We start from the raw sequence: 57,671 nt of genomic DNA, 5'->3' as shown, positions 1-57,671 counted from the left end.
GCCGCCCGATCTCGCCGTGCTGATGATCGAGCATGACATGGATCTGGTTTTCCGGTTCGCCAAGCGCGTGGTGGTACTCGCCGCCGGCACCATCATTTTTGACGGTTCGCCGAAAGACGTGACGCAGGATGCGCGTGTGCGCGAAGCCTATCTCGGGAGCTATGCCCATGCCCGCCACGCCGCTTGAAGTGGAAAATCTGTCGGCCGGCTATGGACCGACACGGGTGCTTGAAGGTGTTTCCTTTTCCGTGCCGGCCGGCGGCAGGCTTGCCGTGCTCGGCCGCAACGGCATGGGCAAGAGCACGCTGCTGGCAACGCTTGCCGGCCAGACGCGCCGTTACGATGGCCACATCCGACTGGGTTCGGCCGAGATTGCCGGGCTGCCGAGCGCCAAACGAGCCCATCAGGGTCTCGGCTATGTGCCGCAGACGCGCGATGTCTTCCCGACGCTGACGGTGGAGGAAAACCTCTCCGTTGGGCTGAAGGGGCGGCCCAAAAGCGCGATACAGGAAGCCTACGACATGTTTCCGCGCCTGAAGGAGCGGCGCAAGAACCTCGGTGGTCAGCTGTCCGGCGGCGAGCAGCAGATGCTGTCGACTGCCCGCACGATCCTCGGCCGCCCCTCCGTCCTGCTTCTGGACGAGCCGCTGGAAGGGCTTGCGCCCGTCATCTGCGAGGAACTGATGACGGCGTTCGCCGAGCTCGCCAAAACAGGCGACATGACTATTCTTCTGGTGGAGCAGCGCATTCAAAGCGCGCTCGATTTCGCGAGCGACGTCATCATTCTGGAGCGCGGCCGCCTTGCCTGGAAGGGGACGCCCGAGGCCCTTGCTCAGGATCACCAAGCCGTCGAGCGCTTCCTCGGCGTCGGCGGATTGCACTAGCGCATCCGCTTTTAGGACATGCGTCAACGGTGGCGCGGCTTTACAATGCAATTGAACGACCTCTTGCGTGTCAGTTGACACGCTGGACATGGCCGTGTCCGAGCAGGCGTAGCTTCTTGCCGCAGATTATCAGCGATTACCACATCGCACGGTGTTGAAGCTGAGCGTCGCTTGATCAATTCATGTTGACGACAAAACGTTGATAATTTAACGATATATTGTTATCGTTATAGGCGTCGTTCTGCTGGAGGCGGATTTGTCGGAGAACATTTCGGGTCGTTGGGATTTCTGGATCGATCGCGGCGGCACCTTTACCGACGTCGTCGGGCGCGACCCATCTGGTGTTCTCCATGCCCGCAAGGTTCTGTCGGAAAATCCCGATGCTTATCGCGACGCCGCCGTTCACGGCATTCGCCTGCATCTCGGTCTTGGAAAGGGCGATCCGATCCCCGCCGATACGATCGGCGAAGTGCGCATGGGCACCACGGTTGCCACCAACGCGCTTCTCGAGCGCAAGGGCGAGCGCCTGGCTCTCGTAACGACGAAGGGTTTTCGTGACGCGCTGCGCATCGGCTATCAGGAGCGCAAGAAGATTTTCGCGACCGAGATCGTCAAGCCGGAAGCGCTTTACGAAGAGGTCGTCGAGATCGAGGAGCGTGTGCTGGCCGATGGCACGGTCGAACTGGTTCTTGATGAGAAGGCGGCGGAAGCGGCGTTGCGTGAGCTTCTTGCTAGGGGTTACCGCTCGCTCGCGATCGTCTTCATGCATGCCTACAAATTTCCCGCGCATGAGGCGGCGGTTGCTCGGATCGCTCGGTCTATCGGCTTCGACCAGGTTTCCGTCAGCCACGAAGTGTCGCCGCTGATCAAGCTTGTCGGCCGGGGTGACACAGCCGTTATCGATGCCTATCTGTCGCCGGTGCTCGGACGCTATATCGGCCAGGTCTGCGACGAGCTCGATGTCGCGCGCACCGGCGCGCGCGTCATGTTCATGATGTCATCCGGCGGTTTGACGGCAGCCGATATGTTCCAGGGCAAGGACGCTATTCTGTCCGGCCCGGCCGGCGGTGTCGTCGGCCTTGCGAAAACCGGCGAGCAGGCCGGATTTACCAACGTCATCGGCTTCGACATGGGTGGCACCTCGACGGATGTCGCCCATTTCGACGGCGAGTATGAGCGCGCCTTCGAAACGGAAGTGGCCGGCGTGCGCGTGCGTGCGCCGATGATGCTGATCCATACGGTGGCCGCCGGCGGCGGCTCGATCCTGCATTTCGATGGCGACCGCTTCCGCGTCGGTCCGGATTCGGCAGGCGCCTTTCCGGGGCCTGCCTGCTATCGCAACGGCGGGCCGCTGGCGGTGACCGACGCCAATGTCATGGCTGGCAAGCTGTTGCCGGAGTTCTTCCCGTCGATCTTCGGCCCCAATCAGGATCAGCCGCTCGATGTCGATACGGTGCGCGGCAAGTTCGCCGAGCTTGCCGCCCGGATCGGCGATGGCCGCAGCCCGCAAGATGTCGCCGACGGCTTTATTCGCATCGCCGTTGCCAACATGGTCGAAGCGATCAAGAAGATCTCAGTGCAGCGCGGTTATGATGTGACGCGTTATGCCCTCAACTGCTTTGGTGGCGCCGGCGGACAGCATGCCTGCCTGGTTGCCGATGCGCTCGGCATGAAGAGCATTCTCCTGCATCCGATGTCCGGCCTTCTGTCCGCCTATGGCATGGGGCTTGCCGACATCCGGGCAACGCGCCAGAAGGCGCTCGGCGTTCCCCTTGATGAGGCAGCACCCGCAGCCATCGCCGCACTTGGTAGCGAACTGCGTGGGGAATGCGTGCCCGAGCTCGAAGCGCAGGGTGTCCCCGCAAACGAAATCAAGACGGTCCAGCGCGCCCATATCCGTTACGCCGGTACCGACACCATACTGGCGGTCGAAACGACATTTCCCGAAATCGATGATCCCGCGCGCCTGCGCCGCGAGTTCGAGACACTGCACAAGCGCCGCTTCGGCTTCGTTGCCGAGGGCAAGCCGTTGGTCGTCGAGGCAGTGGAGATCGAGACCATCGGCGGTGCTGCCGCCGATATCGCGGTCCAGCGCAACGAGACTGGCACAGGTGAAGCAGAAGCGGCAAGGCGCGCGATCTTCTATTCCGGCGGCGCAAGCCATGATGCCGCGGTCGTGCTGCGCCAGGCGATCGTGCCCGGCCAGACTGTCACCGGCCCGGCCATCATCATCGAGCCGAACCAGACGATCGTTATCGAGGATGGCTGGCAGGCGCAGCTGACTGCCAAAGATCATATCGTCCTCAAGCGCATCAAGGCCCTGCCGGAGCGCAGCGCCATCGGCACCAAGGCCGATCCGGTGATGCTGGAGATCTTCAACAATCTTTTCATGTCGATCGCCGAGCAGATGGGCATGACGCTGCAGAACACCGCCTATTCCGTCAACATCAAGGAACGGTTGGATTTCTCCTGTGCCGTCTTCGACGCCGAAGGCAATCTCGTCGCCAATGCGCCGCATATGCCCGTGCATCTGGGCTCCATGGATGCGTCGGTCGCAACCGCGATCCGTGAAAACCCCGTTATCCATCCGGGCGACGTGTTCCTGATCAATGCGCCCTATAATGGCGGCACGCATCTGCCTGATCTCACCGTCTGCACGCCCGTCTTCGACGATGTCGGCGAGAAGATCCGCTTCTGGGTCGCCAGCCGCGGCCATCACGCCGATATCGGCGGCATCTCGCCGGGTTCGATGTCGCCGCTCGCGACCCATATCGAGGAAGAGGGCGTCTACATCGACAATTTCAAACTGCTCGATCGGGGGCGGTTCTGCGAGGAGGAGCTGGCGAAGCTTCTCACGGGCGCGCGCTATCCTGTGCGCACGCTCGCCCAGAACGTCAACGATCTGAAGGCCCAGGTTGCCGCCAACGAGAAGGGCGTCGCCGAGCTCAAGAAGATGATCGTCCACTTCGGCGAAGAGGTTGTCGATGCCTATATGGGGCATGTCCAGGACAACGCCGCCGAAAGCGTGCGACGCGTTCTCGACCGCCTTCCGGATGGTGAATTCAGCTATGAGATGGATCAGGGCTGCAAGATCGTCGTCAAGATCTCGATCGACAAGGACAAGCGCGAGGCGACGGTGGATTTCACCGGCACGTCTGCGCAGCGTGCCGATAATTTCAACGCCCCGCAGCCGGTGACGCGGGCTGCCGTGCTCTATGTCTTCCGCGTTCTGGTCGAAGCCGATATCCCGATGAATGCCGGTTGCCTCAGGCCGATCCGGATCGTCATTCCCGAAGGCACGATGCTGACGCCGAAATATCCGGCTGCCGTCGTCGCCGGCAATGTCGAGGTGAGCCAGGCCGTGACCAACTGCCTGTTCGGCGCGGTCGAGGCGCTTGCGGCCGCTCAAGGCACCATGAACAACCTCACCTTCGGCAACGATGTCTATCAATATTACGAGACGATCTGCTCCGGCGCGCCGGCCGGCCCCGGCTTCGATGGCGCCGATGCGGTGCACACGCATATGACCAATTCGCGTCTTACCGATCCCGAGATTCTCGAGACGCGCTTCCCTGTTGTGCTCGAGGACTTCCACATCCGCCCCAACTCGGGTGGGCGAGGCAAGTGGAATTCCGGCAACGGCACGCAGCGCACCATCCGCACCCGCGAAAAGCTGGAATTCGCCGTACTGTCAGGCCATCGCCGCGTAGCGCCCTTCGGCATAAAGGGGGGCGAGCCGGGCCAGACCGGGCGCAACTATGTCAGGCGCAATGACGGTACGGTCGAGGAACTGATCGGCTCTGCCCATACGGTGCTCGAGGCCGGCGAAGCGTTCACCGTCGTTACTCCCACGGGCGGCGGCTATGGAAAGCGGGACGAATAGACGCGTTGCCAAGTCTGTAGTGCCTTGATCCGGATCGGAAGGAGTTCTCTGGTGACGTCTGAGGAAAAGAGTAGACCGCGTGAACTGATCGTATCGTCTGCGCATCTTGCGGACGGCAGTTCGCCTGCCTTGTCCGAGCTCGAATACGGATCGATCCTGTTTTCCCATGCGTTCAATCGGTGGCTAGTGCGTTGCATGGCGGCCGCCGGCATCCCCGGCCTTTCGCCGGTCGAGATCCTGATCATCCATTCCGTGCGGCACCGTGACAGGCCGAAGACGCTCGCTGATCTGTGTCTTGTGCTCGATATCGAAGACACCCATGTCGCCAACTACGCCATCAAGAAGCTGGAGGCGGCCGGTCTCGTCAAGAGCGGCAAGGTCGGCAAGGAAAAGACCATCCGGGTAACCGATAAGGGCCTGGACGCCTTGGCGCGTTACACCGAAATCCGCGAGCGTCTGTTGGTGGAGGCCACCAAGGTCTCCGGCCTGTCGCAGGATGGCCTTTCCGATATCGCCTCGCATCTCAGGGCGCTGTCTGGCTACTATGAGCAGGCGGCACGGTCGGCTGCCACGCTGTAAGGATGGCAAGGAGGACGAAAGTCCCTTGCGAGCTCTCGCGCTCCATCGCGAACCGATACCTGCCAGGACGCCGCACCGATATGCAAGTAACGGGGTCTTATCTATTTTGTCATGACATACCTATATTAGGTCTGTGCGATCCGTTGGCGAATGTTCGCCAGATGATCTGCATCGACCGAACGATGGGATCCAGTTTTTTACCAGCGCACGACTTTTGGAAATTGCTGGCTTCGCACGATAGCAAAAGTGTGCTTTTTTTGACGGAAAGGGGAATGGTGTAAAAACTTCCATGAACAACGATAGTTTCGAGCTGAAATTCTGGGGCGTGCGGGGGAGTATACCCGTATCTGGACCGGAATTTGAGCGTTACGGCGGGAATACATCCTGCATCGAGTTGCGGCATGACGGCAGGCATATCCTATTCGACGCCGGCACCGGGTTACGCGAAGCGGCGGTGTCGCTTGCAAAAGAAGGGGTCCGCAACATCGATCTCTTTTTCACCCATTCGCATTACGACCACATTATCGGCCTGCCCTTCTTCAATGCGATCTATGATCCGAGGGTGAGCGTCGATCTTTGGTCGGGCCATCTGGCCGGCAAGACGACGACGCGGCAGCTGATCGGCCAGTTCATGCGGCCGCCCTGGTTCCCGGTCGAGCCCGACATCTGTCGTGCCGCGATGAATTTTCGCGATTTCGCCGCTGGCGATACGCTGAAGCCTCATCCGGGCATCGTCATCCATACGGTCCGGCTGAACCATCCCGGCGGTTGCATCGGTTACCGCATCGAATGGTCCGGTCGCGTCATCGCCATGGTCTACGATACCGAGCACCATAACGGGTATCTCGACGAGGCCGCGCTATCCCTGATGGCCGATGCCGATCTCGCGATCTATGACACGACCTATACGGAAGCGGAGATGCCGAAGCATCTGGGCTTTGGGCATTCCACCTGGCAGGAAGGCGTCAAGCTCGCCAAGAAGGCCGGTGTCAAACGACTGGCCCTGTTTCATCATGCACCGGCGCGCGCGGATCGCGAGCTGGACGAGATGCAGCGCGACGCGCAGAAGAGCTTTCCAGGCGCCTTCGCCGCTTTCGACGGACAATCGCTGCAGCTCTAAGGCGCCGTTGCAGCGGCTTCGTTCGGGGCGGAGCCGCTAACTTAAGAAATTGCCGACCGGCCGCCACTCGATGGCGGCGTGGCCGGCCGTTTCCTCGAACAGCGCCTCGACGAAACCCCAGGCGACGTCGTCATGCACCAGATGATGCGTCATCACGCCAATCGGCTCGTCATTGCCGTCGAAGCGATTCTTCAGTTCTTCTACCAAGCGTCCGATCAATCCGGCATGCGGGAGGCCGCCGCGCACGCCGTGCCAATTCATGATGTCGATATGGGTGTTGACCAGGGTGATCGGCGCCTGCTTTGCCAACCCGAAGACAGACACCGCGCGATAGCCGAAGGGGCTAAGCTCCGGCAGCAGCGCGTCGTCGATACGGTTCCACGGCGGCACCAGCATGGGGAGAAACTGCGAGGGATAGAGCGCCTTCAGCTTGTCGAAGCCGCGATGCAGTTCGTCGAGCACGATCGCCTGCGGGCGATGCAGGCCGAGCTCCTGTTTCTTTGTTTCATCCGGAGCATAGTTCTGGTGCGTCCAGCCGTGCACGGTGACAGTGACACGGCTCTGGCTCGCCAGGCGTTCCGCCAGCGGCTCTCCGGTCGGCCCCGGGATGACGGCCAATGCCATCGGCACGTCGAAACGATCCGAAAGCGACAGCAGCCGGTCAAGCGCGGGGGTCGGTTCGATGGCGTCGTCGTCGCGGAACCAGAATTTCGCCTTTCGCCCGGCCGCGGTCCAACGCCGCAACTCGTCGCGCAAGGGCTGCCAATCGGCTCTATCGCTCATAATAGGTATCTCCCAGATGCTTTCGAAGAATGATTTCAAGCCGCTTTGCCGCCGCGCTCAAAGAGCGCTCCCTGTGAACGAATCCATGCGCTGCCTCTGCCATGATCCGCCGCTGCTCCTCGTCGTTCAGAAGCTGTGCGATGGCATCGGCATAGGCCTTCAGGTCGCCCGCCGGTGTCAGCAGCCCGGTAATACCGTCCATCACCACTTCCGGCACGCCCGCCGTTGCCTGCGCGACCACGGGCAGCCCGGCCGCCTGCGCTTCGAGATAGGCCAGGCCATAGGCTTCGTTGCAGCCGGGCCAGACGTAGATCCCGGCAGTCGCAAGCTCCGCCGCGATCTCCGGCGTCGAGCGCTCTCCGAGCCACGTTATGCGGTCTCCGTCGAAGGTGGAAAACAGTGCCGTTACTTCCGCACGCATCGGCCCGTCGCCGATGACGGTCAGTGTCCAGTCATGATCGCGGATCAGTTTGAGCGCCTCGGCCAGCATGACGTAGCTGTCGAATTTGTCGCCGCGCCGCAGCATTGCAACGGTGATCAGCCTGTTGGAGGCAGAGGCACCCCTGGGCGACCCGAAAGGCGTTGCATCGATGAAGGGCAGAAAGCGTTCGTATCTGCCATCCGGTATTGCGTCGACGAGGCCGATCCGATCCCGCTCGGTGAAGCACAGATTGACGGCCGCCGACCGCACGGCATCGGCGATCAGACGCTGGTTTTCGCCCCAGCCGTTGTCGTCATGGCGTCTGGAATAGGAGGCCTCGGCGGTGACGTAGGGGATGCCGAATTGCCGGGAGACCGGCGGGCCGATGAGATCGGGCGTCTTGTAATAGGGGTGATAGGTAAACCAGAGATCGGGCGGCGATTCGCTGTGTGATCGGCCGAGCAATCGCGTCACCTCGCCCTCGGCCTGTCGGGCGATCTCCGCACGCAATCCCGCTTCCGGGGTCGGGGTGAAGCTGCGCAGTTCGGAGGCGACATCGACCTGGTGTCCCGCCATCCTGAGAACTGTCATGATCTGCCGCGCCATCAACCTATCGCCCGAGGGCACCGGGTGGTCGGGTGATTTCAACGGGGCGTAGAATGCGATCTTCATGGTGCCGGTAGGGGTTGACGATTAAGTGATGGTAAAAGCCTGAATTGTGAGAGGATTGCCCGAATTCCGACCGGTTGCGTGACAATAAAATCCCTGCTTCAAAAAGCCGCATCCTCGACAGCATGCGGCTCTGCAGCTAGATGATAGGCGATAACCGTTTTCGCTTCTGTTGTGAACGGATAATATACATTGGGTTTGATGACTATCGAGGCAAGAAAGCCAATCATTTCCGACCGTCTCGTGCGAAAGTTCCGCCTTGGCTCCGGCTTGATCGTTTTTACTTTCGTGATCATGCATCTGGCCAATCACTCCCTCGGGTTGATTTCTCTCGGCACCGCCGAGCGTGCACAGCATTGGTTCATGACCGTCTGGCGCAATCCGGTTGGAACCGTGCTTCTCTATGGTGCGCTGCTGGTGCACATCCTGCTTGTGCTGAGGCTTCTTTATCGGCGTCGCACGCTCGTCATGCCGGCTGGCGAAGCGTTTCAGATCGTCACAGGTCTGCTGGTGCCGCTCCTTTTGATCGATCACATCGTTGCCACGCGTATCGTGCATGATGTTTACGGCTATCACGATACGTATAAGGCGATAGTCCACAGCCTATGGCTGACAACGCCCGCCAATGGCCTGCGCCAGTCATTCCTGCTGATCATCGTCTGGGTTCATGGTTGTATCGGCGTTCATTTCTGGCTGCGCTATCGCCCCTGGTATACGGCGGTTGGCCCTGTCCTCTTGTCCTTCGCCATCGTTCTTCCGGTTCTCGCCCTGCTTGGCTTCGCGGCGATGGGCAAGACCGTAGCGTATGAAGCAGCCGAGGAGGACGAGCGCGGTTATGCTGGCGGCTATTACAGCGACATGCGAAGCTTTGGCGAGAAGGGCTCCGTACCGGGCAGCCAGATGGCCGATGCCCTGTGGCCTTACCGCGCCGCATTCTACGGTGCCTTCAGCCTGTCGATCGTCGGTCTCTTCGGTTTTCGCGCTCACCGCAGATTGCGCGAGCGGCAATATCAGGTCGCCATCCGCTATGCGGGCGGCGAGGTCGTGCATGCGCCGCGTGGTTTCAGCGTGCTCGAGGCAAGCCGCCTCGGCGGCATTCCGCATTATTCCGTTTGCGGCGGTAAGGGCCAATGCTCCACCTGCCGCGTGCAGATCATCGAGGGCGCCGAAAATCTGCCGCCGCCGGAGGCACTGGAGCAGAAGACGCTGAACCGCATCGGCGCCACTCCGGATATCCGTCTCGCCTGCCAGTTGCGCCCGACCGGAAACGTCAGCGTCGTGCCGCTTCTGACGCCGATGGCCGAAGCGACGATGCCGGTCTACAGCCAAACCGCCAGCCCGGGCCGTGAGCGCGAGATCGTCGTGTTCTTCTGCGATCTGCGCCATTTCACCGCGCTGACGGAAGCGCGCCTTCCCTTCGACATCGTCTTCCTGCTCAACCGCTATTTCGCCATCGTCGGTCGCATCATCGAGGAGAATGGCGGCCGGATGGACAAGTTCATCGGCGACGGTGCCATGGCTCTGTTCGGCCTGCGTACGACACCGAAGGAAGCGAACCGTCAGGCTTTGAAAGCGGCGGCGGCGATCGTCCGGGAAATCGACAAGCTCAGCGCGGAGCTGGCGGATGAGTTGGCCGCGCCGCTGGAGATCGCCATCGGCATCCACGCTGGTTCGGCGGTGGTTGGCTCAATGGGATATGGCAGTGTGAAGAACGTGACGGCGATCGGCGATACGGTCAATGTCGCCAGCCGCCTCGAAAGCGTTGCCAAGGAATTCAACAGCACGCTGGTCTTTTCGGAGCCGGTGGCCCAGCTCTCCGAGGTCGATATCACAGGCGTCGAAAGCCGTGAGATTGCCGTTCGCGGCCGCGGCGAGCCTTTGCGGGTCTATATCGTTTCGAAAGAAGCGAGCAGCCGCTTTGCCTGATTTTTCGAGCCGCCTCGCCGACAGCCTCGCGCTGCTCGACGCCCCGGTTTGCAACGGGAAAGCCGTGGTGTAGGGATTGCACCCATGTTCGACCACAATATCCTCACGAGAAAATACTGGCGGCGCGCCTTTCGCAGGAAGCGCGACGCGATCGCCACGCGCCTCTTCGACACGCGCCTTGGCCGCGATATCCTCATCAGTGCGCTCGGCCCGCGCGTCAAGACGATGACGGTGGACTGCGGCGATCATGTCTTAAGTTTTTCGCCGGCCGACTACATTGGCCGCAAGGTCTTTCGCAAAGGGCATTTCGAGCGCGATCATGTCGACCGGCTGCTGAGCGTGCTGCGCGAGCGCGGCCTTTTGCACAAGGGAAAGGTCCTGTTGGAGCTTGGCGGCAATATCGGCACGCAGACCTGCTATTTTGCCCTTAGCGGTGCCTACGACCGCATCGTCACCGTCGAGCCCGATCCGCGCAATTTTCGCCTGTTGTCCGCCAATATCGCCGACAACGGCTTTCAGGAGATGGTGACTGCGGTCAATTGCGCCGCCGGTGACCGCGGCGGGCAGCTCGACTTCTATCTGAACCACAAGAACCATGGCAAAAGCAGCGCCTTGCGCCAAAGCGCAAGCGACGAGAAGATTTTGGTTCCCGTCCGTCCGGTCGCCGATATTCTTGCGCAGGCCGAAGCCGACCCCACCGATGTCGGGTTGATCTGGATGGATATCGAAGGCTACGAGCCCGTCGCCTGCCGATCGATGCAGGCACTGATGGCCCGCAAGGTGCCGCTCTATATGGAATTCACGCCGGCTTTCTACGGCAAGGACCAGACCAAGGCCTTCATTGCGGACCTGGCCGGTCACTATAGCGAGTGCCTGGCCTTCTTCGAAGACCGCGAGCAAGTCATGAAGGTGGTCGATCTGCCGACTGAAGGCGACCAGTTCGATGTTCTCTTTTTGCGTTGAAGCTATTTGCGCCGATAGATGAAATAGCGTCCTTCCTTGACGCTGTCGGGCAGGGGCAGCGCTTCGAGATCGGAGTGGTCGAGGGGCAGGCCGCTGACCGCAAGCCCGCCTGAGACAAGCACGCCGGCCATGGTCTGGGGCAGCCATGTCAACGTCACAGCATCCTTGTCTTCGTAGCCGGTGCCGATATCGGCATGGGCAAGCGAGGCGCCTGCGCCGATGAAATCCGTGGCAGTATCCTTGATTTCACCCAGGATGAGGTCGCTGGCCGTCGGCATGGACGGGCCGTAGGCGTTGATCGCCCGGTCGAAGGCGATGATGCGGCGATCGGGGAAAAGCTCGCGAAGATGGTCGAAGGTGCGGCCATTGCCGAGGCCCAGTTCCAGCACTGGACCATCGAGCGCTCTGACCTCGTCGGCAACGGCATTGAGGATGTCGCGTTGCGCACTCAGGCGGCGAATGAAACTATCCAGGCGGCTCATCGTATCTGTCTTATCCTTGGCTTTTGGGTGCCTCTTACCTAGTCGACGTAGCACGGCCAGCATTGCCGCGTCGACCGTCGACTGGCTTTTCGGCGTGTTTGCTGTAGGGATAGATTGTCGCGGCGCTCGTGAAAGGGGGAACCGTCATGGCCGAACCATCCAACGATGATTTCTTTCATAAATTGACGGGTTTCACTCGTTTCGAGGGCGTTACCGACAGCGCCAACTACCGACCCCTTCCGGATGGCTGGTTGCTGGCGGTCGCGGATATCGTCAGCTCGACCAAGGCCATTGCCTCCGGTCACTACAAATCCGTCAACATGGCCGGCGCCAGCGTGATTTCCGCTGTGCTCAACGCGTTGGACAAGGGCGACTATCCCTTCGTTTTCGGTGGCGATGGCGCCTTGGTCGCCATACCGCCATCGGGAGAAGCGCGGGTGCGGCAGGCGCTTGCAGCGGTGCGGGCGTGGGTCAAGGAAGAGTTGCAGCTCGATCTGCGCACGGCGCTCGTACCCATGTCGGCCGTTCGTGGCGAGGGGCTGGACGTTATGGTCGCTCGTTTCAATCCGAGCGAGTATGTCTCCTACGCCATGTTCTTCGGTGGCGGCACGAGCTGGGCGGAAAGGCAGATGAAGGCGGGAAATTTCATCGTCGAGGCGGCAGCAGCGGAGGCGCGACCGGACCTCACAGGCCTGTCCTGTCGTTGGAATCCGATCAAGGCCCATAATGGCGAGATCGTTTCGATCATCGCGGTCCCCGGCAATAGCGGCAACAGCGCGAAATTCCAGCAGCTCGTCGCAGATATCATCGCCATTTCCAGAGAGCAAAGCCGTGACGCCCATCCCGTGCCGGTCGAGGGACCGACGCCGTCGCTGATCTTCGACGGTGCCGACATCGAGGCGCGTGCCTCGGCTGCGCCCGCCGATCGCTGGCGCCGCAAGATTGCTGTTGCCCTGCAGATCGTTGCCGTTTACATCCTCGACAAGTTCGGGCTCCGTGTGGCGACTTTTGACGCCAAGGTCTACAGGCGCGATCTCGCCGCGAACTCCGATTTTCGTAAGTTTGACGATGGCCTGAAGATGACCATCGATGTCGATGCGGCGCAGCTCTCGCGCATCGAGGCGCGTCTGCGTCAAGCCGAGGCCGAAGGCATCTGCCGCTACGGGCTGCATCGCCAGGACAGTGCTCTGATGACCTGCTTCGTGCCAACGCCGCTGATGCGTGATCATATGCATTTCATCGATGGCGCCAGTGGCGGCTATGCAATGGCGGCCATGGCGTTGCGAGGCAAGCAACCATCCGAACTTGCAGCCGGCGAATGATTCCGGCCGCGCGCGGCGATAGCAGGTCCTGCTGCCGCGTTTGCATGCCGAGCATGTCAGCGCGACAGTGATTTTATCGGCCCATGTCGGTCTCGCCCATTGTTTGAGCCGCATTTTCGCCCTATCTGAAGGGGAACAAAACGAGAGTCGGTAGTTTTGCCGGCTGTCTTCTGCTGCACCTTTATGCGTCTGGCGCGAGGGAAAAAGTGCAGCCAAATCTTTTATGGCGCCGGCGCTATCCAGAGTTTCTGGGGGAGAGCGCCGTCGTCTGTCGCATAATTATTTCATCCGACCTCAGCCGATGGGCCGGTGTTGCTGCTGGCGATCAGCCCGCAGTATATGGCGTCCGGCGTATTGCCGGGGCGGAGCATTGGGAATCGCAAGGATAGGCCGCGGAAAAAATGACCGTTCATTCTACTGTTTCCGATATTCTTCTCGACAAGGTTGCTGAATGGTTGACCCAGGCGGCGCTGACGGGCGAGAATCTGGAGAGCATCGTTCGCGGTTTCTGCGAGCGCATGGCGGCTTCCGGCCTTCCGGTCGCGCGCGTGCATCTGACCTTTTCGATGTTGCATCCCCTCTATGACGCGCTTGGCTTCACCTGGCGTCGGGCCGGCGGATTGACGATCGAGGGCTACCGGCATGTGAACGACAAGCCGGAACGCTTCATGCAGAGCCCCTATTACTATCTTCTGTCCAACGGTCTCCTGCACCTGCGCCGCCGGATCGACACCGACGGTCCTCTGGAGTTTCCGGTTTTCGAGGACCTGCGCAAGGAGAAGGTGACGGACTACCTGGCCTTCGTGCAGACCTTCGGCGCCGGCTCAGTCCAGGGCATGATGGGGTCCTGGTCGACAGACAGCGTCGGCGGCTTCAGCGAAGAGATGATCGGCGCGCTGATGCGCATGCAGAACCATCTTGCCATGGCCGCCAAGATGGCGGTTCTCGGCAAACTCGCCAACAACATGCTGACCACCTATCTCGGTGGCGATGCCGGCAAACGCGTGCTCAACGGCCAGATCCGCCGCGGCGACGGCGAGACGATCCGTGCAGCACTGGTCATGGGGGACATGCGGCAATCGACCGTCTATGCCGAAAAGGAAGGGCGGCAGGCCTATATCGATACGCTGAACGAATTCTTCGATGCCATTGCCGCGCCGTTCAACCGCAACGGCGGCGAAATCCTGAGCTTTCTCGGCGATGGATTTCTCGCCGTCTATCCCTGCGGACGGCATAAGGATCCGTCCAAAGTCGCCTGCGAGGCGGCGCTGTCGGCGGTGTTCGAGGCCCAGCGCCGCGTTGCCGCGCTGAACAAGGATCGTCAGGCTCGCAGCCTGAGCGAAGTGCGCTATGGCATCGGCCTGCATGTCGGCAACGTTATGTTCGGCAATGTCGGGCTGAAGGATCGCCTCACCTTCTCGGCCTTCGGTGCCGCCGTCAACGAAGTGGAACGGTTGCAGTCCCTCACCAAGAAATATGGGACCGAAGTGGTCGCGAGCCAGGCATTCTCCGGCTACACCGGCAGCGAATGGGGCACGCTCGGCGAAGAGAAGCTAAGAGGCGTGCGCCAGCGCTTCACCGTCGTTTCCCCGAAGGCCAGCACCATTGCCAACGGCACGACGGAGATCTTCCATGATGCGACAATCGATGCCTTGTCCGAGGCCGAGCAGGTCATTCTGCTGCACAGGGATGCCAAGAAGTTCGAAAGCCGTCTTCAAGTCGAAAAGCTCGCTCCATGATCTCCGCGGCTGGCTAGGTCAGCACAAGCCGATACATCACTGGAAACACGACAGTTTTTTAACAGTCTCGCCAGCACTTTGACCAGCTAGACACCCGTTATGGCCTACGTTAGTGTGCCGTATAAGGCCACAAAGGTCATGTGAGCGGGAAGCAATTTGGTATGGCGTCTGAGACTGATCTGCTGCGTATTGAGAACCTCGACGTCTCGTTCTCGCTTTATGGGGACAAACTGCGTGTCGTCAAAAATGCCAATCTGAGGGTGCTTCCCGGCAAGGTCACGGCCTTGGTCGGCGAATCCGGCTCCGGCAAGTCGATCATCAGTCAGTCGATCATGGGAATCCTCCCGAATGCGGCGCAGGCAACCGGCCGCATTCTCTTTACCGATCCGCTCGACCGCCAGACCACCGATCTCCTTCAGCTACCGCGCGATGGCATTGCGATGCGCAAGCTGCGCGGCGCGCGCATGGCCACTATCTTTCAGGAGCCGATGACCTCGCTGTCGCCGCTGCACACCGTCGGCAACCAGATCAGCGAAGCGCTTCGCATCCACACCCCAGGAATCAGCTGGGCCGAGCAGCGCGAGAAGACCGAGGAAATGCTGAGCCTTGTCGGCTTCCAGGATCCCTTCCACACCTTCGACCGCTATCCTTTCGAGCTCTCGGGCGGCATGCGTCAGCGTGCGATGATCGCCATGGCGCTGATCTGCAATCCGGCCCTGCTGATTGCCGACGAGCCGACGACGGCGTTGGACGTCACCATCCAGGCGCAGATCCTCGGCCTGCTGCGCAATCTTCAGCAGACCTTCAACATGGCGATGCTTTTGATCACCCATGATCTCGGCGTCGTTGCCAACATGGCCGACGAGGTGGTCGTCATCTATCACGGCGAGATCATGGAGGCAGGGCCTGTCGAGACGATCTTCCGCCAGCCGCAGCATCGCTATCTGAAGGCTTTGATGGCAGCAGTGCCGCATTTCGACATGAAGCCAGGCGAACGGCTGAAATCCCTGCGGGACGTTCCCGTCAATCTCGGCACCTTCTCCGGCAAGAAGAAGCTCATCAGCGGCGGTTCGAGCACGGCCGGCAAGGCAGCACCCGAGATCCTGCTCAGCGTGCGCAATCTGACCAAGACCTATGGCACGAAGGCCGGCGGGCTGTTCGGCCGGCGGGATGGCACGAAGTTCCGCGCTGTTGATGACGTCAGTTTCGATATCCGCCGCGGCGAGTGTCTGGGCCTTGTCGGCGAGAGCGGCTGCGGCAAGACGACGGTGAGCAAGATCCTCATGCGGGCCGTCACAGCAGACAGCGGATCGGTCAGCTTCAACGGTGGCGACGGCCAGATCGATGTGCTCGCCGCCAAGGGCGATGCGCTGATGGACCTGCGCACAAAGATACAGATGGTTTTCCAGGATCCGGTTTCGTCTCTTTCGCCGCGCATGACGATCCGCAATATTTTGAGCGAACCCTTGGAGATCCACGGGCATGGCGATAGCGCCGACCGCAAGGAGAAGGTCAAGGCGTTGATGCAGGCGATCGGGCTCGATAAGCATTATCTGAGCCGTTATCCCCACAGCTTTTCCGGGGGACAGCGCCAGCGTATCGGCATCGCACGCGCCCTGGCTCTTGGGCCGCAACTCCTAATCCTGGATGAGCCCGTTTCGGCGCTCGACGTTTCGGTGCAGGCGCAGATCCTCAATCTTCTCAAGGATTTGCAAAGGGGACTTGGGCTTACCTATCTGTTCATCTCGCACAATCTCGCCGTGGTCGACTATATGGCCGATCGCATCGCGGTCATGGCGCGAGGTCGCATCGTCGAAATCGCGCCGCGCGAAATCATCCTCCGCGAACCCGTCCATCCCTACACCCGCTCGCTGCTTGCGGCCGTCCCATTCCCCGATCTCGACCGGCCGCTCAATTTCTCCGCCCTGAACAGCGAGGGTCCGGCCGCCAGACAGAAATGGGGGCCGCAATTCTCGGAGGGAGCGGATGGGGAGCTTGCCTATGCGGATCTCGGCGGCGGCCATTTCGTTCGCGCTCGCCGCGGCGTCGACGTTCAGGAGTTGCGCACGTGGTAACTCGTCGAACCTTCCTTGGCCTATTGGCCTCTACCGTACTGCCGCAGCCTCTTATGGCGGCGGATGTCGACAACGAGCCGGATTATCTCGCCGATTGGCTGAGGGCCGGCCAGATGCCGCATCTTGCCAAGCGCCTGCCGAAATTTCCGCGCATTGTCAGCGTCGCCGCCATGGGTGGTACGCCGGGCCGCTATGGCGGTTCCGTGCGCACCATCATCGGCAGCCAGAACGATATCCGCTTCATGACGATCTATGGCTATGCCCGCCTTGTCGGGTATGACCGCACCCTGTCGCTCCAGCCGGATATTCTCGAGTCCTTTTCCGCGGTCAACGATACGGTCTTCACCTTCAAGCTGCGTGACGGGCACAAATGGTCTGATGGCCATCCCCTGACGTCGAACGATTTCCGCTATTGGTGGGAAGATGTCATCCTCAACAAGCAGCTGACGCCCGGCGGCGGCGCTCTGGAATTGCGCCCGCACGGCAACCTGCCGCGTTTCGAGGTGCTCGACGAGCTGACGGTACGCTATTCCTGGGACGATCCCAATCCGGATTTCCTGCCGAGCCTGGCCGCGCCGCAGCCTCTCGTCATTCTCGGCCCCGGCCATTATCTGAAGCAGTTCCACAAGAAATATCAGGACAGCATTCGTCTTTCTTCGCTGATACAGGAAAACCGGGTGAAGAAATGGCAGGATCTCCATATCAAGATGGGCCGGGCCTATCGGCCCGAGAATCCCAATCTGCCGGTGCTGGACCCTTGGCGAAACACGACGCCGCCGCCGGCCGAGCAGTTCGTCTTCGAGCGCAATCCCTATTTCCACCGCGTCGATGAAAACGGCCGGCAGCTGCCCTATATCGACCGTTTCATCCTGAACATCAGCTCGTCGGCAATCATTGCCGCCAAGACCGGTGCGGGTGAAAGCGATCTGCAGGCGACCGGGATCGACTTCAACGACTATACCTTCCTGAAGGATGCGGAGAAGCGTTATCCGATCAAGGTCAATCTATGGAAAATGGCGCGCGGTTCGCGCGTTGCGCTGTTTCCGAACCTGAACAGCGCCGATCCGGTCTGGCGGGATGTTCTTCGCGACGTGAGAGTGCGCCGGGCGCTGTCGCTGGCGATCGATCGCCATGAGATCAACATGGCTGTCTTCTACGGCCTCGGGACGGAAAGTGCCGACACTATTCTGCCGGACAGCCCCCTCTACAAACCGGAATATGCCTCGGCCTGGATCTCCCATGATCCGGATCAGGCCAATGCGTTGCTCGATGCGGCTGGTCTCGACAAGCGTGACGAGGATGGCACGCGCTTTTTGCCGGACGGCCGGCGAATGGAGATCACCGTGGAGACGCCCGGCGAAAGCACGCTGGATTCCGACGTTCTGGAGCTGGTCACCGATCATTGGCGCAAGGTCGGCATCGCGCTTTATACCCGCGTGTCGCAGCGCGATATCTTTCGCAGCCGCGCCATGGGCGGCCGGATTCTGATGTCACTTTGGTACGGCCTCGACAATGGCGTGCCCACGGCCGACATGAATCCCGGCGAACTCGCACCGACCATGGACGACCAGATGCAATGGCCGCTCTGGGGCATGTACTATCTGTCGCGTCAGACCCAGGGGGCGGCGCCCGACGTGGCGGAAGCAGCAAAATTGGTCAAACTGCTTGGCGAATGGGAAACGGCAGCCTCCTCCTTCGAGCGCGCCGAGATCTGGCACCAGATGCTGGCGATCTATAGCGATCAGGTTTTCTCCATCGGCCTGATCAATGCCACGCTCCAGCCGATCGTGCATTCGGCGCGCATGCAGAATGTGCCCGAAAAAGCGCTCTATGGTTTCGATCCAACCTGTTATCTCGGCGTCTACATGCCGGATACCTTCTGGATGAAGGAGGATCGACCCAATGCTTAAGTATATTATCTGGCGTATCGCGGTGATGATCCCGACATTGCTCGTGATCTCGATGCTGGTTTTTACCATCATCCAGTTGCCGCCGGGCGATTTCTTCGAAAGCCAGATTGCCGAGTTGCGCGCTCAGGGCGAAACTGCAAACCTGCAGGAAATAGAGGATCTCCGCCACGAATACGGGCTCGACCGGCCGATCGCGGTGCAATATGTCCGTTGGGTCGCCGGCATGCTGCATGGCAATTTCGGCTATTCCTTCGAATATCAGCTGCCGGTATCGGATGTGGTCGGCGACCGGTTGTGGCTGACCATCCTCGTGTCGATGACGACGATCCTTCTGACGTGGCTGATCGCCTTCCCGATCGGCATCTATTCCGCCACCCATCAGTACAGTTGGGGCGACTACGGCCTCACCTTCCTCGGGCTGCTCGGCATCGCCATTCCGAATTTCATGCTGGCGCTGATCCTGATGTATTTCGCCAATGTCTGGTTCGGTGTGTCCATCGGCCATCTGATGGATCAGAAATATCTGTCGCAGCCGATGAGCTGGGAAAAGGCGCGCTCGATCCTCTCGCATCTCTGGATTCCGGTTATCATCGTCGGCACGGCCGGGACGGCCGGCATGATCCGCCGTCTTCGCGCCAACCTGCTTGACGAGATGCAGAAGCAATATGTCATCACCGCGCGCGCCAAGGGTCTGCATCCTTTGAGGGCGCTGGTGAAATATCCGCTGCGCATGGCGTTGAACTTCTTCGTCGCCGATATCGGTTCGATCCTGCCGTCAATCATCTCGGGCGCGGAAATCACCGCCATTGTTCTGTCGCTTGAAACGACGGGTCCGATGCTGATCAGGGCGTTGCAGAGCCAGGACATGTATCTTGCCGGCTCATTCCTGATGTTTCTGGCCTTCCTCAACGTTATCGGGGTGCTGATCTCCGATATCGCCCTCGGCTTTCTCGATCCGCGCATCCGCTTGCAAGGCAGGAGCACAAAGTGACCGCACCCCTGCCGCGCCCCGGGGCGCCCCTCGAACATTATGTCTCGAAGGCGGATTTCGATCCGGACCAGTTCGAAGCCATGTCCGCCGGCCAGACGCGCTATTATCTGGCCTCGCAGAAGCGTCTCATGTGGTGGAAGTTCAAGAAGCACAAGCTTGCACTTGCATCAGGTATTTTCCTGCTGCTGTTCTACGGCATGATCGTGATTGCGGAATTCCTCGCGCCCTATGGGCTTCACACGCGAAACGTCGATTATATCCATTCGCCACCGCAGGCGATTCACCTCTTCAATAAAGGCGAGTTCGTCGGTCCATTCGTCTATGGTCGCAAGATGGCGCTCGATATCGATACGCTGCGCCGGAACTACACCGAGAATCCCGCCGACGTGCAGCCGATCCGCTTCTTCTGTCGTGGCGATGCCTACCCCTTCTGGGGGCTGTTGGATTCGAACTTTCATCTGGTTTGCCCGGCCGTCGGTGGACAGATGTATCTGCTTGGGACCGACCGGCTGGGTCGCGACGTGTTGTCGCGCATCATCTATGGCGCGCGCATCTCCCTAACGATCGGGCTGATCGGCATCTCCGTCAGCTTCGTGCTCGGTATCATCATCGGCGGCTTGGCCGGTTATCATGGCGGTCTGTTCGATCTGCTGGTGCAGCGGGTGATCGAAATCCTTCAGTCACTGCCGAGCCTGCCGCTCTGGATGGCGCTTGCCGCGATCATGCCGGTGAGCTGGAGCCCGATCCTCATCTATTTCGGCATCACCATCATCCTTGGCATTCTCGACTGGACAGGGCTTGCGCGCGCCGTGCGCTCCAAGCTTCTATCGTTGCGCGAGGAGGACTATGTGCTGGCCGCGCAGCTGATGGGTGCGCCCACCCGGCGCATCATCGGTCGCCACCTCGTGCCCGGGTTCATGTCGCATCTGATTGCCACCGCGACCATTTCCGTTCCAAGCATGATTCTCGGCGAAACGGCGCTGAGCTTCCTGGGGCTGGGCCTTCGCCCTCCGATCACCAGCTGGGGGATTCTTTTGACTGAAGCTCGGAGCGTCAGCGTGATTGCCTTCTATCCATGGCTTCTTTTCCCCATGGTTCCGGTAATTTTGGTCATTCTGGCGTTCAACTTTTTAGGAGACGGCTTGCGCGATGCCGCCGATCCCTACAAATAGCAGGGTGCAAGGCCAAGACAGGATTGCAATTCAAGGAGCGGCCGCGGTTGTTGTTTGCTGACAAGCCGCGTACATGACTTTAATCCCCTAGAGGTTTTGCCCATGAAGCGGCGCTTAGAAGATGCTCGAATCCTCATGTATAGCCACGACACGTTCGGTCTTGGTCATCTCAGACGATGCCGGACCATCGCGCATGCCCTTGTGGAGGACTATCGCGGGCTGAACGTGCTGATTATCTCCGGCGCGACGATCGCCGGTGCTTTCGACTATCGGTCGCGCGTCGATTTCGTCAAGGTACCGAGCGTCATCAAGCTGCGGGACGGCGAGTATACGTCGATGGCAAGTCACGTCGCTCTGCAGGAGACGCTGAAGATGCGGCAATCGATCATCCGCCATACGGCGGAGACCTTTCAGCCCGATGTCTTCATCGTCGACAAGGAGCCGATGGGGCTCAAGGGCGAGGTCGAGGAGACATTGACCTATCTTAAGGCACGCGGCACGACGCTCGTTTTGGGCATGCGCGACGTCATGGACGCCCCGCACCTGCTGGAGGCGGAGTGGAAGAAGAACAACGTCCTGCAGAAGATAGATCAGTACTACGATCGAGTGTGGGTTTACGGCCCGCCGGACTTTCACGACCCGCTCGTCGGTCTCGACGTGCCGGCGGGCGTGCGCCGGAAGATGGAGTTCGTTGGCTTTCTGCAGCGTAGCGTTTCATCGCTGGGGACGAAGTCGGAACACGTGCCCGACGAGGACTATATCCTGGTGACGACCGGTGGCGGCGGCGATGGCGCCGATCTGGTCGATGATGTCATCAGCGCCTTCGAGCAGGACAGCTCGCTCACGCACAGGACGCTGATCGTCCTTGGGCCCTATATGCCTGCCAAGGAGCGCAATCAGCTGCTGGAACGTGCAGGTAAGATCGCCTGTCTGCAGGTAATCGAGTTCGACAACAAGATGGAAGAGCTGATCGCCGGCGCCAAGGCCGTCGTCGCCATGGGTGGCTACAACACCTATTGCGAGATCCTGTCCTTCGACAAGCCGGCGCTGATCATTCCGCGCACGCGTCCGCGCGAGGAGCAGCTGATCCGCGCTCAGCGGGCAAGCGAGCTCGGTCTCGTCGACATGCTGCTGCCGGAGGAGTCTGCGGATCCCAAGCAGCTTGCCGCCGCCTTGAAGCGCTTGCCGACCCGCGCGCCGCCGTCGGCGAGCAGCAGCATCATGCGCCTGGAAGGGCTGGTGCATATTTCGCGCACCGTCGGCGAATGGTTCGATGATCGCGAGCGCTATACGCCGCTATCGATCGTTGCCGAATAGACCATCGGAACCTGTCGATGCGGAAAAAAATACTGGTGGTCCTCAAGGGCTACCCTCGCCTGTCGGAGACCTTCATCGCGCAGGAGCTGCTCGGCCTGGAGAGGGCGGGCTTCGACCTGACGCTGATTTCGATGCGAAAGCCGACGGACAAGAAGCGTCATCCCGTCCACGACGAGATCAAGGCGCGCGTGGTCTATCTGCCGGAATATCTGCACAACGAACCGCTCAGGGTGCTGCGTGCTTTCTTCGCCGGCATCGGCAAGCCCGGCTTCAAGCCGCTCTTGAAGCAGTTCTGGGCGGATCTCAAACGGGATATCACCCCCAACCGCTTTCGTCGCTTCGGCCAGGCATTGGTGCTGGCGCATGAGTGGCCCGACAACGGCGAGTGGCTGCATGCGCATTTCATCCACACGCCGGCCTCTGTTACCGCCTATGCCAGCATCATGACCGGCATTCCCTGGACCTGTTCGGCCCACGCCAAGGACATCTGGACATCGCCGGACTGGGAGCTTTCGGAAAAGCTCGGCCGGGCCCGCTGGACGGTGACCTGCACGCGCACCGGCTTCGACCATATGCGGGATCTGACCGATATGCGCGATAATGTCCATCTGAGCTATCACGGCCTGGACCTTGATCGCTTCGGTCCCTTTGCCGGCGAACATTCGGCGCGCGATGGTTCTGAGGTCTCAGACCCTGTCTTTGTTCTCAGCGTTGGTCGGGCTGTGGAGAAGAAGGGCTATGACGTGCTGCTGAAGGCGCTGGCGCTGTTGCCCGGTGATCTCAACTGGCGTTTCACCCATATTGGCGGTGGCGACGGGCTGGCGAAACTGAAGGAGCTCGCCGAAACGCTTGGCATAACCGACCGCATCACCTGGAAGGGCGCCTTGGCGCAGGAGGATGTGCTCGCGCATTATCGGCAGGCGGATATCTTCGCGCTGGCATGCCGCGTGGCGGCCGACGGCGATCGGGACGGCTTGCCGAATGTGCTGGTCGAGGCATCCAGCCAGCGCCTCGTCTGCCTCTCCACCAATATTTCCGGCGTTCCCGAGTTGCTGGAAGACGGCGAGAATGGCCTCGTCGTTCCACCGGAGAATCCACAGGCCCTTGCCGCGACATTGGAGCTTGCGATCCGCGATCCGGCGCTGCGCCACAGGCTCGGGGAAGCGGCGGAAAGGCGGGTGCGCGAGCATTTCGACTATCATGCCAGCATTCGGCAATTGACCGGGCTGTTCGAAGAGCAGTGGCAAAAGGAAGACCAATGGCGGAAATCCGCATGACGGCCGCGCATTCCCCTTCTCCGCGCGTGTTCTTCTACGTCCAGCATCTGCTTGGCATCGGCCATCTGGCGAGGGCCAGCCGTATCGCCAGCGCCATGGCTAGGGATGGCTGCCAGGTGACCGTCGTCACCGGTGGCGTTCCGGTCAACGGCTTTCCCGGTCAAGATGTGACATCCGTGACGCTGCCGCCGGTCGTTGCCAGCAGTGCCGGCTTTTCGGGCCTTGCAGACCAATCCGGCAACGCCGTCGACGAGACGTTTCTATCGAGGCGGCGTGATCTGTTGCTCGATGCCTTCAAGCAGGCTGCCCCGGACGTCGTCATCATCGAGGCCTTCCCCTTCGGTCGCAGGCAGATGCGCTTCGAACTGCTGCCGCTGCTCGATGCCATCGCCAAGGCCGATCCGAAGCCGAGGCTCTATACATCGGTGCGGGATATTCTGCAGCAGCAGAAAAAGCCCGGGCGCGACGAGGAGACGGTGGCGCTGCTTCGCGACCACTTCGACGGCGTTCTCGTCCACGGCGATCCTCATTTCGTTCGGCTGGAGGAGACCTTTCCGCTAACCGAAGCCATAGCCGACAAGATCGCCTATACGGGCCTCGTAGCCCCGATGCTGCCGGCTGAACCGGCAGAGATATTCGACATCGTCGTTTCCGCGGGTGGGGGTGCCGTCGGCCGCGACCTTATTCGCGCCTCGCTCGAGGCGGCAAGCCGGGTGGCAGTCGACCGGCGTTGGCTGCTGGTGACAGGGCCCAACCTGCCGGAGCGGGATTTCGCCGATCTCGCTGGGTACGCGCCCGGCAATGTCGAACTCATCCGTTTCCGCAAGGACTTCACTTCTCTTCTAAGAGGCGCGGAGCTGTCGATCTCGCAGGCCGGCTATAATACGGTCGGCGATCTTCTGGTAGCGGGCTGCCGCTCCATCCTGGTTCCCTTCACCACCGGCGGAGAGACCGAGCAGTCGGTCCGAGCCGAGCGCCTGGAGAAGCTGGGCCTGGCGCTTGCCCTGCCCGAAGCGGGATTGACGACGAAATTGCTCGTCGAGGCAATCGAGACGGCGCTGTCGCGGCCCAAGCCGCGCAGCCCCGATATCGACCTTAACGGCGCTGCAAAAACCTCCGCCATAATTCAAGGTATCGCGTGAGAAATGAAGTGCTGCGCTCGTGACCGCGCCCTGTCGTTTGTCCCCCTCGATTTCAGCAATGTTGTGATATAAATTGAAAAATCAATGAATCGGGAGGGGGCGTGGACGAAAGACCGGGCGGCGTCCCTTTTCACCATGGGGCCACGCATCCGCAACAAACTTATCCCGCATCTCTGCAACATCGGTGCCGGCACTTGCCGGTGCTGAGCGTTGAATTTGGAAGTCTGCAATAAGCGATGGAAAAAAGCCTAGCGCGTTATATTTGGTCGAACACCCGGCTGGAGCAGATCTGGATACTGCTGGTTGTCGCGGCCTCGATGATCCCTTACTTCCTGTCTTTCGATCTGCCAAAGCAGATCGTCAACGGGCCGATTCAGGGCAAGGGCTTCGAACATCCCGGCGATACGCAAACCTTCATGCATATCGCTTTCGACCCGCCTTTGATCGGGCATATCGAAGTGTTCCAGGGCCTGCAGCTTACCCGTATGTGGATGCTGGTAGCGTTGAGCCTGATATTCCTGGCGCTTGTCGTGCTCAACGGTCTCTTCAAGCTTTATATCAATACCTACAAGGGTCGGCTCGGAGAGCGCATGCTGCGCCGCATCCGCTTCGAACTCATCGATCGCGTGCTGCGATTCCCGCCGTTGCACTTCAAGCGGGTAAAGCCTGCCGAAATCGCGACCATGATCAAGGACGAGGTGGAGCCGATGGGCGGCTTCACGGGCGATGCCTTCGTGCAGCCAGCGCTTCTGGGCGGCCAGGCGGTCACCGCTCTCATCTTCATCATCATGCAGAATTTCTGGCTGGGCATGATCGCTGCCGCCATCGTCGCCGTGCAGGCGATCGTCATTCCACGCATGCGCAAGCGGTTATTGGAACTCGGCCGCCAGCGGCAGTTGACGGCGCGTGAACTTTCAGGCCGCGTCGGCGAAATCGTCGAAGGCATCGGCACCATCCACGCCAACGACACCACCAATCTGGAGCGCGCCGACATCGCGCAGCGGCTCGGCCTGATCTTCTCGATCCGCTACGATCTCTATCAATGGAAGTTTATGGTGAAATTCATCAACAACTTCCTGGCCCAGGTCACCCCGTTCCTGTTTTACCTGATCGGCGGCTTCCTGGCGTTGCAGGGTCGGTTGGATATCGGCCAGCTGGTTGCGGTAATCAACGCCTACAAGGATCTGCCCGGGCCCCTGAAGGAGCTGATCGACTGGGACCAGTCGCGCCAGGACGTTCAGGTCAAGTACAATCAGGTGGTCGAGCAGTTCAGCGTCGAAAACCTGATCGATCCGAAGATTCAGGTCGTCTCCCACGCACCCGCGGGCCGCATAACGCATTCCCTGGTCGCGACCAATCTGACCGTTGTCGATGACAGCGGCGCGCGCGTGCTCGATCATGTTTCGGTGGAGATCCAGCCGGGTGAGAGGGTGGCGATCGTCGGCGAGAGTGGTGCCGGCGGCGAATATCTTGCCGAGGCGTTCGGCCGCCTGGTCTGGCCAGATACCGGCCGCGTCAGCATCGATGGCCGGGACCTACTGGAATTGCCGGAATCGTTGATCGGGCGGCGCATCGCCTATGCGTCCTCGGAGACTTTTTTCTTCCATGGCACCCTGCGCAGCAATCTGCTCTACGGTCTGAAGCATGCGCCCCTGATCCCGCCAACTTATGACGAAGAGACGGCCAGCAGGGTCAAGTGGCAGATGATCGAGGCTCGGCGTTCTGCCAACCCGGAGCTGGATCTCAACAGCGATTGGGTCGACTATGCCGCGGCCGGTGCTACCGGGCCGCACGACATCTATTCGGTCATCCGCCCCGTTCTCGATACGGTAGCCATGTCTCAGGACATCTTCGACATGGCGCTGCGTTCGAATGTCGATACGGCGGCGCACGGGGAGCTGACATCGCGGATCGTCGAACTGCGACAAGCATTGCGGCTGGCGCTCCATGAGGAGAAGCTCGAAGAGCTCGTCGTTCCCTTCCAGTTCGACGCCTATAACTTGCAGGCGACAGTCGGCGAAAATATGGTGTTCGGCACGTTGAAGCGGCCGCAGATGACCAATCGCAAGCTTGCCGCTCATCCCTATTTCCAGAAAGTATTCTCCGAGACCGGGCTTGTTTCCGATCTCTACGATATGGGCCTTGAGATTGCTGAGAACGCCGTTGAACTCTTCACCGACCTGCCACCGGATCACCCCTTCTTCCAGCAGCTGACCTTCATGACGGCGGAAGACATTCCGACTTACGAGGCGCTGCTGCAGAAGCTCAACGGCAAGGGCTACGAGGCCGCTACGGCCGACGAGCGCGCGGCGATCATCCGCCTCAGTTTCTCCTATATCGAACCGCGTCACCGCTTCGGTCTTCTGACGCAGATGCTCATGGAAAAGATCGTCGGCGCGCGTTCCAAGTTCTATGAGAACATTCCGGCGGATCTTGCCAGCGTGATCGAGCGCTACGATGCCGAGCGCTTCACCGCTTCCGCGACCTTGATGGATAATGTTCTGTTCGGCCGTATCGCGCATCAGCAGGCCAATGCGCCTGAGCGGATTCATCGCATCATGTACGATGTTTTCGGGCGTCTGGGCATGCATGACAGCGTCTTGTCGATCGGCCTCGATTTCGATGTCGGCTCGGGCGGCAAGCGACTGACGAACGTGCAGCGACAGAAACTCAATCTCGGTCGCGCGCTTTTGAAGCGGGCGGATTACATTATTTGCAATCGGCCGCTGCCGGCGCTCGACCACCGCGTCCAGGACCAGATTGCAAGGAGCATGTTGAGCGAGCTTGATCGGAACGAATATGCGCCGGCGATCGTTTGGGTTCTGTCTAACCCGAGTTTTGCCGAGTTGTTCGATCGTGTGCTGGTCTTCAACCACGGCAGTCTTGTCGAAAGCGGCTCCAGTACCGATCTTTTAGAGAAAAACGGTATGTTCAAAGAACTGTTATCGTAATATTCTATCTCGGCAGTGGCGTCTGGGGCCGAACACTGGGGGTTTTGAAGCTCATGCTTCTGAAGGATGAAGTTGAAATGCTCAAGCGCGTGCCGATTTTTTCGCGCATTGCGCCCGCGAAGTTGAAGCTTTTGGCGTTTACGTCGGATCGCGTCAGTTATAATGCTGGCCAAACCCTGTTTCTTCAGGGTGATCAGGGCGATGCCGCCTACGTTGTTCTTTCCGGAACTGCTGATATTCTCGTCGATAGTCCGGCTGGCGAGATCAAGGTTGCCGAAGTTGACGTCAACTCCATCGTTGGTGAAATCGCCATTCTCTGCGACGTCTCCCGCACGGCAACGGTCAAGGCTACCTCAAGGCTGGAGGCGCTGAAGATCAGCAAAGAGCATTTTCTGAAGCTGCTCAGCGATTTCCCCGAAATGGCCGTCGAAATCATGCGCGTTCTCGCCGACCGCCTCAATCACACCACCTCGGAACTGACTGCCGTTCGCAGTCGCCTGAACCAGCCGCATTCGATGTCCACACATTGAGGTTTGGATTATCTCGGCCTGGCGGTTGAGTGTATTTTGCAAAGAGATGCCGCGCAAAATCCCAAAATATGCTCAGCTTGAACATGAGCGCCGTTTTTTGATCACCCAAGCCCCGGAACTATCCGGAGTGGCATTTCGGCTGATCGAGGATCTTTACATAATAGGAAGTCGATTACGCCTGCGGAAAATAACCTTGGGCGACGGGCGGGATATTCAATTTAAGCTGTGTAAAAAATATCCTTCGGATGACAGACTCTCCGTCCCAATCGTCAACACCTATCTGACCGCGGACGAACACGCCGTATTGTCCGAACTGCCCGGCAGAAACATCCGGAAAAGGCGGTACAGTATCGTTTCTTCGGCAAAGTCGCTCAGTCTCGATGTCTTCGAAGGGCAGCTTTCAGGCCTGATCTTGTGCGAGGTCGAAACGGCATCTGTTGCCGAGCTTGAATCGCAGGTGTTTCCGGACTGGGTACGACGGGAAGTCACGGACGACCCCTTCTTCACCGGAGGCAATCTCGCCGGCATCGATGCTAGGGTGCTGGTGGCGAAGCTATCGTCCCTTTACGACCGGTCAGATTGATCAACGGCACGTTCACGCAACCGTCGACTCCTGCATGGGCTTAAATCAATCCCCGCCGCGCCAGGTTCCGCATCAGGTGCGATGCGCCGAAGGTCCAGGGCGGGCATTCCGTCGACAGGAGCACGCGGTTTCGCAGGGCGCCCAGCTTGTCGTTGGAGATGGTGACGACGTCGCCGGCCTTATGGGTGAAGCCTTGTCCGGGGGTGTCACGGTCCTCCACAGGTGCAAAAAGCGTTCCCATGAACAGCACGAAGCCGTCCGGATACTGATGATGGCGGCCGATGGTTTGGGAGACGAGATCGAGGGGATCGCGGCTGATTTCCTTCATCGACGAACGGCCATGCAGCACATAGCCATCCTCGCCTTCAACCTTGAGGTCGAGATCGGCGTTGCGCACGTCGTCCAGCCCATAGCTCTCGTCGAACAGGCGGATGAAGGGGCCGATCGAGCAGGAGGCATTATTGTCCTTGGCCTTGCCGAGCAGCAGGGCGGACCGACCCTCGACATCGCGAAGGTTGACGTCGTTGCCGAGCGTCGCGCCCTTGACCCGGCCCTGGCTGTCGACGGCGAGCACGATTTCCGGCTCGGGATTGTTCCACTTGGAGATCGGATGCAGGCCGACATCGGCACCTGGTCCGACTGAGGACATCACCTGCGACTTGGAAAAGACCTCGGCATCCGGGCCGATGCCGACTTCCAGATATTGCGACCAGACACCTTCCTCGATCAGCGCCGCCTTGACCTTGGCCGCCTCAGCGGAACCGGCCTTCAGATTGCGCAGGCTGTCGCCGATCAGAGCGGTAACCTTGCCGCGGATGGATTCAGCAAGATCCGGATTGCCGGCCGCGCGTTCTTCGATGACGCGCTCGAGCATCGAGCGAGCGAAGGTGACGCCACAGGCCTTGATCGCCTGCAGGTCGATGGGAGCGAGAAGATGGATGGCCGAGAGGTCGGCCTTGGCAGCCAGCAGGGCGTCGACACCGGCAACGGCTTCACCCTTCTGCGCGCGGACGAAAGCGACCGGATCGTCGCGCTCGAGAAGATCACGCGTCGTTGGCGCTTCCTTCGAGGTGATGTCGTAAACGGTGCCATCCCGGACAGTAACGAGGGCAGGGCCACCGACATCAGGACGCCAGATACGTCCGACGAATGTTCCGGTGGCGAATGTTTCCGAGCTGGCCATGTCGTTCGTCTCCTCCAAACTGCGACCGTTTTTAACGCAATCGATTGTGCTTTGCCATCGGTTATCGATGCGCCATCCGCTGCGTTTTGGATTTTCACTTTCTCCAGCCCGGTCAAAGACGTAGGGCCCCGCGGCAGCGCCGCGGGGCCTTTTGGCCGCTAGCCGGGAGAGAGTGGCTTTAGGCGGCCTGAACCTTGCGATTGCCGCGTGCCCATTCCGGCAGCCAATCGCCATGGGTTGCCAGCAGTTCATCGACCAGCGACCAGATCTGGTCGAGGTCGAGTTCGGCGGCCGTGTGCGGATCCATCATCGCGGCGTGGTAGATGTGCTCGCGATTTTCAGTCATCAGGGCCTTCACCGTCAGTTCCTGCACGTTGATATTGGTGCGGATGAGCGCGGTCAGCTGCGGCGGCAGGTCGCCGATGAAGGTGGGCTGGATGCCGGAGGCATCGACCAGGCAGGGAACCTCGGCGGCGCAATTGTAGGGCAGCGACGTGATGCAGCCATTGTTGCGGACATTGCCGTAGATGACGGAGGGTTCGCCGGTCCAGACCGAGTTGATGATCGAGGATGCGTATTCCTTCGATTGCTTGACCTCGATCTTGTCGGCCGTGCGATATTCCTCTGCCTGGTTCTTCCAGCGAGCCACCTGCTCGATGCAGCGCTTCGGATATTCGTCGAGCGGGATGCCGAACTTCTCGATCAGATCCTCACGGCCTTCCTTGATGAAGTAGGGCGTGTATTCGGCGAAGTGCTCCGAGCTTTCGGTAACGAAGTAGCCGAGGCGCGTCAGCATCTCGTAGCGCACCTTGTTCGGGCAGCGCGGGTTCCAGCCGGGCTTCGGCGCGCGTCCCTCGCGATAGGCACGGACGAGATCCGGATAGAGGTTACGATAGGAACCATCCGGCTGGCGATGCTCGAATGCGAGGTAGAAGGCCATGTGATTGATGCCGGCCGAGCGATAGCGGATCTCGTCATAGGGAATGTCGAGATCGTGCGCGAGTTCCATCGCCGTGCCCTGCACGGAGTGGCAGAGCCCGACCTGCTTGATGGTTGGATATTTTTCGGCGATGGCCCAGGTATTGATGGCCATCGGGTTCACATATTGCAGCATGATCGCGTTCGGGCAGACGGCGAGTATGTCCTCGCAGATCTTCCAGAGATGCGGCACGGTGCGCAGGCCGCGCATGATGCCGCCGACGCCGAGCGTATCGGCGATCGTCTGGCGCAGGCCGTATTTCTTCGGAACTTCGAAATCGGTGACGGTGCAGGGCTCGTAGCCGCCGATCTGGAAGGCGACGACGACGAAGTGCGCGCCCTCCAGCGCCTTGCGTTGGTCCGTGAAGATCTCGACCGTGGCAGGGGCCCCGAGCGTCGAGGCCAGTTTGCGGGCCACGATGGCGCTTTCTTCCAGTCGCTGCTGATTGATGTCCATCAGTGCTATTCTTGCGCCTGCAAGGGCAGGGCGCTGTAAGACGTCGCCGATGATGTTTTTCATGAAGACGGTGGAGCCGGCGCCGATGAATGTGATCTTGGGAGTGCCTGTCATGTAAAAATCTCCTGGATGCTAGGAAGCTACCTCGAACGCCGCTCTGACAAGGCGTTCGGTGTAGGCGGTCTTGGGATGGGACAGAACCTCTTCGACCGGCCCTTCTTCCATGATCTTGCCGTGCTGCATGACGATGACGCGATGGCAAAGGGCGCGGACGACCTTGAGGTCGTGTGAGATGAAGAGATAGCTCAGGCCCCGCTCGTCCTGCAGCTTGCGCAGAAGGTCGATGATCTGGGCTTGAACGGAAAGATCGAGCGCTGAGGTCGGCTCGTCGAGTAGAATGAATTCCGGCTCGAGCGCGATGGCGCGGGCGATGGCGATGCGCTGGCGCTGGCCGCCGGAAAACTCGTGCGGGAAGCGCGAGAGGATATTGGCGGGCATGCCGGAGCTGACGAGCGCGTCCTTCACGCGTTCCAGCCGCTCAGCCTTGCTCTGGCCGATGTTGTTGACCACCAGCCCTTCGCCGATGATCTGGCCGATGGTCATGCGCGGATTGAGTGAAGAGAAAGGATCCTGAAAGACGACTTGCATGCGGGAACGCAGCGGCCGCATCTCGGCCCGCGAGCGGTCGTGGATCGCCTGTCCGTCGAAGTAGATCTCGCCGCTATCGGCATCGATGAGGCGCAGCAGCGCCTGGCCGAAGGTGGTCTTGCCGGAACCGGATTCGCCGACCAGGCCAAGCGTTTCATGGCGGCGCAGTTCGAGGTTGAGGCCGTCGACGGCGACCAACTCGCGCATGTCAGGCTTGAAGAAGGTGCCGTGGCGCAGCATGAAGGCGACCTTGACGGATTTGCCCTCGAGTACCGTGCCGCAATCCGGAGGCAGCGGCTTCGCCTGTCCGTGCGGCTCCGACGAGAGAAGATGCTGCGTGTAGGGATGTTGCGGATGTAAAAACAGCTCTTCGGTCCTGTTGTGCTCACGCATCTCGCCATGCTGCATGACATAGACATAATCGGAGAATTGGCGCACGACCGTCAGGTCGTGCGTGATCAGGATCACCGCCATGCCGAGCTGCTTCTGCAGGTCGCGGATCAGGTTCAGGATCTGCGCCTGCACGGTCACGTCGAGCGCGGTCGTCGGCTCGTCGGCGATCAGCACGTCCGGATCGTTGGCAAGCGCCATGGCGATCATGACGCGCTGACGCTGGCCACCCGACAGCTGATGCGGATATTGCATCAGCCGGGCCTCGGGATCGGGGATCCGGACCTGCTTGAGCAGGTCCAGCGCCTTTTTCTGGGCTTCGCGGCGGCCGATCTTGCGGTGGACACGGATCGCTTCGACGATCTGGCCCCCGATCGTATAGATCGGGTTGAGCGAGCTCATCGGCTCCTGAAAAATCATCGAGATGCGATCGCCCCGCAGCTGCCGCCGGGCACGCTCCGAAAATTTCAACACATTCTTGCCGTCGTAATGGATGGTGGACTTGTCCGAGACGACGGCGCGCTTGGTCAGCAGCCCCATCACGGTGCGTGCCGTCACGGATTTCCCCGAGCCGGATTCGCCGACGATTGCGATGGTTTCCCCCCGATAGAGCTGGAAGGAGATATCCTTGACGGCATCGACGATGCCATCCTCGACCTTGAATTTGACGGCGACATTGCGGGCGTCGATGACGGGAGCCACAGCCTTGTCGGCGGCGTCGAGGCGGGTGTCGGGAGCGAAGGTATTGACGAGTGCGAGAGCCATAACTGTTTTCCTCTCAATAGGGATCGATCGCGTCGCGCAAGCCATCGCCGAGTGCGTTGAAGGCGAAGACGGTGACGAGAACGAAGGCGACGGGTGAGAGGATCCAGGGGTAGGAGCCGATGACCGAATAGGTCGAGGTGTCCTGCAGCATCAAGCCCCACGAGATCAGCGGCGGCTTGACGGCAAAGCCGAGGAAACCCAGGAAGGATTCGAGCAGCACCACGCTTGGGATCGCGAGCGTCACGGCGACGATGACGTGGCTCATGACGTTGGGGAATATGTGCTGGAGGATGATGCGCCGGTCGGTTGCCCCGACCGCCATGGCTGCACGCACATATTCGATCCTCGCCAGCGCAAGCGTCTTGCCGCGGACCTCGCGCGACATCTGCGCCCAGCCGAGCGCCGACATGACGACGATGACGAAGGCGAGGAAGACATTGGTCGGCGCCGTCACCGGGATGAGGGAGGTCAGCGCCAGGTAGAGCGGCAGTTGCGGGAAGGCCAGAACGACTTCGACGAAGCGCTGGATCCAGGCGTCCAGCGTGCCGCCGAAATAACCGGAGATCATCCCGACCGTCGTGCCGACGATGGTAACGATGGTAACCACCGTCAAGGCGATCATCAGCGAGATGCGCGAGCCGTAGATGGCGCGCGACAGGATGTCCCGGCCGAATTTGTCCGTGCCGAGGAAATGCACGGGCCCGCCGTCGGTCGTGCCGAAGAGGTGCCGGTCGCCGGGGATCAGACCGAAGAGATAATAGGGCGCGCCCTTGACGAAAAGGCCGAGCGGGCGCGGATTGTCATAGTCGGGGCCGACGATCGGCTGGAACGTCACCGGGTCGAGATCGCTCGTCTCGACGAGAGCGTAGACGCGGGGCTGAAAGACGAAATTGCCGTCCTTGTCATGAAAGCTGATGACCTGCGGCGGCGCGAAGCCGCTATCGGTCGCCTTCGGATCGAGCGGTGCGATGAATTCGGCGAAGATCGACATCAACAGCAGCAGGATGACGAGGATGAGGCCGCCCATGCCGGTCCAGGAGCGCTTCAGGCGGCGCCAGACCAGCGCCATGTAGCTCTCATTGCCGCGCTTGTGCTTGATCGTTTCGCCAGGCGGGGGCGGGGAGTTGCTGAAGGCGAGCATTAGTGGATCCCTCCCTGTTGGCGCACGCGCGGATCGAGCAGGGCGAGCAGCATGTCGGCGATGATGTTGCCGATGATGAGGGTTGCCGAAAGCACCAGCATGAAGGTGGCGGTGACATAGACGTCGCCGACCGCCATCGAGCCGACGATCGCCGGACCTACGGTCGGCAAGGTGAAGATGATTGCGGTCTCGATTTCGCCCGTCAGCATGTAGGGCAGCACCACGCCCTGATACATGACCAAAGGGTGCAGCGCATTCGGCACGGCATGGCGCATGACGACGGCGCTGCCGGAAAGGCCTTTGGCGCGCGCGGTCTCGACATATTGCGCGTTCAGCGTGTCGAGCAGGTTGCCGCGCATGATGCGCATATTGTAGGCGAGCCCACCGAAGGTGGCGATCGCCACGACAGGCCAGACATGCTTGACGAGATCGGCGAACTTTCCCCAGGACCAGGGTGCGCCGCCATATTGCGGCGAGAAGAAGCTGCCGATTTCCGAGACGTTGAGCTGGAAGACGAGGATATAGACGATGATCAGCGCCATCAGGAAGCGCGGCACCGTCATGCCGAGGAAGGATATACCTGAGAGCAGGCTGTCGACCCAACTATATTGCCGCGTCGCTGCCCATATGCCGAAACCGATGCCGAGAACGGATGCCAGGATGTGGCACACCAGGGCCAGCGCCAGCGTTCTGGGCAGGCGCTCGCCGACAACGTCCGCGACAGGCTTGTTGTAGAACATGCTGTAGCCGAAATCGCCCCTGGTGACGATGCCGCCGATCCAGTTGACGTATTGGACGACCAGTGGCTTGTCGAGCCCGTGTTCGCGGCGGTAGACCTGCGCCTGCGCGTCGGCCTGTGCGAAAGATGCGCCGCCCTGGTTCATCAATTGCGAGCGGATGTAATCGGCATAGTCACCCGGCGGCGCCTGTATGATGGCGAAAGTCACCACGCTCAGGATGAAGAGCACGGGGATGGCAGAGGCTATGCGGACGAGCAGGAATCGTAACATGGGACGGTTCGCTTCTCTTGATGCTGGCGGCTGCCCCGATCCGTCAGGGACGGCAGACGCCGGCGGTGTTCAGTTCGGCCGGCGGGCGAGCCGCCGGAATGCTTGATGTCCGATTGGCAGCCGGTGGATGGCCGGCTGCCAATCGTGGTTGCCGGTCGCCCCTATTTGATCGGACCGGCGCTGCCCGGCGCACCCGGAAGCTCCTGCGGGAACAGTTCGTATTTGCCCTGCTTGTCCGCAGCTACCCAGAGGCGCTCGCGAATGATGGAGTCCTCGGCCCAGTTGAAGAGGAAGATCGGCGTGCCGGGGGGAACATTCGAGAAGCGCTTGTTGATGATGAGCGCACCCGGATATTCGGTCAGACCGATATTGTAGAGATGCCCGGTGGAGATCTTCTGAAATTGCTTCATCAGAGCCACGCGCTCGTCGTTATCCTTCGAAGTGGTGAATTTGTTGACGATATCGACCATGTCCTTTTCGAAGGGCATCAGGTCCAACTCGCCGCTTTCGGGCGCGCGATGGTTCCAGCTTGTGCGCGGGCCGACCGGGGCAAGCTGCTCGGTATTCTGCACGACCGACGCCAGCTCGGTGCTGTTGCGGCGGACCATCCAGTCGAAGCGACCACCATAATTGGCGTCGTCACGCTTCGGGCCGTCGAGCGCGTTGATGATGACGCGGAGCCCGAGCTTTTCCATCTGAGCGACGACACCCTCGGCAAGACTCTTGTCGGTGGTGTAGTCGTTGTTGACCAGGAGGGTGATTTCGACATCCTTGCCGCCGTTGACGCTGGCCGGGAAGTTGACGATGCCGTCGCCATCGGTGTCCTTGAGCCCGGCCTTTGCCAGTTCGGCTTTCGCCCCGGCAAGATCGAACGGGTAATAGACGGTGGAATTGCGGTCATAGAAGCTGCTGCCCGAGGACAGGCCGCCCGGATAGATCGCCGTGAACGGCCCTTTGACCAGCGACTCGCCGATTGCCTTGCGGTCGAGCGCCATGGTGACGGCCTTACGGAAGTCCTCGTTGCGGTTCAGCTCGCGGACTGACTGACTGCGCGCATCCGGGTTGCCCCAGCCATTGGCGGAGAAATTCATCTGCAAGTTATAGCCGATAAGGCGAGGGCCGAAGGCCAGACGTGAAGGCGAATCGGGCTGCGCGGCCCGCTTTAGCGAGGCGACGAAATTTTCCGGCTGTTCGAGGTTCGACAGATCGCCGGAGCCGGCAACGGCCTGCACGTCGCGATCCGCCCAGGTCGAAAGCTTGTAGTGCAGCTCGTTGAGGTAAGGCAGCTGATTGCCCTTCTCGTCGACCTTCCAGTAGTAGGGGTTGCGGCGCATGACGATGATATCGTCGGAGCGATATTCGACCGGCACCCAGGCGCCCATGACCGGTATGTTCATATATTCAGGCGGGAAAGCGTTCTTGAACTGGTCGTAGGTATTTTTCGAATATTTCGGATGCTGCGGCTTCAGGATATGCGACGGACCCGGGCAGAAATTAGGATAGGCCATCGTGTAGAGGTACTGCTTCGGGAAGGCATCCTTGAAAATCCACTCGATCGTATAGTCGTCAATCTTCTTCAAGGTCGTGCCGACGCCGAAAGCTTCCGGCGAAGCGCCGCCGCCGAGCGGCGAGACGTTCGGATCGATGACTTCATCTTCCCAATAGAACATGATGTCGTCGGCGTTGAAGGGTGCGCCGTCGGACCATTTCGCGCCCTCGATCAGATGCATGGTCAGCTTATGGCCGTCCGGCGACCATTCCCAGCCCTTGGCGAGGTTCGGCAGCGGCTCGGTATCCTTCGCCTCGACCTGGAACAGCGGCGCGGTGCGTGTCAGGCACTCTGACAGGCCGATATCGATGCCGCCCCAGCCCTGGGTCTGGCCGGCGCCATAGTTCCAGCCTTCCGGCCGGCCGCCGATCACATGGCGAAGCGTGTCGCCGTAGACACCGATGCCGTCGGGCATGTTGCCGGTCTTGAAGACAAGCGGCTCCTTCGGCAGGCGATCCTTGACCGGCGGCAGCTTGCCGGTCTTGACGAAGTTGTCAGTGACCCAGGCGGGTTCGTGATATTCCGGCAACGCCTTGAACTCCAGGATGGAGCTGCGCTCGACATATTTGATCTTTCCTTCCGCCGGAAAGACCGGTGGAACGGGTGGCACTGTCGGTTCGGCTGCATAGGCGCTGATGGCGATTGCGGATGTGGCAATCGTCAACGCGGCAAGAAGGCCGATCGGTCGAATATGTCTCATCTTGTTCTCTCTCCCATTATCGCGAGCGCTTCCTTTGAGGCGCCGCATTCCTCCAGCACAGCGGGACATGGCCGTCTTGCGGCGGTGGGCCTCCCCTGAAATCCCCGCCGCATGGCTTATTTCCCGAATTCCATCTGCCTCAGCCAGCCTGTTTCAGGGCGGCCTTTTCTGCCCGCAGTTCCTCGATCGAACGGACGTTGCGGCTTGCCGCACCCTTCCAGTCGCGCGTCTTGACCTTGCCGCGCGACAACCGATCCCTGGCTCCATCAACCGCGTGCGCATATTGCGGCAGCCAGCGGGCTTCGGCCACAACCATCTCATCGACCATCTGCCAAACCTCCTCCGGAGTGGCGACGGCACCGACCAACGGGTCGTGCAGAACGGCAAGCTTCAGCAGGTCGATATCGCCGCTGATCGCGGCATGCACCGACATGCGCTGGACGTTGATGGAAGAAATGCAGGTCGCCGCGCAGGCTTCCGGCAATGTGATGCCCGCCACCATATTGATGCCGAAGCGATCGACGAAACCGGGGGATTCGATGATGGCATCGTCAGGCAGATTGGTGATGACGCCATTGTTCTTGACGTTGAAATGACCACGATAGACGCGGTTGGTCTCCAGCGCCTCCAGGATATGGCTCGCATGCTCGTTGGAACGCCTGGCCGGATCGATCAACTGCGAGGCGCTTTCGAGGATCTGCGGGAATTCCGTCTCGAACCAGTTGCGGGTCTCGGTCGAATGGCGCAGGTAACCACCGGTCTCGCCGTGGATCCAGTCGGACATGTCGATCCATTTGTTGATCTCGTCCGGCCGCTTGCGATACCATGGCAGGTATTCGGACAGATGCCCGTTGCTTTCGGTGGAATAGACGCCGAACCGCTTCAGCACGTCGATGCGCAATTTCTCCTGCTGCGAAAAGACCGGATGCGCCTCGAAGGCGGCAATCAATTCGTCCTTGCCGATCTTGCGGCCGTTGAGCCGCAGGTCGACGAACCATGTCTGATGGTTGATGCCCGAGCAGATATAGTCGAGTTCGCTCTTGTCCTTTGCGCCGAGCACCTCGGCGATCTGCTCGGCGCCATGCTGGACGCCGTGGCAAAGACCGATCGTGTCGACCTTGCCGTATTCGATCGCCGCCCAGGTATTCATCGCCATGGGGTTGGCGTAGTTCAGGAATTTGGCGCCGGGCTCGGCGACCTCGCGGATGTCCTTGCAGAAATCGAGAATGACCGGAATGTTGCGCTGGCCGTAGAGAATGCCGCCGGCACAGATCGTATCGCCGACGCACTGGTCGATGCCGTATTTCAGCGGAATACGGATGTCTTCGGCATAGGCTTCCAGGCCGCCGACCCGCACGCAGCTGATGATATAGCGCGCACCATCCAGCGCCTCGCGGCGGTCCGTGGTGGCGGTGACGCGTGTCGGCAGCTTGTTGGCCTCGACGATCCGGTCAAGGATCGCCTTGATCATCATCAGATTGTGCTCACTGAGATCGGTCAGCGCGAACTCGACGTCGCGAAACTCCGGTACGCAGAGAATGTCGGTAAACAGCTTTTTCGTGAAGCCGACGCTGCCGGCACCGATAATGGCGATTTTGAAACTCATGATCCTCACCTTCAGGTCGATCGAACAAGCAGCAGCAGGGAAGACGACAGCATTTTCGTCCCATGGTCACAACGGTTGCGAGACACGGTCGAAATCGTGGGGTTTCCTCCGTCCGCCGATCCTCTTCGGCGGGTAAGTGCTGTTTTCTGGCGGGATTATGCCTATAATCATCGGGCCGACCAGAGAACAATTATGCTTTCAAGGGTAATTTTGTGCTGCAGGAATTGATCGATAATGGACAGGTCATGCGGACGGTTTCTCTGCCGCGCGGACGCCACCGGCTGCATGCCATGCCGACCAGCGCCGGCTATGAAATCAGGGACAACGAACTCTACGATTGGGACGGGCGCCGACGCGGCCAGACGCCATTTACGGTGCTGCAGCATACTATCAGCGGCAGCGGCCGGCTGCGCTATGAAAACCGCAACTATCGCCTTGGCGCCGGCGATACGCTGCTGGTGCTCGTGCCGCACAATCATCGGTACTGGCTGGAAAAGGGCGAGCGCTGGGAATATTTCTGGATATCGATGAACGGCGAGGAGGCTCTGCGCATCCATCGTCTGATCCTTGCAGCAGCAGGTCCCATCCTGCGATTGCAGCAGGCTACGATCGATCATCTTGCCGATTGCAGCCTGCGGCTTATCGGGAGTGCCAAGACACCGGCCTCGGCCTCGGCCATCGCCTATGAAGCGGCCATGGTGCTTTATGACGACGTCTTCGGCTCGCACGCCTTTGCCGCCGATCGCTCCGCCATGCAGATTGTCATCGACTATATCAGCGCCAATCTCGACAAGCCGCTGCCGGTCAGCGAGCTCGCGAAGGCGAGCGGCCTCAGCCGCGCCCATTTCTCTCGCGTCTTTGCCGAAAGCGAAGGCGTGCCGCCGGCAGAATTCGTGCTGCAGCAGCGCATGCAGCGGGCGGCGAAGCTCCTGACGAAGGCCGCCTTCATTCCCGTCAAGGAAGTGGCGATCATGTCGGGCTTCGACGACGCAAACTATTTCTCCAAGGTGTTTCGCCGCATTTACGGCATCAACCCGACAGAGTTCCGCACGACAGGCATGTATGCCGCGGTGCGCAGCCCCACCGAGGAGACGAAGAGCGGACGAGGCCGCTAGACCGGTGGCAGGCAACGCCACCAGCGCTGCGGCCGGCAATGTCTGGAAATCGAAATCCGCCAACCGGTCGCATTGCGCTGATATTGCGAGCCTGTATACATATCGCCCCGAGGTGACCAGCCAGCGTCGCCGTGCGTCTGCTTTTCCAGCCAACATATGTTCGTCCCGGATGCGACGGGCTCTATCGATAGGATTGAATATGCGTTCTGTTGTCGCCTTCAACGAATCCTGGACGTTCCGTGAAGGGTTCTCGCCCGCAGATGCCGGCCGCCCGCAAGAGGGGCAGATCGTTACGCTGCCGCATAATGCAGTCGAACTGCCGTTCAACTATTTCGACGAGAAATCCTATCAGCGCGCTTTCACCTATCAGAAGATATTGAATTGGAGCGACGATTTTGCCGGGCGGGAGGTGTCGCTGATCTTCGACGCCGCCATGGCCGATGCCGTCGTCTATTTGAACGGCGAGGAGATCGTCGCCCACAAGGACGGCTATACGCCTTTCGAGGCGCGCTTGACCGGCCGCCTGCAGCACGGCGAGAATCTTCTCACCGTCAAGATCGATGGCAGCGAGAACCCGGAAATCCCGCCCTTCGGCGGCCGGATCGATTATTTGACCTATGCCGGCATCTATCGCGACGTCTGGCTCAAGCTCGCGGCTCCGGTATCGATCGCCAACATCAAGGTCGAGACCGGCAGTGTGCTTGCCGATCTCAAGTCCGCGACCGTGCGTTGTGATTTCGCCAATCCGCAAAATCTCGCTTTCAAGGGCACGGCAACCGTCACGTTGCGCGGCCCCGACGGCACAGTGCTGGCCTCTGCGCGCGGCGAAACCTCCGGCGGGAGCGTGACGGTTGCGTTCGATCGTCTGGCGGATATTTCGCTCTGGGACCTCGACAATCCCGCGCTCTATGCGGCTGAAGTCGAGCTTGCGACCGATCATGGTTCGGATAGCCTCACCGCAACCTTCGGCTTCCGCGTTGCAACTTTTACTGCCGAAGGTTTTCTGTTGAACGGCAGGAAACTGAAATTGCGCGGGCTGAACCGGCATCAGGCTTTCCCCTATGTCGGCTACGCCATGGGCCGGTCGGCGCAGGAGCGTGACGCCGAGATCATGAAGCAAACGCTGAAGTGCAATATCGTGCGCACCTCGCATTACCCGCAGTCGAAGTGGTTCCTCGAGCATTGCGACCGCATCGGCCTTCTGGTTTTCGAGGAGATCCCAGGTTGGCAGCATATCGGCGGTAAGGAATGGCAGCAGGAATCGATCCGCAACGTGCGGCGCATGATCGAGCGTGACTGGAACCATCCCTCGATCATCATCTGGGGCGTGCGCATCAACGAATCCCAGGATTCACATGATTTTTACGCCGAGACGAACCGGCTTGCGCGCGAACTCGATCCGACGCGCCAGACCGGCGGCGTTCGCTACATCACCGAGAGCGAAATGCTCGAGGACGTCTATACGATGAACGATTTCATTCTCGGCAACGAGGAACTGCCGGGCGCCAACCGGCCGCGCACGCCGCTGAGGCCCCAGCAGGAAAACACCGGTCTTTCCAAGGACGTGCCCTATCTGATCACCGAATTCGGCGGCCATATGTATCCGACGAAGATCTACGATCAGGAGCAGCGCCAGGCCGAGCATGTGCGCCGTCATCTGGAGGTCTTGAATGCCGCCTATGGCGACCCCTCGATCTCCGGCGCCATCGGATGGTGCATGTTCGATTACAATACTCATAGCGATTTCGGTTCGGGCGACCGCATTTGCTACCACGGCGTCATGGACATGTTCCGCGAACCGAAATTCGCCGCTTACGCCTATGCCAGCCAGTGCGAACCCTCCGAAGAGGTCGTCATGAAGCCGGTGACGATCTGGGCGCGCGGCGAGCGCAATATCGGCGGCGCCTTGCCGCTCATCGTGCTGACCAATTGCGATGAGGTCGAGCTGCGTTATGGTTCGCTTACCAAGCGGCTTGGCCCGGATCGCGAGACCTTCCCGCATCTGCCGCATCCGCCCGTCGTTTTCGATCACCGCAATTTCACTCCCGACGAGCTGGGTGTGTGGGGCATGGAATGGGAGGACGTGCAGTTCACCGGCTATATCGGCGGCAAGCCGGTGGCGGCGCTGAAGATGGTCGCCAATCCACTTCCGACGACGCTTCAGGTCGAGGCCGATGCCGATATCTTGCGCGCTGGGGAACGGGATACGGTGCGTGTCATCGTCCGCGCGCTCGACCAGGCGGGTTCGCGTCTGCCCTTCCTCAACGATATCGTCACCATCAAGGTCGATGGCCCGGCACGGATGATCGGTCCGCAGGTGATCGCCTTCCAAGGAGGCACGACCGGATTCTGGCTTCAGGCAACGGGTGAAGTCGGCGCGATCACGATCGAGGCCTCTTCTTCACGTTTCGCGAACCGTAAGCTGGCGCTGACGGCGCAGTGACCAACGGAAGGGGCGATCGCGATCGCCTCGGTCGGTGAGATCCCGGGGACGCCCGGCGAAAGAAGGCCGGGCCGACTTCCTGCTTTCAGGCGGCCGACCCGGCGAGCTCGGTTGCGGCCTGCGGGATAGACTGCAGCAGCGTCTGTCGCGCCGAGGCGAGATGGCTGCGGCAGGCGGCGTCGATCCGCTGCGGGTCGCGCGATTGCAGCGCTTCGATATAGGCGAGATGCTCGGCGATGGCACGGGCGTTGCGTTCGCGGGCGAACGTCTTGTTCCACTGATAGTGATAGTGGAACACGATGGCGATGACATCGTAGAAATCGGCGATGAAGCGATTGTTCGAAGCGCGATGGATGAGCAGGTGAAGCTTCTCGTCGAGGCGCGAAAAGTCACGGTAGCGAACATCGAAATCCTCGATCAGGTCGTGATGTTCCCGCTCGATCGCCTTGAGCGCTTTCCACGCATGATGATCCGGTGGCAGGCGACCGAATTCGGCGGCCGAATGCATTTCGAACATTTCCCGCACATCGGCCAGTTCCAGCGCGAATTCCCTGGTAAAGCCCTTGAGAATCCAATGGCTGTTCGGCCGCTTTTCGATCAGGCCGAAGCGGCTGAAGCGGATGAGGAACTCGCGCACGACGGAAGTGCCGGTCCCGATCTCGCGCGCCAGTTCGAGCTCGTTGATCTGCATGCCGGGCTGCGCTTCGTCGGACATGATGCGCAGCATGAAGCTGCGCTCGATGATATCGTGCAGCGAATTGGTTTCTTCCTCCGGAAAGAAATCGTCCTGCGTCGGCTGACGGAGCACGGTCTTTTGCCGCTTGTTCCAAAGAATGATGCCAGCGTCACTTAGACGCATCAGGATGGCTCGCGCAGTACTGCGGCTGACGCCGAGTTCGGCGGCGATCTCGGGCTCGCTCGGCAGCGCGGTATCGGCCTTTAGACCGGCCGCATAACGGTTATATGCTTCCTTGAAGAGCGTGTTTTGTCTCGCCATTTCCTCCCTCGCTTACTGTCACCGCTCTTTGTTGGCGGCGCTGTCTAAACCATTATCGAATGGCAGTCGATTGCAGGAGTATTGCCCGAACCGTCTTGCCCGCCTTCGTCCAGGGCGGCAGCGATTTCCTCGTTGACTCCAAAATGTTTATTGTAGATAAAAAACAAAAGCAATTGGCGAATGGAATGTTGAAAACTTCCCGTTACGCCAATGATCAGGGAGAGAAGTGAATGACCGGTCTCGGATCCTTCTGCCAAAGGGCAGCGGTCAGCTATGGTTCCGGCCTTGTCACCATCGATGGATATTGCAGGACATAAGTGTTCGGGCTTCAGTGGCCGGATGCGATGGAAATTGAAATAGCGTCATCACAAGGGAGAGGTGATGAAGAAAAGAACGATCGGCAGGACGGGCCTGGAGGTCACCGAAGTCAGCTTCGGCGCTGCGGCATTGGGCGGCCTTTATCGCGCTTGCCCCCGCGACCAGGCGATGGAAACCTTGAAGGCTGCCTGGGACAGCGGCATCCGCTATTTCGATGTCGCGCCCTGGTATGGCTTCGGCCTCGGTGAGCGTTACGTCGGCGATTTCCTGCGCGACCAGCCGGAAGACAGCTATGTCCTCTCGACCAAGGTCGGACGCCTGATGCGTCCGGTGCCAAGCGACAAGGTGCCGAATTACGGCTATGTCGATCCGCTGCCGTTCGATGCCGACTACGATTATTCCTATGACGGCATCATGCGGTCGGTGGAGTTCAGCTATGCCCGCCTCGGCCTCAACCGCATCGACATGCTCTACGTCCACGACATTGGCGGCTATACGCACGGCAAGGCGCTGAACGAGCGCTATCTCGGCCAGCTCCTGGGATCCGGGTTGAGGGCGCTGGAGGAGCTGAAATCGTCCGGCACGATCAAGGCCTATGGTCTCGGCGTCAATGAGGTGCCGGTTTGCCTCGATGTCATGCATGCAGCCGATATCGACTGTATTCTTCTTGCCGGCCGTTATACCCTGCTGGACCGTTCCGCAGTCGCGGAGCTGCTGCCGCTTTGCGAGAAGAAGGGCACGTCGCTGGTCGTCGGTGGCGTCTTCAATTCCGGCATTCTTGCAACCGGCCCTGTGCCCGGCGCGCATTTCGACTATCTTCCGGCAACGCCGGACGTAGTGGCCAAGGTTGGTGCGATGGAGGAAATCGCACGCAAGCATGGCCTGCCGCTTGCCCAGCCGGCGCTGCAGTTCCCATTGCGCCATCCTTGCGTGGCCTCGGTCCTGATCGGCACGGCGAAAGCGACAAGTCTTATCCGCAATATGCAGCTCGTGGAGCCTCGGCTTCCCGACAGCCTCTATGCGGAATTTGAAGGATTGACCCTGGTTGCGCCCCCGTTGGGAGACGAGGCCGTCCGGGTGTAGGCAGAGATAGGAGCTATCGGGCCGCCGGGATAGGCGGCTTCGAGGAGGAGGAAAGCCTGTTTTGGCGTCGGTGGCCAATGCCGCTGCGCGATGTGTGATGCCTCAGGGCGTCACGATACCGAGCCGTAAGCGTTCAACGGCGGGTGTGCAGGAGAACAGAGCGCGTTGAGAGGAGAAGCAGATGAATATTGCCAAGTCACTTCTGACCCGTCGCAGCCTTGCCGGTCTTGCCGGCGCTGCCTTCATCGCAATGGCCATGCCGGCGCAGTCTTTCGCGGCCGATGTGACCATTCCCATCATCGTCAAGGACACGACGTCCTTCTACTGGCAGATCGTTCTTGCCGGCGCACGCCAGGCGGGCAAGGATCTCGGCGTCAAGGTGCCGGAGCTGGGTGCGCAGTCGGAATCCGATATCAACGGTCAGATCAGCATTCTCGAAAACGCGGTTGCCGGCAAGCCGGCCGCCGTGGTCATTTCGCCGACCGAATTCAAGGCGCTCGGCAAGCCGGTGGATCAAGCTGCTAAGTCCGTGCCGGTGGTCGGCATCGACTCTGCTGCCGATTCCAAATCCTTCATCTCGTTCCTGACAACCGACAACACGCAGGGCGGCCGCATCGCCGCCGATGGTCTTGCCGCAGCAATCAAGGGCATGACCGGCAAGGAAGAGGGCGAGATCGCCATCATCACCAGCCTGCCGGGCGTCGGCTCTCTCGACCAGCGTCGTCAGGGCTTCCTGGAACAGGTCAAGAGCAAGTATCCGGGCCTAAAAGTCGTCGCCGATAAGTATGCGGACGGTCAGGCCACCACGGGTCTTAACATGATGACTGACCTGATTACTGCCAATCCGAAGCTGGTCGGCGTCTTCGCCTCCAACCTGATCATGGCGCAGGGCGTCGGCCAGGCAATCGCCGAAAACAAGCTCGGCGACAAGATCAAGGTGATCGGCTTCGACAATGACGACAAAACAGTCGGCTTCCTGAAGTCGGGCGTTCTCGCCGGTCTCGTGGTGCAGGATCCGTATCGCATGGGCTACGACGGCATCAAGACGGCGCTTGCCGCCTCCAAGAAGGAAAAGGTTGCGGCAAATGTCGACACCGGCGCCAACTTGGTCACCAAGGCGAACATGAGCGATCCGAAGATCGACGCCCTGTTGAACCCGAAGGTCAAGTAAGGCTTGGAGACTGCGCCCGATCCGTCGGGCGCAGCCTTTTCGTCCAGAGCCGGATGATTTTAGGTCTATTCGACCTAAAATCTGAATCCGCTCTAGAATCAAAAAACTAGAGCGTGATGTCGAAAACCGCTCACACTTTTGGCATCGCGCTCTGTCCGCCTCATGGGCGGTCGCGCGGCGATGCGAGAGGGAGGAGACCCCATGACGAGCCTCGAAGAAATCAGCCATCGGCACGATGACACGACCAAGACGGAAGCAAGCCGCATTCCGGCCGGCTCGCCCATTCTCGAGCTCAAGGGGTTGCAGAAGCGCTATGGCTATGTCGAGGCGCTGAAACCGGCGACCGTCACGTTCCTGGCGGGCGAGATCCATGCCATTGTCGGCGAGAACGGAGCCGGAAAATCGACGCTTATCAAGCTTTTGACCGGCGTCATCACCAGGACGGCCGGCGAGATACTCTGGTGCGGCCATCCGGTCGCCCTTGCCAATCCTAATGAAGCGATTGCCCGCGGCATCAATGCGGTGCATCAGGAGGTCGTCCTTTGTCCGCACCTGACGGTTGCGGCCAATCTCTTTCTCGGCGACGAGGTCAATCGTTTTGGCCTGATGCGCAAGAAGCAGATGGTCGCTATGGCCCAGACGGTACTTGACGACCTCGGCTTCGGACTGCCCGCCGCCGAACTCCTGAGCTCTCTCACCATTGGTCAGCAGCAGTTGGTCGCGACCGCAAGGGCCGCGATGCGTGGCACCCAGTTCCTGATCTTCGACGAGCCGACCGCCTATCTCACGCGAAAGGAATCGGCGCAACTGTTCAAGCTGATCCGGCGTCTGCAGAGCGAAGGCGTGACGATCGTCTATATCAGCCACCGCATGGAAGAGGTCTTCGAGCTCGCCGATCGCGTTTCCGTGCTGCGCGACGGCACGCATGTCGGCACGCGCACGATCAGCGAGACCAATGAGGACGAATTGATCAAGCTGATGATCAATCGCTCGATCGAGCAGATCTACCACAAGGAAAAGATCCCGATCGGCGACACGATCCTGGAGACGCGCGGCCTCTCCGGCCCCGGTTTCGAGGATATTTCCTTGTCTGTCCGGGCTGGCGAGATCGTCGGGCTCTATGGGCTGATCGGTGCCGGCCGCAGCGAATTTGCCCTTGGCCTTTATGGCCGCCAGCCGGTCACGGCAGGAGAAATCCATTGGAAGGGACGCAAGGTCGAAATCCGCAACGAACGCGACGCGATGGAGCTCGGCATTGCACTCGCGCCGGAGAGCCGTCGCGATCAGGGGCTCTGCCTCAACCTGCCGATCGGCCTCAACATCAATCTGCCCGTGTTCAAACGGCTGAGCCACGGTCCGATCATCAACAATAGGAATGAGGCTGTAAACGCCGACAAGCAGATCCGCGATCTCAGCATCAAGACGCCGAGCAGGCGGGTCCTGGTCTCCGCCATGTCGGGCGGCAATCAGCAGAAGGTCGTGATCGGCAAATGGCTGAGCCATGGCGCCAAGCTGTTCATCTTCGATGAGCCGACCGTCGGCGTCGATGTCGGCACCAAGGCGGAGATCTACCGGCTCTTCGCAAAGCTGCTTCGCGACGGGGCGGGCATCATCGTCATCTCGTCCTATCTGCCCGAGGTTTATGAGCTCGCCGATCGTCTGCATGTCTTCCGACACGGCCAGCTGGTTGCCAGCCATGATTTTCACGCCGCAACGCATGAGGAAGTCCTCGGCGAGGCGATTGCGTCTGAACGATAAACAAGTCGAAAGAGGGAGAACAAGAATGGCCGCGAACACCACAGAAGGCCCCGCCGTCGCGCCGCGACGCAAGATGAATATCCTCTTCAGCTTGACGCTGATCCTGCTCCTCTTGGCTCTCTGGGTTGTGCTCGGATTCTGGACCGATAAGTTCTGGACGCCGCTCAACATCACCAACCTGGCGCGCCAGGGATCGATGACGGCCATTCTTGCGCTGGGCCAGACCTTCGTCATCATCACCGCGGGTATCGATCTCTCCGTGGGAGCAATCGTCGGCTTCTGTACCGTCATCGTCGCCTGGCTGCTTCAAGCCGGATTTCCGGTCTGGGCTGCCATCTTGATCACCCTGTTGTTCGGTGTGCTGATCGGCGCGTTCCATGGTTTCGGCATCGTGCGCATGGGTCTGCCGCCCTTCATCATCACACTGGCAACGCTGACGTCCCTGCGCGGTATCGGCCTGCTCATTACCAACGGCTCGACCATCAACATCGTCAATGACGATTTCACCAATTTCGCTGTCGCCGATTTCCTGGGCATCCCGAGCCTGTTCTGGATGGTCATCTTCGTGGCGATCCCGGCCGTCGTCTTCCTGCATTTGAGTCGGTGGGGCCGCTATCTTTTCGCCGTCGGCTCCAACCGCGAGGCGGCGCGGCTCTCCGGCGTCAACGTCAACGGGATGATCTACCTCGCTTATATTTTGTCGGGAACCTGCGCCGCCTTCGTCGGCGTGCTGCTTGCTTCGCGCATTGCCATCGGCAATGCCACGCAGGCGGATGGCTGGGAGCTGCAGGCGATCGCATCGTCCGTTATCGGCGGCACCAGCCTGTTCGGCGCTGTCGGCTCCGTCTATGGCCCGCTGATCGGCGCCTTCATTCTGGCCACGATCAACAACGGCGCCAATCTCCTGAATCTGAACTCTTTCTGGCAGCGCATCATCACCGGCGTGCTGATCATCGTCATCGTCTATTTCGATCAGTTGCGCCGCCGGCGCATGTGAGGTTGGATCATGCCTTCACGCTGGCGAAGGGCGCGCTCTTCGCCAGCTGACGTTTCGCAACAGATTGCGCATCGGCTTTTCGACAAGCTCATAGGCAAAGATGCCGAGCAGGGTACCCGCTATCGCGCCGATGAAGGCGGTGACGTCTGAAGGGATCGGTGTGGAGGCCACGAGCTTTGCGATCACCGAGATCGCCAGGGTATGCCAGAGATAGATGGAATAGGAGCTGTTCCCGAGATAGGTGAGCGGCGGAATTTCCGGCAGCCTGCCACTGCGCTCCACCGAAACCATGCCCAGCACGAGCGCGATGGCGAGCGGGCCGCAGGTAATCTCGTTGAACTCGAGGCCGAATATCTCGATTGCGGCAAAGCCCGAGATCGATGCGATGATCAGGGCAAGACCGAGACCGGCGCCGGGAACATTTCCCTTGAGCCACAGCTGTCCGAGGACGGCGCCAGCCACGAATTCCAGGATGATCGGCCTTGTATAGGTGGCAAGCATCGGCGATTGCGGGGCAAAGATGGCGCCGACAATGACGAAGGCGGCAAAGATGCCTATCATGCCGCCAAGGCGCAGACGCCGCGGCAGGAACAGGCAGGCTGCAAAGAGGACGTAGAAGAACATCTCGAAGTTCAGCGTCCAGCCCTGCACCAGCACCGGCCAGATCTCGCCGTTGCTCGGAGAGCGCACCGGAATGAACAGGAGCGAGCCGGCGATGTGGCCTGCCGTCAGCTTCATGTTCGGGAACAGGCCGACGATCGCGCCGACGATCATGATCGCCGTGACGATCCAATAGGATGGCGCGATCCGTTGCAGGCGGTCGAGCAGGAAGCGCAGTGGCGTCACCGGCCTGCGCTCGCTCATTGTCCACATGATGAAGCCGCTGATGACGAAGAAGATGTCGACGCCAGCCGCGCCGATGCGGAAATGGCTCCCGCTGCGCTCCGCCGCATGGAACAGCACCACGGCGAGGGCGGCAAAGGCGCGAAGATATTGGATTCCGTAAAGCGTTTTCATCGGCCGGTTCGCGGCTCCCAGTTCGCCGGTGGCGCAAATTCCATCCGGTCGTAGGAAACGAGAGGATCGGCCTTCGGCACGCGCGTCCGCATCGATAGCTTTCCTGCCGAGAAGTAGAACAGGAAAGAGCCGACATGATACGGGTTGAGAATGTCGATCTCGACGAAGGAGCGGATCAGAAGCAGTATTGCTACACCCAGTAGCACGTAGGATTCGTCATTCCTGTTGTCGCTCAAGAAGCGACTGATATGGCCGATGACCGTCGTCAGCAGTATCGAGGCAAGCAAGAGGACGCCGACCAGCCCGGTTTCGACTGTCGTTTCGATATAGGTGTTGTGGAAATGGAAGCCCGTGCGCGAAGCGATGAAGAATTCTTCCCACAGGCGCTCCGGTTCGGAAAAGCCCTGGACCCAATAGGCCTGATAGCCGACCCCGAAGAAGGGGTTCAATTGCGCTGCTGCGATACCCTGTTGCCAGAGATAGGTACGGCCCGTCAGTGTCGAATCCTTGCCGAAGGCGCCGAGCACGAGATCGACAGCGCCGAGATAGACGCCGGCAACTGCAAGGACGACAACGGAAATGGCGACCGCAGCAAACAGCGTCTTGCGCTGCTTCGGCGACAGGAAAAGAATGACGCGCATGCTGAGACCGAGCATCACGACCAATCCCGTGGTCAGGACCGAAGTCGCTGATTGCGAGGCAAGCAGACAATAGGCCGACAGCAGTCCGGCAATTCCCGCGCCGACCATCCAGATTCGGCGTTCGCCGAGGATGAACACGGCCGCAAAAGCGAAATAGATGCCAAGCGATGCATAGAAGCCGAGCTGGTTCTTGGAATCGAAGGCGCCAACGAAGCTGTAGTTCCCGTCGATGGGATCATAGGCATAATATCCGAATAGAATCGAATAGATAAGCACGATGCCGGTGCCGGCGATCGCGCCGCGGGTCAGCGTGCGGATATCCAGCGTGCGCATGGCGATCAGGGCGCAGATGATGTGCGTCATATATTGTATCGCTGCGCGCGCGGTCACCGGAGGGGCAGCCGACCAGAAGATCGACAGGCAGGTCAGGACGCCGAACGCGAAGAGCCAGAGCTGCTTCCGATAGTTGCCCAGCACGTTGCGATAGTCCATCAGAACGAGCGGAAACCACAGGGTGTAGTAAAGCAGAATGGACGGCTGGCCGAAGCGAGGGGAATAGGCAAAGACGAATAAAGACAGGGCAGTCGCCACCATACCGTAGGTAGCGTTGCTTCCCGGACGGACGAAGACCGATTTGGCGATCCGCATCAGCTCTCCCTATCGTATTGCAAGACCGGTGCTGACCTTGATGAGGTCACCGGGCAGCACCTGGGTATTCTCCTGGGCCGTAATTTCCTTCGTCTGGCCTTTGTCGTCGCGAATGATCGTATAGGTGATGCTCACGCTTTGCCCGCTGGGATCGAGGTTGCTGGCATCGGCCGACTGGGCGACCGCTTCCTGCATGAGGGACTGGCTGGTGGAAAGTTTCAGCTGCAGCGTTTCCAGCTCCGTGTCGGTGTCCTGCATATCCTTCGCCAGCGAGCTCTGCCAATCGTTATGCAGCGTGTTTTCGTCCTGATTGGCCTTGTTGATGTCCTGCTTGGCCTTCAGCGACGCCGTCTCGGTATCCAGAAGTGTTGCCTCCAGATCGGATGCGCGCTGCTCGGCGGAAATCCGGCGAGACGCAAGTTCCAGCCCCCGTTCGGCAAGGCTTTCGACCTTGTCACGGTCGGCCTTCGCCAGTTCCAGCTGACGGCTCTGCGTATCGTTCTTCTTCGCAAGAGCTTCGACTTCGTTCTGCAAGAGCGTCTTCAGATCTTCCAGGGATTGCAGCTGCGTCTTCATGCGCTGGCTGCGTGTATCCATCAGCGCTTTCTCGCTTGCGAGCAGGGCAGATGCTTGTGGCAATTGCTTAAGTTCTGCGGGGACCTCGATCTCGTCCTTACCGGCCAATTCGGCAAGCAGACGTGCCTTGCGCATCAGCAGGCGTCCGCGCTCGGCCATATAGACGACCGCATCACCCTTGGCGTTGATGAAATCGCGCGCAAAGCGCTGACCTGCATCTGCACGGCGCATGCCGCCGCCGAGGCTCACGGCCTTAAGCACGGTCAGATTGGGCGCAAAGGGAAACTCACCCGGATTTTGGACCTCTCCGGAAAGGTAGATCGGTCGAAACTGCGACATTTCGACGGAGGCCGACGGGCGATCGCGCAGGCCGAACTGTTTCTGCAGGCCGATGCCGATAGCTTCGGCGATCTCGTCCGTCGTCTTGCCCATGGCGGGCATGTCACCGATGAAAGGGATGGAGATCGAGCCGGAAGGGCCGACCGTGTAATCGCCCGAGACGACCGCCCAGTCACGAATGGTGCCCTCGGCGGTCTGCCATTCGGCAACGCGGACATGCAGCTTGTCCATGACGCCCAGGTGATATCCTGGAATATTGTCGGCGTGGGCCGCGGCCGATGCCGCGCAGAGGCAGACGGCGGCGAAAGCTACGCGCCGAAAAGATGTGTTTACGCGAACAAGCCTCTTTAAAGGCCGAAATTCAATCATGCAGGATCTTCCCTGTTATTGGATCGCAGTCCCGCCAAGTGCGGGAATGCCGCAGGAAACCTCCTGCGGGTATCTGCCGGTCGTTTTCAGTAGCTGCCACGAGAAAGGCAGACTGCAGGAATGGTTTTGGCAATGATCATCATGTCGCTGCCGAGCGACCAGTTCTTGACGTAATGCGTGTCGAAGGCGACACGGCTGGCATAGGAGACGTCGTTGCGGCCGCTGACCTGCCAGAGGCCTGTCAGGCCAGGGCGGGATTGCAGATAGTAGATCGCAGCTGTCTCGTAGAGTTCGAGTTCGTCTTCCACGACCGGGCGTGGGCCAACGATACTCATTTCGCCGCGGATGATGTTGATGAGCTGCGGCAGCTCATCGAGGCTGAGCTTGCGCAGCACCGCACCGACAAGGGTTACGCGGGGATCATTCTGCAGCTTGCGGGTGGCACGCCACTCCTCCATCGCTTTCGGATTGGCCTGCAGATATGCCTGCAGCACCTTGTCGCCGTTGACGACCATGGTCCGAAATTTGAGGCAGGGGAAGCTTTTGCCGCTGTGGCCGATACGGCGGTGGCCATAGAAGGCTGGACCGCCATCAGAAAGCTTTACCAGTAGCATCAGCATCAGGAAAAGCGGGCTGATGAGGATCAGAGCGGTTAGAGCGGCAGAGACGTCGAAAATGCGTTTCAGCACTCCACCAGTTGGCGGAAAGACGTCGCTTTCCGCGGCGCTGAAAAAAGCCGGTGTGGCCGATCTCGTCGCAGACTTCATAGAGAAAGCTCCATTTATGTTGGCGATTGGTCGGGAATTCTCGGACGCGTAACTAGAGCTAAGATAGCGGGAGTGTAGGCCGGGATTTTGACTTTTTGCGCCAAACTTTTGTAGCGATATGGTATGGAGGTATTTAATTACCGCTCAATCGATGCGCATGTTTAATTTAGTGATTATTTATGTGCGCCTTATACTGTGCCAAACTCCGTATAACTGCCCTATCGGTAGTTCTCTCGCCCAATCGATCGCTATTTTGCAGAATGTTATAGGTGCGAGGGTTAGTTTGTTCATTGTCAGACGCATGGCTAGCCTCTAAGCGCTCTTGCCTGGCCGTCCGCTAACTTGATTCTCCGTAGGGAATATTGCATTGCAGCAATATATTGCGATGCACATGCCGGTGCGGGCTATCTCGGGACTTTGTAATAAAAGTTGATTGAATTGTCGGACAGCCGGCATGATGAAGACGGCCAATTTGTGTCCAAAAGATTGCGGATTGTTGGCCGGTCTTCCCTCGGTTGCATCGAAGAAAAAGAACAAATTCAATTGTAATTATAATCGAGGTGTAGTTTTAACGGGCGCGGGGTTAGGATCGTGTCAATTCGTAACGGATCGTTGACACTTGGTTGAATTTCAATGAATCATAAAATATATTTGGCATTCAGGTCTGATAAGGGAGGAAAGACCTTGATCGCATTTTTTGTAATGTTTGAGCGGGCGAGGTAGCACTATGTATGCGCCGCGCGTTTTCATTAGCATGCTGGGTACGCTGGTCGTCTTTGCTGTCGCGACCTACTTCCTGACGAATTCTCTTTCGACGACACTAATCGAAACGGCGATTTGCGCCGTGCTTCTGCAGATCGGATATTTCCTGGGCGTGCTCTATCTTGTTTGGAAAGAGCGCAGGGAGCGCGATGCGCTGTTGAACAGTGACAAGGTGGCGATGCCGGTTGCGGAGGATGCCAAGGTCGGCGGCCTGCCGGCACCCAGCCTCAATCGGTCCGAGCCGTTCAATCCCTGACACCGGGATATCAGATATCTTTTGGCGACCGAACGGTTGTCGGATCGCAGCCATGTCCTAAGTCTTCGGCAGAACCATGGAGACTGATGTGACTGACAGTGCCGGAAAAAGCGTCTGTGTAATCATCGCGGCAAAGAATGCCGGCGACACTATTGGCTTGGCCGTCGCGTCGGCGCTTCGAGAGCCCGAGGTGGCCGAAGTCGTCGTCATTGACGACGGTTCGACTGACGGTACCGCTGCAGCGGCCAGCAAGGCCGATGACGGCAGTGGCAGACTGATGATTTGCGAATTCGAGAAGAATCGCGGTCCGGCGGCAGCGCGCAATCATGCCATCGAGGTCTCGCGTGCCCCGCTGATCAGCATCCTCGATGCGGATGATTTCTTCTTCCCCGGACGCTTCAAGTCGCTGCTTGCCGCTGATGACTGGGACTTCGTTGCCGACAACATCGCTTTCGTCAATGCCGATGGGGTTTCGGATGCCTATACCAGGCTCGATCATTTCGATGCGAAGCCACGCTTTCTCGATCTCGTTGCCTTCGTCGAGGGCAATATCTCCAAGCGGGGCGTCCGTCGCGGTGAGATCGGCTTTCTGAAGCCGCTCATGCGCCGCTCCTTTCTGGATGCTCACGGCTTGCGATACAATGAAACGCTGCGCCTGGGCGAGGATTACGATCTCTATGCGCGCGCGCTCGCCAGTGCGGCGCGCTACAAGATCATTCATAGCTGCGGTTATGGCGCAGTCGTGCGCAGCGATTCCCTGAGTGGTCGGCACAGGACCGAGGATTTGCGGCGGCTCTACGAGGCCGATCGGGCGATTCTGGCAAAAGGCGGCCTCTCGCCGGTCGACGCGGACGCGCTCCGCCGCCATGAGCGCCATATTCGCGACCGCTACGAACTACGGCATTTCCTCGACATCAAATCGCAATCGGGCCTGGGTGCCGCGGCCTCTTACGCGCTTCGCCATCCCTTCGCCGTTCCGGCCATAGCGGGCGGAATCCTCGCCGATAAAACCGAGCGCTTCCGCAAGGGTGGCGGTGCGCCGATCGCCCATTCGGGAGCGAACGGCCTGCGTTATCTTTTGCAGGCCGCTCCGGAATAGGGATCCACCAGATTTACAGGTAGTCGCGCCGCACGCCTTCGATCACGTCCAGCAGGCGCTCCTTGCAGGAGGCGAGCGCGCTATCCTTGCTCAGCTGTGGCTTTGCCTTGCTCGCCTGCCACAGCGCGAGCGCCGAAGGCATGGCAAGCGCCTGCTTGGCCATTACCCGAAGCGGGGTCTGTTCAGGGTCGGCAAGCAGCACGGTTCCCCCGTACCGCTGCTTTTCAAGCTCGGCTGCCGCCTGTTGATCGCGCTCGAAACCGACGCCCCAGAAGCGGGCGCCCTTGGCGATCGCCTCGGCCCGGGTGGAGACTGGAATGTGCTTCGGCGCATAGGTGACCCCGAGGGAGCGCGCCCAGTCGTTCCATTTGAAGCTGTTGATCGAGCGCGACGAGCTGACCGCGATCCACGGCACGCGGAAGGCATCGGCAAGGATTGCGCCATGCATGGACTCCGCGACGATCAGTTCGGATGTCGCAAGCTCGCGGATCACGGCTTTGGCCTCGCCGCGGGGATCGAGATAGGAAAGGCCGACCGTCTTGCAGATATCAGGCCAGAGGCCGGCGGCGGCCGACTCCCAATGGGGTATGAAGGTGCGCTTGCCTGATTTCGGCAAGTTCTGAAATTCCGGCATCTCGGTGACGAGCACGGCCGGATCGACAATGCCCATTTCAACCGGTAGGCCAACTTTCTGCGCCGTCAGCGGGCCGCGCACACTGCGGATATCCCATTTTGACTTGTCGCTCGTATCGGGAAGCGAACCGTAGCCAAAGCCGCTGCCGATGACGAGCTTGTGGCCGTCGGTCGGCAATATCTCCGTATTGAGAACGGTACCAACACCGACCAGCAATGTTTCTTCATGAACGTCGCGGAGGCCGGGAAGTAGAAAATCCCAGAGCCAGAGATTGAGATCGTCACCGAAATTGCCATGGGTAGATTCCCAGTGGAACGGCTTCATGCAGGACTCCTTGCTGATCCAAACGATAGCGGGGCATGCCATGGCTCTTTCAATGCGGCATGCGCAGCTCATGCTGCGCTGCAAAATCTAGGGCGCGAGCTTGCCCACGGCAAGCTTCATCGCGCTTTGTAAAATGACAGGGTCGCGCAAGGCCCATTTCGCCAGCAGTCCGAATTGCGGCATTTGCCGCCGCTTGACCTGTCGCGCCTGGCTCCAGAGCGCCTGGCGGCGGGCACGATGCTTGTAGTGCCGAATGGTGGCGACGTCCTGCGGCCGGCGCGAAAATCTCTGCTCAAGCGTATTGAGCGCCGTCCACGTGTTGAACTGCTGACGCAAGAACTGCGGTGAATCATTGTCGATGCTGTGGAAGATGTTCACGCCCTCGCCCCGCAGCGCACCGGCCTGCTCGCACAACAACACGCGCTTGGCCGCCAGAACGCAGTCGCAAAAGAAAAGAACGTCTTCAGCTGCCAGCCGCAACGTGGGTTCAAAGCGGATTTTCTCAAAGAGGGGGCGCCCGATTACCATGCATGACATGTGCAGAAAGCTCCAGTCCTGTAACATGACGCTGGCGATATCGGGGATCTCGATCACCGAGGGCCTTTCGGAGAGCCGCACGCTCCTAGCCGATTTGGCGAGTTCCGCGATACCGAAATGGTAGGAAAATTCGTCGCCTCCGTCGATGGAATCCCAGTAGCAATCGGCATCGTGCCGCGTCAGCGTCTCGAATGCATTGTGCAGGTGATCCGGCGCCCATTCATCGTCGGAATCCAGAAATGCCACGAACCGGCTTTCGGCCGGCACATTGTCGAGACCGGTGTTGCGCGCCCCGCCCGGGCCGGCATTTGCCTGGCGTATCACCTTGATGCGCGCCCGCTCTTCACTGCTCAGCGATTGCAGGTCGCCTTCTACGGCAAGCGGTGATTCATCGTCGACGATGAGAATATCGAAATCCTGAAACGTCTGCCGAGATATCGACCTCAAAGCGCGTTGCAGAACACCCGTCTGCTTCTGATAGAACGGAATAACAATCGTTATTGACGCCATTTTCCCGCCTTTACGGTTTTCAATCCAAGAGTTTTCGGCTCATCCCCGGGGACGTAACCATCGGCTTTTCGGCTGTCTCCATTCACCATTCATGGGCAGTTTGCTCGGTGATGGATGCTGCCATGCTGCCAACAGGTAGCGTTAATTCGATGAGGAGCAATGTC

The 57,671-nt window shown here is 60.1% G+C and carries 44 protein-coding genes (1 of these 44 only partly in view); 27 read left to right on the top strand and 17 right to left on the bottom strand.

What is annotated here, in order from left to right; all coding sequences use genetic code 11:
- The 5 genes from GA0061101_RS11415 to GA0061101_RS11395 form a co-directional block, all read left to right on the top strand.
- Nucleotides 1-187 carry the final stretch of an ABC transporter ATP-binding protein gene (locus GA0061101_RS11415; protein ID WP_037192845.1) on the top strand. Its footprint begins 578 nt before the window's first position, so 187 of the gene's 765 nt are visible here — the last part of the coding sequence; the start codon falls outside the window, past its left edge; the stop codon is at nt 185-187.
- A complete protein-coding gene (locus GA0061101_RS11410; RefSeq protein WP_037192842.1) occupies nt 168-884 on the top strand; it encodes an ABC transporter ATP-binding protein in 717 nt (238 codons plus the stop codon). The genes GA0061101_RS11415 and GA0061101_RS11410 overlap by 20 nt, the downstream gene beginning before the upstream one ends.
- 256 nt (nt 885-1,140) lie before the next feature.
- On the top strand, nt 1,141-4,767 hold the full coding sequence (locus tag GA0061101_RS11405; protein WP_051963313.1) for a hydantoinase B/oxoprolinase family protein: 3,627 nt from the start codon (nt 1,141-1,143) through the stop codon (nt 4,765-4,767).
- Nucleotides 4,768-4,818: 51 nt separating this feature from the next.
- The gene (locus tag GA0061101_RS11400; protein ID WP_037192840.1) at nt 4,819-5,346 is read left to right on the top strand and encodes a winged helix DNA-binding protein; all 528 of its coding nucleotides are present in this window, start codon (nt 4,819-4,821) and stop codon (nt 5,344-5,346) included.
- Nucleotides 5,347-5,635: 289 nt separating this feature from the next.
- Entirely contained in the window at nt 5,636-6,466 is an 831-nt protein-coding gene (locus GA0061101_RS11395; protein ID WP_037192838.1) for an MBL fold metallo-hydrolase, read from the top strand.
- Nucleotides 6,467-6,502: 36 nt separating this feature from the next.
- Here the strand turns inward: GA0061101_RS11395 and GA0061101_RS11390 are convergent, their stop codons facing one another.
- On the bottom strand, nt 6,503-7,249 hold the full coding sequence (locus GA0061101_RS11390) for a polysaccharide deacetylase family protein (RefSeq protein WP_037192836.1): 747 nt from the start codon (nt 7,247-7,249) through the stop codon (nt 6,503-6,505).
- Nucleotides 7,239-8,342, bottom strand: a complete 1,104-nt coding sequence (locus GA0061101_RS11385; RefSeq protein WP_037192834.1) for a glycosyltransferase family 4 protein — start codon at nt 8,340-8,342, stop codon at nt 7,239-7,241. The genes GA0061101_RS11390 and GA0061101_RS11385 overlap by 11 nt, the downstream gene beginning before the upstream one ends.
- Nucleotides 8,343-8,540: 198 nt before the next feature.
- Here GA0061101_RS11385 and GA0061101_RS11380 point away from each other — a divergent pair, with 198 nt between their 5' ends.
- Together GA0061101_RS11380 and GA0061101_RS11375 are read left to right on the top strand one after the other, a co-directional pair.
- A complete protein-coding gene (locus GA0061101_RS11380; protein ID WP_037192831.1) occupies nt 8,541-10,265 on the top strand; it encodes an adenylate/guanylate cyclase domain-containing protein in 1,725 nt (574 codons plus the stop codon).
- An 84-nt stretch (nt 10,266-10,349) separates the two neighbouring features.
- Complete coding sequence (locus GA0061101_RS11375; RefSeq protein ID WP_092573590.1) at nt 10,350-11,228, top strand: FkbM family methyltransferase; 879 nt, start codon at nt 10,350-10,352, stop codon at nt 11,226-11,228.
- Between the two features lie 2 nt (nt 11,229-11,230).
- On the opposite strand, the gene GA0061101_RS11370 is transcribed toward GA0061101_RS11375, so the two are convergent.
- A complete protein-coding gene (locus tag GA0061101_RS11370; protein WP_037192824.1) occupies nt 11,231-11,710 on the bottom strand; it encodes a class I SAM-dependent methyltransferase in 480 nt (159 codons plus the stop codon).
- A 146-nt stretch (nt 11,711-11,856) separates the two neighbouring features.
- Between GA0061101_RS11370 and GA0061101_RS11365 the strand changes: the two genes are divergently transcribed.
- The 12 genes from GA0061101_RS11365 (at nt 11,857) to GA0061101_RS11310 (ending at nt 28,719) form a co-directional block, all read left to right on the top strand.
- Nucleotides 11,857-13,032: a DUF3095 domain-containing protein gene (locus GA0061101_RS11365; protein ID WP_037192821.1), complete on the top strand. Its 1,176-nt coding sequence runs from the start codon at nt 11,857-11,859 to the stop codon at nt 13,030-13,032.
- A 401-nt stretch (nt 13,033-13,433) separates the two neighbouring features.
- Entirely contained in the window at nt 13,434-14,771 is a 1,338-nt protein-coding gene (locus GA0061101_RS11360; protein ID WP_037192818.1) for an adenylate/guanylate cyclase domain-containing protein, read from the top strand.
- Between the two features lie 161 nt (nt 14,772-14,932).
- Nucleotides 14,933-16,846, top strand: a complete 1,914-nt coding sequence (locus GA0061101_RS11355; RefSeq protein WP_037192815.1) for an ABC transporter ATP-binding protein — start codon at nt 14,933-14,935, stop codon at nt 16,844-16,846.
- Nucleotides 16,840-18,756 carry an ABC transporter substrate-binding protein gene (locus tag GA0061101_RS11350; protein WP_037192813.1) on the top strand — a complete coding sequence of 639 codons (1,917 nt, stop codon included), beginning with the start codon at nt 16,840-16,842 and terminating at the stop codon, nt 18,754-18,756. Before GA0061101_RS11355 ends, GA0061101_RS11350 begins: the two co-directional genes overlap by 7 nt.
- Nucleotides 18,749-19,747, top strand: a complete 999-nt coding sequence (locus GA0061101_RS11345; protein ID WP_037192811.1) for an ABC transporter permease — start codon at nt 18,749-18,751, stop codon at nt 19,745-19,747. The genes GA0061101_RS11350 and GA0061101_RS11345 overlap by 8 nt, the downstream gene beginning before the upstream one ends.
- Nucleotides 19,744-20,919, top strand: a complete 1,176-nt coding sequence (locus tag GA0061101_RS11340; protein ID WP_092573589.1) for an ABC transporter permease — start codon at nt 19,744-19,746, stop codon at nt 20,917-20,919. The genes GA0061101_RS11345 and GA0061101_RS11340 overlap by 4 nt, the downstream gene beginning before the upstream one ends.
- A gap of 102 nt (nt 20,920-21,021) precedes the next feature.
- Nucleotides 21,022-22,236, top strand: a complete 1,215-nt coding sequence (locus GA0061101_RS11335) for a glycosyltransferase family protein (protein WP_037192805.1) — start codon at nt 21,022-21,024, stop codon at nt 22,234-22,236.
- An 11-nt stretch (nt 22,237-22,247) separates the two neighbouring features.
- A complete protein-coding gene (locus GA0061101_RS11330) occupies nt 22,248-23,513 on the top strand; it encodes a glycosyltransferase family 4 protein (protein ID WP_197072733.1) in 1,266 nt (421 codons plus the stop codon).
- Nucleotides 23,495-24,655 (top strand): glycosyltransferase family protein, encoded by a 1,161-nt coding sequence (locus tag GA0061101_RS11325; RefSeq protein WP_245297464.1) that lies wholly within the window; start codon nt 23,495-23,497, stop codon nt 24,653-24,655. Before GA0061101_RS11330 ends, GA0061101_RS11325 begins: the two co-directional genes overlap by 19 nt.
- Before the next feature lie 236 nt (nt 24,656-24,891).
- Nucleotides 24,892-27,606 carry an ABC transporter ATP-binding protein gene (locus GA0061101_RS11320; protein ID WP_037192801.1) on the top strand — a complete coding sequence of 905 codons (2,715 nt, stop codon included), beginning with the start codon at nt 24,892-24,894 and terminating at the stop codon, nt 27,604-27,606.
- A gap of 53 nt (nt 27,607-27,659) precedes the next feature.
- The gene (locus tag GA0061101_RS11315; RefSeq protein WP_034507134.1) at nt 27,660-28,136 is read left to right on the top strand and encodes a cyclic nucleotide-binding domain-containing protein; all 477 of its coding nucleotides are present in this window, start codon (nt 27,660-27,662) and stop codon (nt 28,134-28,136) included.
- Nucleotides 28,137-28,182: 46 nt separating this feature from the next.
- Entirely contained in the window at nt 28,183-28,719 is a 537-nt protein-coding gene (locus GA0061101_RS11310; RefSeq protein ID WP_037192798.1) for a CYTH domain-containing protein, read from the top strand.
- 40 nt (nt 28,720-28,759) lie between these two features.
- Here the strand turns inward: GA0061101_RS11310 and GA0061101_RS11305 are convergent, their stop codons facing one another.
- The 7 genes from GA0061101_RS11305 to melA (GA0061101_RS11275) form a co-directional block, all read right to left on the bottom strand.
- The gene (locus GA0061101_RS11305; protein ID WP_037192796.1) at nt 28,760-29,902 is read right to left on the bottom strand and encodes a fumarylacetoacetate hydrolase family protein; all 1,143 of its coding nucleotides are present in this window, start codon (nt 29,900-29,902) and stop codon (nt 28,760-28,762) included.
- A gap of 178 nt (nt 29,903-30,080) precedes the next feature.
- On the bottom strand, nt 30,081-31,451 hold the full coding sequence (gene melA / locus GA0061101_RS11300; protein ID WP_037192794.1) for an alpha-glucosidase/alpha-galactosidase: 1,371 nt from the start codon (nt 31,449-31,451) through the stop codon (nt 30,081-30,083).
- Nucleotides 31,452-31,469: 18 nt separating this feature from the next.
- Nucleotides 31,470-33,140 (bottom strand): ABC transporter ATP-binding protein, encoded by a 1,671-nt coding sequence (locus GA0061101_RS11295; RefSeq protein ID WP_037192791.1) that lies wholly within the window; start codon nt 33,138-33,140, stop codon nt 31,470-31,472.
- Between the two features lie 13 nt (nt 33,141-33,153).
- Entirely contained in the window at nt 33,154-34,281 is a 1,128-nt protein-coding gene (locus GA0061101_RS11290; RefSeq protein ID WP_037192787.1) for an ABC transporter permease, read from the bottom strand.
- A complete protein-coding gene (locus GA0061101_RS11285) occupies nt 34,281-35,291 on the bottom strand; it encodes an ABC transporter permease (RefSeq protein ID WP_037192785.1) in 1,011 nt (336 codons plus the stop codon). The genes GA0061101_RS11290 and GA0061101_RS11285 overlap by 1 nt, the downstream gene beginning before the upstream one ends.
- Before the next feature lie 161 nt (nt 35,292-35,452).
- Nucleotides 35,453-37,540 carry an ABC transporter substrate-binding protein gene (locus GA0061101_RS11280; RefSeq protein WP_037192782.1) on the bottom strand — a complete coding sequence of 696 codons (2,088 nt, stop codon included), beginning with the start codon at nt 37,538-37,540 and terminating at the stop codon, nt 35,453-35,455.
- 139 nt (nt 37,541-37,679) lie between these two features.
- The gene (gene melA, locus GA0061101_RS11275; protein WP_037192780.1) at nt 37,680-39,146 is read right to left on the bottom strand and encodes an alpha-glucosidase/alpha-galactosidase; all 1,467 of its coding nucleotides are present in this window, start codon (nt 39,144-39,146) and stop codon (nt 37,680-37,682) included.
- A 212-nt stretch (nt 39,147-39,358) separates the two neighbouring features.
- On the opposite strand from melA (GA0061101_RS11275), the gene GA0061101_RS11270 reads away from it, so the two are divergent.
- Nucleotides 39,359-40,261, top strand: coding sequence for an AraC family transcriptional regulator (locus GA0061101_RS11270; RefSeq protein ID WP_037192778.1), 903 nt, complete (start codon nt 39,359-39,361; stop codon nt 40,259-40,261).
- Nucleotides 40,262-40,460: 199 nt separating this feature from the next.
- A complete protein-coding gene (locus GA0061101_RS11265) occupies nt 40,461-42,704 on the top strand; it encodes a glycoside hydrolase family 2 protein (protein WP_092573588.1) in 2,244 nt (747 codons plus the stop codon).
- 85 nt (nt 42,705-42,789) lie between these two features.
- Here the strand turns inward: GA0061101_RS11265 and GA0061101_RS11260 are convergent, their stop codons facing one another.
- Complete coding sequence (locus tag GA0061101_RS11260; RefSeq protein ID WP_037192774.1) at nt 42,790-43,701, bottom strand: GntR family transcriptional regulator; 912 nt, start codon at nt 43,699-43,701, stop codon at nt 42,790-42,792.
- Between the two features lie 381 nt (nt 43,702-44,082).
- On the opposite strand from GA0061101_RS11260, the gene GA0061101_RS11255 reads away from it, so the two are divergent.
- The 4 genes from GA0061101_RS11255 to GA0061101_RS11240 all read left to right on the top strand — a co-directional run bounded on the left by GA0061101_RS11255 (nt 44,083) and on the right by GA0061101_RS11240 (nt 49,028).
- Complete coding sequence (locus tag GA0061101_RS11255) at nt 44,083-45,102, top strand: aldo/keto reductase (protein ID WP_037192773.1); 1,020 nt, start codon at nt 44,083-44,085, stop codon at nt 45,100-45,102.
- Nucleotides 45,103-45,283: 181 nt separating this feature from the next.
- Complete coding sequence (locus GA0061101_RS11250) at nt 45,284-46,273, top strand: ABC transporter substrate-binding protein (RefSeq protein ID WP_037192770.1); 990 nt, start codon at nt 45,284-45,286, stop codon at nt 46,271-46,273.
- Between the two features lie 201 nt (nt 46,274-46,474).
- Complete coding sequence (locus tag GA0061101_RS11245) at nt 46,475-48,031, top strand: sugar ABC transporter ATP-binding protein (RefSeq protein WP_037192767.1); 1,557 nt, start codon at nt 46,475-46,477, stop codon at nt 48,029-48,031.
- 25 nt (nt 48,032-48,056) lie between these two features.
- A complete protein-coding gene (locus tag GA0061101_RS11240) occupies nt 48,057-49,028 on the top strand; it encodes an ABC transporter permease (protein ID WP_037192765.1) in 972 nt (323 codons plus the stop codon).
- A gap of 15 nt (nt 49,029-49,043) precedes the next feature.
- Here the strand turns inward: GA0061101_RS11240 and GA0061101_RS11235 are convergent, their stop codons facing one another.
- The 4 genes from GA0061101_RS11235 to GA0061101_RS11220 all read right to left on the bottom strand — a co-directional run bounded on the left by GA0061101_RS11235 (nt 49,044) and on the right by GA0061101_RS11220 (nt 53,385).
- Complete coding sequence (locus GA0061101_RS11235; RefSeq protein ID WP_037192763.1) at nt 49,044-50,045, bottom strand: acyltransferase family protein; 1,002 nt, start codon at nt 50,043-50,045, stop codon at nt 49,044-49,046.
- On the bottom strand, nt 50,042-51,334 hold the full coding sequence (locus tag GA0061101_RS11230) for an O-antigen ligase family protein (protein ID WP_037192761.1): 1,293 nt from the start codon (nt 51,332-51,334) through the stop codon (nt 50,042-50,044). The genes GA0061101_RS11235 and GA0061101_RS11230 overlap by 4 nt, the downstream gene beginning before the upstream one ends.
- A 9-nt stretch (nt 51,335-51,343) precedes the next feature.
- On the bottom strand, nt 51,344-52,618 hold the full coding sequence (locus tag GA0061101_RS11225) for a polysaccharide biosynthesis/export family protein (RefSeq protein WP_037192759.1): 1,275 nt from the start codon (nt 52,616-52,618) through the stop codon (nt 51,344-51,346).
- Between the two features lie 86 nt (nt 52,619-52,704).
- Nucleotides 52,705-53,385 (bottom strand): sugar transferase, encoded by a 681-nt coding sequence (locus tag GA0061101_RS11220; protein WP_037192757.1) that lies wholly within the window; start codon nt 53,383-53,385, stop codon nt 52,705-52,707.
- A gap of 727 nt (nt 53,386-54,112) precedes the next feature.
- On the opposite strand from GA0061101_RS11220, the gene GA0061101_RS11215 reads away from it, so the two are divergent.
- Entirely contained in the window at nt 54,113-54,403 is a 291-nt protein-coding gene (locus GA0061101_RS11215; RefSeq protein ID WP_037192755.1) for an exopolysaccharide production repressor protein, read from the top strand.
- Nucleotides 54,404-54,491: 88 nt separating this feature from the next.
- Complete coding sequence (locus GA0061101_RS11210) at nt 54,492-55,502, top strand: glycosyltransferase family 2 protein (protein ID WP_037193280.1); 1,011 nt, start codon at nt 54,492-54,494, stop codon at nt 55,500-55,502.
- 13 nt (nt 55,503-55,515) lie between these two features.
- On the opposite strand, the gene GA0061101_RS11205 is transcribed toward GA0061101_RS11210, so the two are convergent.
- Both GA0061101_RS11205 and GA0061101_RS11200 read right to left on the bottom strand, forming a co-directional pair.
- Nucleotides 55,516-56,460 carry a polysaccharide pyruvyl transferase family protein gene (locus GA0061101_RS11205; RefSeq protein WP_037192753.1) on the bottom strand — a complete coding sequence of 315 codons (945 nt, stop codon included), beginning with the start codon at nt 56,458-56,460 and terminating at the stop codon, nt 55,516-55,518.
- A gap of 87 nt (nt 56,461-56,547) precedes the next feature.
- Nucleotides 56,548-57,507, bottom strand: coding sequence for a glycosyltransferase family 2 protein (locus GA0061101_RS11200; protein WP_092573587.1), 960 nt, complete (start codon nt 57,505-57,507; stop codon nt 56,548-56,550).
- Nucleotides 57,508-57,671 lie beyond the last annotated feature (164 nt).

Origin of the sequence: Martinezella lusitana (genome assembly GCF_900094565.1) — a bacterium.
Taxonomy (GTDB): domain Bacteria; phylum Pseudomonadota; class Alphaproteobacteria; order Rhizobiales; family Rhizobiaceae; genus Rhizobium; species Rhizobium lusitanum.
The sequence above is the reverse complement of the archived record's forward strand: the minus strand, read 5'-3'. Positions and strand labels throughout refer to the sequence as shown.

Bases quoted from the DNA above. Each gene is read 5' to 3' on its own strand.
- GA0061101_RS11410 (WP_037192842.1), top strand. From the start codon at position 168: ATGCCCGCCACGCCGCTTGAAGTGGAAAATCTGTCGGCCGGCTATGGA.
- GA0061101_RS11395 (WP_037192838.1), top strand. From the start codon at position 5,636: ATGAACAACGATAGTTTCGAGCTGAAATTCTGGGGCGTGCGGGGGAGT.
- GA0061101_RS11390 (WP_037192836.1), bottom strand. From the start codon at position 7,249: ATGAGCGATAGAGCCGATTGGCAGCCCTTGCGCGACGAGTTGCGGCGT.
- GA0061101_RS11385 (WP_037192834.1), bottom strand. From the start codon at position 8,342: ATGAAGATCGCATTCTACGCCCCGTTGAAATCACCCGACCACCCGGTG.
- GA0061101_RS11380 (WP_037192831.1), top strand. From the start codon at position 8,541: ATGACTATCGAGGCAAGAAAGCCAATCATTTCCGACCGTCTCGTGCGA.
- GA0061101_RS11375 (WP_092573590.1), top strand. From the start codon at position 10,350: ATGTTCGACCACAATATCCTCACGAGAAAATACTGGCGGCGCGCCTTT.
- GA0061101_RS11370 (WP_037192824.1), bottom strand. From the start codon at position 11,710: ATGAGCCGCCTGGATAGTTTCATTCGCCGCCTGAGTGCGCAACGCGAC.
- GA0061101_RS11365 (WP_037192821.1), top strand. From the start codon at position 11,857: ATGGCCGAACCATCCAACGATGATTTCTTTCATAAATTGACGGGTTTC.
- GA0061101_RS11360 (WP_037192818.1), top strand. From the start codon at position 13,434: ATGACCGTTCATTCTACTGTTTCCGATATTCTTCTCGACAAGGTTGCT.
- GA0061101_RS11355 (WP_037192815.1), top strand. From the start codon at position 14,933: ATGGCGTCTGAGACTGATCTGCTGCGTATTGAGAACCTCGACGTCTCG.
- GA0061101_RS11345 (WP_037192811.1), top strand. From the start codon at position 18,749: ATGCTTAAGTATATTATCTGGCGTATCGCGGTGATGATCCCGACATTG.
- GA0061101_RS11335 (WP_037192805.1), top strand. From the start codon at position 21,022: ATGAAGCGGCGCTTAGAAGATGCTCGAATCCTCATGTATAGCCACGAC.
- GA0061101_RS11325 (WP_245297464.1), top strand. From the start codon at position 23,495: ATGGCGGAAATCCGCATGACGGCCGCGCATTCCCCTTCTCCGCGCGTG.
- GA0061101_RS11320 (WP_037192801.1), top strand. From the start codon at position 24,892: ATGGAAAAAAGCCTAGCGCGTTATATTTGGTCGAACACCCGGCTGGAG.
- GA0061101_RS11315 (WP_034507134.1), top strand. From the start codon at position 27,660: ATGCTTCTGAAGGATGAAGTTGAAATGCTCAAGCGCGTGCCGATTTTT.
- GA0061101_RS11310 (WP_037192798.1), top strand. From the start codon at position 28,183: ATGCCGCGCAAAATCCCAAAATATGCTCAGCTTGAACATGAGCGCCGT.
- GA0061101_RS11305 (WP_037192796.1), bottom strand. From the start codon at position 29,902: ATGGCCAGCTCGGAAACATTCGCCACCGGAACATTCGTCGGACGTATC.
- melA (WP_037192794.1), bottom strand. From the start codon at position 31,451: ATGACAGGCACTCCCAAGATCACATTCATCGGCGCCGGCTCCACCGTC.
- GA0061101_RS11295 (WP_037192791.1), bottom strand. From the start codon at position 33,140: ATGGCTCTCGCACTCGTCAATACCTTCGCTCCCGACACCCGCCTCGAC.
- GA0061101_RS11290 (WP_037192787.1), bottom strand. From the start codon at position 34,281: ATGCTCGCCTTCAGCAACTCCCCGCCCCCGCCTGGCGAAACGATCAAG.
- GA0061101_RS11285 (WP_037192785.1), bottom strand. From the start codon at position 35,291: ATGTTACGATTCCTGCTCGTCCGCATAGCCTCTGCCATCCCCGTGCTC.
- GA0061101_RS11280 (WP_037192782.1), bottom strand. From the start codon at position 37,540: ATGAGACATATTCGACCGATCGGCCTTCTTGCCGCGTTGACGATTGCC.
- melA (WP_037192780.1), bottom strand. From the start codon at position 39,146: ATGAGTTTCAAAATCGCCATTATCGGTGCCGGCAGCGTCGGCTTCACG.
- GA0061101_RS11265 (WP_092573588.1), top strand. From the start codon at position 40,461: ATGCGTTCTGTTGTCGCCTTCAACGAATCCTGGACGTTCCGTGAAGGG.
- GA0061101_RS11260 (WP_037192774.1), bottom strand. From the start codon at position 43,701: ATGGCGAGACAAAACACGCTCTTCAAGGAAGCATATAACCGTTATGCG.
- GA0061101_RS11255 (WP_037192773.1), top strand. From the start codon at position 44,083: ATGAAGAAAAGAACGATCGGCAGGACGGGCCTGGAGGTCACCGAAGTC.
- GA0061101_RS11250 (WP_037192770.1), top strand. From the start codon at position 45,284: ATGAATATTGCCAAGTCACTTCTGACCCGTCGCAGCCTTGCCGGTCTT.
- GA0061101_RS11245 (WP_037192767.1), top strand. From the start codon at position 46,475: ATGACGAGCCTCGAAGAAATCAGCCATCGGCACGATGACACGACCAAG.
- GA0061101_RS11240 (WP_037192765.1), top strand. From the start codon at position 48,057: ATGGCCGCGAACACCACAGAAGGCCCCGCCGTCGCGCCGCGACGCAAG.
- GA0061101_RS11235 (WP_037192763.1), bottom strand. From the start codon at position 50,045: ATGAAAACGCTTTACGGAATCCAATATCTTCGCGCCTTTGCCGCCCTC.
- GA0061101_RS11230 (WP_037192761.1), bottom strand. From the start codon at position 51,334: ATGCGGATCGCCAAATCGGTCTTCGTCCGTCCGGGAAGCAACGCTACC.
- GA0061101_RS11225 (WP_037192759.1), bottom strand. From the start codon at position 52,618: ATGATTGAATTTCGGCCTTTAAAGAGGCTTGTTCGCGTAAACACATCT.
- GA0061101_RS11220 (WP_037192757.1), bottom strand. From the start codon at position 53,385: ATGAAGTCTGCGACGAGATCGGCCACACCGGCTTTTTTCAGCGCCGCG.
- GA0061101_RS11215 (WP_037192755.1), top strand. From the start codon at position 54,113: ATGTATGCGCCGCGCGTTTTCATTAGCATGCTGGGTACGCTGGTCGTC.
- GA0061101_RS11205 (WP_037192753.1), bottom strand. From the start codon at position 56,460: ATGAAGCCGTTCCACTGGGAATCTACCCATGGCAATTTCGGTGACGAT.
- GA0061101_RS11200 (WP_092573587.1), bottom strand. From the start codon at position 57,507: ATGGCGTCAATAACGATTGTTATTCCGTTCTATCAGAAGCAGACGGGT.